37 protein-coding genes, 2 tRNA genes and 4 pseudogenes are annotated in these 43,050 nt (G+C 71.1%); 35 read left to right on the forward strand and 8 right to left on the reverse strand.

What is annotated here, in order from left to right; genetic code table 11:
- From CCN35_RS29115 to CCN35_RS01840, 3 genes and pseudogenes are all read left to right on the forward strand, one after another.
- Positions 1-247 (forward strand): annotated as a pseudogene (locus tag CCN35_RS29115) (chorismate-binding protein); the annotation flags it as partial.
- Positions 248-269: 22 nt separating this feature from the next.
- Positions 270-1,091, forward strand: a complete 822-nt coding sequence (locus CCN35_RS01835; RefSeq protein ID WP_067399328.1) for an aminotransferase class IV — start codon at positions 270-272, stop codon at positions 1,089-1,091.
- Positions 1,092-1,148: 57 nt separating this feature from the next.
- A complete protein-coding gene (locus CCN35_RS01840; RefSeq protein ID WP_067399331.1) occupies positions 1,149-1,976 on the forward strand; it encodes a GNAT family N-acetyltransferase in 828 nt (275 codons plus the stop codon).
- A 59-nt stretch (positions 1,977-2,035) separates the two neighbouring features.
- On the opposite strand, the gene CCN35_RS01845 is transcribed toward CCN35_RS01840, so the two are convergent.
- Positions 2,036-2,557 (reverse strand): DsbA family protein, encoded by a 522-nt coding sequence (locus CCN35_RS01845; protein ID WP_067399334.1) that lies wholly within the window; start codon positions 2,555-2,557, stop codon positions 2,036-2,038.
- A 164-nt stretch (positions 2,558-2,721) separates the two neighbouring features.
- On the opposite strand from CCN35_RS01845, the gene CCN35_RS01850 reads away from it, so the two are divergent.
- Positions 2,722-3,156 (forward strand): hypothetical protein, encoded by a 435-nt coding sequence (locus CCN35_RS01850; protein ID WP_067399337.1) that lies wholly within the window; start codon positions 2,722-2,724, stop codon positions 3,154-3,156.
- 100 nt (positions 3,157-3,256) lie between these two features.
- A complete protein-coding gene (locus CCN35_RS01855; RefSeq protein WP_067399340.1) occupies positions 3,257-3,460 on the forward strand; it encodes a hypothetical protein in 204 nt (67 codons plus the stop codon).
- Positions 3,461-3,559: 99 nt separating this feature from the next.
- Here the strand turns inward: CCN35_RS01855 and CCN35_RS01860 are convergent, their stop codons facing one another.
- Together CCN35_RS01860 and CCN35_RS01865 are read right to left on the reverse strand one after the other, a co-directional pair.
- Positions 3,560-4,123, reverse strand: a complete 564-nt coding sequence (locus CCN35_RS01860; RefSeq protein ID WP_067399343.1) for a CGNR zinc finger domain-containing protein — start codon at positions 4,121-4,123, stop codon at positions 3,560-3,562.
- Between the two features lie 234 nt (positions 4,124-4,357).
- A complete protein-coding gene (locus CCN35_RS01865) occupies positions 4,358-4,771 on the reverse strand; it encodes an SsgA family sporulation/cell division regulator (RefSeq protein WP_004002642.1) in 414 nt (137 codons plus the stop codon).
- A 191-nt stretch (positions 4,772-4,962) separates the two neighbouring features.
- On the opposite strand from CCN35_RS01865, the gene CCN35_RS01870 reads away from it, so the two are divergent.
- The 3 genes from CCN35_RS01870 (at position 4,963) to CCN35_RS01880 (ending at position 6,529) form a co-directional block, all read left to right on the forward strand.
- Complete coding sequence (locus tag CCN35_RS01870; protein ID WP_067399346.1) at positions 4,963-5,427, forward strand: TIGR02611 family protein; 465 nt, start codon at positions 4,963-4,965, stop codon at positions 5,425-5,427.
- Between the two features lie 93 nt (positions 5,428-5,520).
- Positions 5,521-5,592: transfer RNA gene (locus CCN35_RS01875), tRNA-Val, on the forward strand.
- A gap of 865 nt (positions 5,593-6,457) precedes the next feature.
- Positions 6,458-6,529 (forward strand) — tRNA-Val (locus CCN35_RS01880).
- Between the two features lie 75 nt (positions 6,530-6,604).
- Here the strand turns inward: CCN35_RS01880 and CCN35_RS01885 are convergent.
- Positions 6,605-7,330 (reverse strand): 3'-5' exonuclease, encoded by a 726-nt coding sequence (locus CCN35_RS01885; RefSeq protein ID WP_067399068.1) that lies wholly within the window; start codon positions 7,328-7,330, stop codon positions 6,605-6,607.
- A 167-nt stretch (positions 7,331-7,497) separates the two neighbouring features.
- On the opposite strand from CCN35_RS01885, the pseudogene CCN35_RS01890 reads away from it, so the two are divergent.
- The 3 genes and pseudogenes from CCN35_RS01890 to CCN35_RS01900 form a co-directional block, all read left to right on the forward strand.
- Positions 7,498-7,953, forward strand: a pseudogene (locus tag CCN35_RS01890) (DUF4365 domain-containing protein); the annotation flags it as partial.
- Between the two features lie 434 nt (positions 7,954-8,387).
- Positions 8,388-10,364 carry a threonine--tRNA ligase gene (thrS, locus tag CCN35_RS01895; RefSeq protein WP_067399071.1) on the forward strand — a complete coding sequence of 659 codons (1,977 nt, stop codon included), beginning with the start codon at positions 8,388-8,390 and terminating at the stop codon, positions 10,362-10,364.
- A gap of 88 nt (positions 10,365-10,452) precedes the next feature.
- Positions 10,453-10,995 carry an HIT family protein gene (locus CCN35_RS01900; protein WP_067399074.1) on the forward strand — a complete coding sequence of 181 codons (543 nt, stop codon included), beginning with the start codon at positions 10,453-10,455 and terminating at the stop codon, positions 10,993-10,995.
- A 68-nt stretch (positions 10,996-11,063) separates the two neighbouring features.
- Here CCN35_RS01900 and CCN35_RS01905 read toward each other — a convergent pair whose 3' ends face one another.
- Both CCN35_RS01905 and CCN35_RS01910 read right to left on the reverse strand, forming a co-directional pair.
- A complete protein-coding gene (locus tag CCN35_RS01905; RefSeq protein WP_067399077.1) occupies positions 11,064-12,719 on the reverse strand; it encodes a hypothetical protein in 1,656 nt (551 codons plus the stop codon).
- Between the two features lie 193 nt (positions 12,720-12,912).
- The gene (locus tag CCN35_RS01910; protein WP_067399082.1) at positions 12,913-15,111 is read right to left on the reverse strand and encodes an elongation factor G-like protein EF-G2; all 2,199 of its coding nucleotides are present in this window, start codon (positions 15,109-15,111) and stop codon (positions 12,913-12,915) included.
- Positions 15,112-15,453: 342 nt separating this feature from the next.
- Between CCN35_RS01910 and pgsA the strand changes: the two are divergent.
- The 13 genes and pseudogenes from pgsA to CCN35_RS01980 all read left to right on the forward strand — a co-directional run bounded on the left by pgsA (position 15,454) and on the right by CCN35_RS01980 (position 28,627).
- Positions 15,454-16,183 (forward strand): annotated as a pseudogene (gene pgsA / locus CCN35_RS01915) (phosphatidylinositol phosphate synthase).
- Positions 16,180-17,097 (forward strand): phosphatidylinositol mannoside acyltransferase, encoded by a 918-nt coding sequence (locus CCN35_RS01920; protein ID WP_067399088.1) that lies wholly within the window; start codon positions 16,180-16,182, stop codon positions 17,095-17,097. The pseudogene pgsA and the gene CCN35_RS01920 overlap by 4 nt, the downstream one beginning before the upstream one ends.
- Positions 17,094-18,257 carry a glycosyltransferase family 4 protein gene (locus tag CCN35_RS01925; protein ID WP_067399092.1) on the forward strand — a complete coding sequence of 388 codons (1,164 nt, stop codon included), beginning with the start codon at positions 17,094-17,096 and terminating at the stop codon, positions 18,255-18,257. Before CCN35_RS01920 ends, CCN35_RS01925 begins: the two co-directional genes overlap by 4 nt.
- 45 nt (positions 18,258-18,302) lie before the next feature.
- Positions 18,303-18,845 (forward strand): LemA family protein, encoded by a 543-nt coding sequence (locus tag CCN35_RS01930; RefSeq protein WP_067399095.1) that lies wholly within the window; start codon positions 18,303-18,305, stop codon positions 18,843-18,845.
- 357 nt (positions 18,846-19,202) lie between these two features.
- Positions 19,203-20,117, forward strand: coding sequence for a pyridoxal 5'-phosphate synthase lyase subunit PdxS (gene pdxS / locus CCN35_RS01935; protein WP_067399099.1), 915 nt, complete (start codon positions 19,203-19,205; stop codon positions 20,115-20,117).
- 6 nt (positions 20,118-20,123) lie between these two features.
- The gene (gene pdxT, locus CCN35_RS01940) at positions 20,124-20,735 is read left to right on the forward strand and encodes a pyridoxal 5'-phosphate synthase glutaminase subunit PdxT (protein ID WP_067399102.1); all 612 of its coding nucleotides are present in this window, start codon (positions 20,124-20,126) and stop codon (positions 20,733-20,735) included.
- 47 nt (positions 20,736-20,782) lie between these two features.
- The gene (locus CCN35_RS01945) at positions 20,783-21,535 is read left to right on the forward strand and encodes a YebC/PmpR family DNA-binding transcriptional regulator (protein WP_067399105.1); all 753 of its coding nucleotides are present in this window, start codon (positions 20,783-20,785) and stop codon (positions 21,533-21,535) included.
- 127 nt (positions 21,536-21,662) lie between these two features.
- Complete coding sequence (gene ruvC / locus CCN35_RS01950; protein ID WP_067399163.1) at positions 21,663-22,211, forward strand: crossover junction endodeoxyribonuclease RuvC; 549 nt, start codon at positions 21,663-21,665, stop codon at positions 22,209-22,211.
- A complete protein-coding gene (ruvA, locus tag CCN35_RS01955) occupies positions 22,208-22,816 on the forward strand; it encodes a Holliday junction branch migration protein RuvA (protein WP_067399109.1) in 609 nt (202 codons plus the stop codon). Before ruvC ends, ruvA begins: the two co-directional genes overlap by 4 nt.
- Before the next feature lie 25 nt (positions 22,817-22,841).
- Positions 22,842-23,912 carry a Holliday junction branch migration DNA helicase RuvB gene (ruvB, locus tag CCN35_RS01960; RefSeq protein WP_067399112.1) on the forward strand — a complete coding sequence of 357 codons (1,071 nt, stop codon included), beginning with the start codon at positions 22,842-22,844 and terminating at the stop codon, positions 23,910-23,912.
- 162 nt (positions 23,913-24,074) lie between these two features.
- Entirely contained in the window at positions 24,075-24,554 is a 480-nt protein-coding gene (gene yajC, locus CCN35_RS01965) for a preprotein translocase subunit YajC (RefSeq protein ID WP_067399116.1), read from the forward strand.
- A gap of 716 nt (positions 24,555-25,270) precedes the next feature.
- A complete protein-coding gene (locus CCN35_RS01975; RefSeq protein WP_067399121.1) occupies positions 25,271-25,810 on the forward strand; it encodes an adenine phosphoribosyltransferase in 540 nt (179 codons plus the stop codon).
- A 261-nt stretch (positions 25,811-26,071) separates the two neighbouring features.
- The gene (locus tag CCN35_RS01980; protein WP_067399124.1) at positions 26,072-28,627 is read left to right on the forward strand and encodes a RelA/SpoT family protein; all 2,556 of its coding nucleotides are present in this window, start codon (positions 26,072-26,074) and stop codon (positions 28,625-28,627) included.
- A gap of 153 nt (positions 28,628-28,780) precedes the next feature.
- Here the strand turns inward: CCN35_RS01980 and CCN35_RS01985 are convergent, their stop codons facing one another.
- Positions 28,781-30,010 (reverse strand): DUF349 domain-containing protein, encoded by a 1,230-nt coding sequence (locus tag CCN35_RS01985; RefSeq protein WP_067399127.1) that lies wholly within the window; start codon positions 30,008-30,010, stop codon positions 28,781-28,783.
- A gap of 137 nt (positions 30,011-30,147) precedes the next feature.
- The gene (locus CCN35_RS01990) at positions 30,148-30,972 is read right to left on the reverse strand and encodes a peptidylprolyl isomerase (RefSeq protein WP_086791332.1); all 825 of its coding nucleotides are present in this window, start codon (positions 30,970-30,972) and stop codon (positions 30,148-30,150) included.
- 166 nt (positions 30,973-31,138) lie between these two features.
- On the opposite strand from CCN35_RS01990, the gene CCN35_RS01995 reads away from it, so the two are divergent.
- The 11 genes and pseudogenes from CCN35_RS01995 to CCN35_RS02045 all read left to right on the forward strand — a co-directional run.
- Positions 31,139-31,852, forward strand: coding sequence for an MBL fold metallo-hydrolase (locus tag CCN35_RS01995; RefSeq protein WP_067399133.1), 714 nt, complete (start codon positions 31,139-31,141; stop codon positions 31,850-31,852).
- A gap of 13 nt (positions 31,853-31,865) precedes the next feature.
- Positions 31,866-33,128 carry a histidine--tRNA ligase gene (gene hisS / locus CCN35_RS02000; RefSeq protein ID WP_086791334.1) on the forward strand — a complete coding sequence of 421 codons (1,263 nt, stop codon included), beginning with the start codon at positions 31,866-31,868 and terminating at the stop codon, positions 33,126-33,128.
- 228 nt (positions 33,129-33,356) lie between these two features.
- Complete coding sequence (locus CCN35_RS02005; protein ID WP_067399139.1) at positions 33,357-34,013, forward strand: vitamin K epoxide reductase family protein; 657 nt, start codon at positions 33,357-33,359, stop codon at positions 34,011-34,013.
- Between the two features lie 65 nt (positions 34,014-34,078).
- Positions 34,079-35,434 carry a replication-associated recombination protein A gene (locus CCN35_RS02010; protein ID WP_067399142.1) on the forward strand — a complete coding sequence of 452 codons (1,356 nt, stop codon included), beginning with the start codon at positions 34,079-34,081 and terminating at the stop codon, positions 35,432-35,434.
- Between the two features lie 372 nt (positions 35,435-35,806).
- Positions 35,807-36,421: a 30S ribosomal protein S4 gene (rpsD, locus tag CCN35_RS02015; RefSeq protein ID WP_067399166.1), complete on the forward strand. Its 615-nt coding sequence runs from the start codon at positions 35,807-35,809 to the stop codon at positions 36,419-36,421.
- Between the two features lie 397 nt (positions 36,422-36,818).
- Complete coding sequence (locus CCN35_RS02020) at positions 36,819-37,268, forward strand: DUF948 domain-containing protein (RefSeq protein WP_201450919.1); 450 nt, start codon at positions 36,819-36,821, stop codon at positions 37,266-37,268.
- Positions 37,269-37,277: 9 nt separating this feature from the next.
- Positions 37,278-37,676 (forward strand): hypothetical protein, encoded by a 399-nt coding sequence (locus tag CCN35_RS02025; RefSeq protein WP_067399148.1) that lies wholly within the window; start codon positions 37,278-37,280, stop codon positions 37,674-37,676.
- Positions 37,676-40,348: an alanine--tRNA ligase gene (gene alaS, locus CCN35_RS02030; RefSeq protein WP_086791336.1), complete on the forward strand. Its 2,673-nt coding sequence runs from the start codon at positions 37,676-37,678 to the stop codon at positions 40,346-40,348. Before CCN35_RS02025 ends, alaS begins: the two co-directional genes overlap by 1 nt.
- Before the next feature lie 13 nt (positions 40,349-40,361).
- On the forward strand, positions 40,362-40,826 hold the full coding sequence (gene ruvX, locus CCN35_RS02035; RefSeq protein WP_067399154.1) for a Holliday junction resolvase RuvX: 465 nt from the start codon (positions 40,362-40,364) through the stop codon (positions 40,824-40,826).
- Positions 40,827-40,946: 120 nt separating this feature from the next.
- Entirely contained in the window at positions 40,947-42,665 is a 1,719-nt protein-coding gene (gene mltG, locus CCN35_RS02040; protein ID WP_169721326.1) for an endolytic transglycosylase MltG, read from the forward strand.
- A pseudogene (locus tag CCN35_RS02045) lies at positions 42,646-43,050 on the forward strand (shikimate dehydrogenase); the annotation flags it as partial. The gene mltG and the pseudogene CCN35_RS02045, both read left to right, overlap by 20 nt.

The following is a 43,050-nucleotide window of genomic DNA, read 5'->3' on the forward strand; positions in this document are numbered from 1 at the left end:
CGGCGCCGGCGCCGGCATCACCTGGGACTCCGACCCCGAGGGTGAGTGGCGGGAGACCGAGCTGAAGGCGGCCCGGCTGCTCGCGGTAGCGTCGGGCAGGTACGACAGGTACGACAGGTACGCGGAGACGGGCACGTCCGAGGACGGCGAGGAGGGACGGCGACGGCACCGCGCCCGTTCGGCGGGCACGGCGCCCGGCGGCGACGCCGCCGAGGACCGGACCCCGGCCGGCAGGACGCACCCGTGACGGACGTGTGAGGTAGGGACGAGTGAAGATCTGGGTCGACGGCGGGCTGCGGGACGTCGAGTCCGCGCGTGTCTCCGTGCTCGACCACGGGCTGACCGTGGGCGACGGCATCTTCGAGACGGTGAAGGCGACCGACGGAAAACCGTTCGCGCTCACCCGCCATCTGGACCGGCTCACCCGGTCCGCCCGCGGCCTCGGCCTGCCCGACCCCGACCACGACGAGATCCGCCGTGCCTGCGCCGCCGTCCTCGAGGCCAACCCGATGCCGCTGGGCCGGCTGCGCATCACCTACACCGGCGGGCACGGCCCCCTCGGCTCCGACCGCGGCGACCAGGGGCCGACCCTGGTGGTCGCCCTCGGCGAGACCGCCCGCCGTCCCGACTCCACCGCCGTCATCACGGTCCCCTGGACCCGCAACGAGCGCGGTGCGCTCGCCGGCCTGAAGACCACCTCGTACGCCGAGAACGTCGTCGCCCTCGCGCGCGCCCATCAGCACGGCGCCAGCGAGGCCCTGTTCGGCAACACCGCCGGCCGGCTCTGCGAGGGCACCGGCTCCAACGTCTTCGTCGTCCTCGACGGCGAGATCCACACCCCGCCGCTCGCCTCCGGCTGCCTCGCCGGCATCACCCGCGCGCTCGTGATCGAGTGGACGGGCGCCAAGGAGACCGATCTGCCGCTGGACGTGCTGCGGCAGGCCGACGAGATCTTCCTCACCTCCACCCTGCGCGACGTCCAGGCCGTCCACCGCGTCGACGACCGCGAACTGCCGGGAGCACCGGGCCCGGTGACGGCCAAGGCCATGCGCGTCTTCGACGAGCGGTCCGGGGACGACCTGGATCCGTGAGAAGGCGGCGCCCAGGGGGCTGACCCCCGGCGCCGCAGGGGGTAGAACACCCCTGAGATGACCACGACCCTGCGGCCGTCCGAGCCGCTTCAGCAGCACGCCGACGGAACCCGCTCACGCCGCTACCGGGTGTGCGTGAACGGCCGGCCCGTCGGCGCCGTCCATCTGTCCACGCACCCCGTCCTCGGGCCGGCCGTCGCCCGCATCCTCGACCTGAGCGTCGACGGTCCGGACCGCGGCCGGGGCCGCGGCACGGTGGCCGCACTCGCCGCCGAGGAGGTGGTGCGCGGCTGGGGCTGCAAGCAGATCGAGGCCGTCGTGCCCGCCGAGGCCGCGGCCGCGCTCCGGCTCATCACGGCACTCGGCTACGTCGAGCGCAGCCGCGGCATGGAGAAACAGCTCGGCACCACCGCCCCCGGACTGCCCGCCGGCAGCCGGGGCAGGCCCATGACCGAGGCCGAGTACGAGGCGTGGATCGCCCGCAGCAGGACGGCTTACGTCCAAAGCCGGATCGACCGCGGCGTCCCCGCCGACCGGGCGCGGGCCCTGGCGGAGAAGGACTACGCCCGGCTGCTGCCGCAGGGACCCGCGACCCCGGACATGCTGCTCAGCGTGCTGGAGCACGAGGGCACCCCGGTCGGCACGCTGTGGGTGGCGACCGCCGCGGACCGGGGGGCCTACGTCTACGACGTCGAGGTCGACGAGCGCTTCCGCGGCCGGGGCCACGGCCGCTCCCTGATGCTGCTGGCCGAGGCCCAGGCGATGGCCGCGGGCCGGCACGTCCTGGGCCTGAACGTCTTCGCGGGCAACACCCCGGCCGAACGGCTGTACGAGTCGCTGGGGTACCGGCCGGTGCTCCACGGCTTCTACAAGGAACTGATCTGATCCGGTTCCCCGAGGGGCGGCCCTGAGCCGGTTCCCCGAGGAGCCGCCCCGGCCCGGTTCTACGAGGAACCGCCCTGCAGCAGCCGGTCCACGATCTCCTCGATGCGCTCGCGCAGCCCCTCCTGGCTCCTGCCGCCGTCCAGGCGCTCGCCGCCGATCACGTAGGTGGGCGTGCCGGTGACCCCGATCGCCCTGCCCTCGGCCTGGTCGGCGTCGACGATCAGGATGTGCCGGCCGTCGATCAGCGCCGTGTCGAATTCATCGGCGTCCAGGCCCAGCTCACGGGCCACCTCGACCAGGACGGGCTCACCCCTGCGGTCCAGCTCCTCGACCCGGGCGAGCACCGCCTCCGCATAGGGCCACAGCCGGCCCTGGGCGGCGGCCTCCTCGGCGGCCTGCGCGGCGGCGAAGGAGTGCTTGTGCTTCTCCAGCGGGAAGTGCCTCAGCCGCACCTCCAGCCGGTCGCCGTACCGGGCGCGCAGGGCGCGCAGGTCCTCCAGCGCGGTACGGCAGTCGGGACACTGCAGCTCGCACCAGACGTCGAGAACAGGGGTGTCGGAGGCGGGGGAGGAGTCGCTCATGCCCCCCAGTCTCCCAGGCCCGGGCACCCGCGAAGGAGGCGACCCGGAGATCTCCCCGATCTTTGCCCCGGGCGTGGTTTCCGCAGGCCGGGCGGTGCAGGATGGAAGGGACGAACCACCCCGACCGGTGAGCCCGATGCGGCGAGCCCCGACTGGAGGACCGGATGATTGCCGAGACCGTCTGCTCCGCCGTCTCCGCGGCGGGCCTGGGCATCGCCGCGATCACGGCCTACCGCAAGCGTTTTCTCGCCGCGGCCCGTATCGCCGCCTACTCCCTCATCCCCGTCGGGCTGGTGATGACCGGGATCGTCGGCTGGCTGGCCGGCACCGCCTTCAGCCCGACCGCCTGGGCGGGCTTCGGTCTGCTCGGCGGCGCCTGGGTGCTCTTCATGACGACCCGGGCGATCGAGCGCCGCCGCGGCGGCGCGCGGCGGGAGCGCGGGGCGGACCGGGACGCGGTGGCCCCGGCGGCATCGGCCCCGTCGCTGGACCCGGCCACCCGCCGGTCCGGCTCTCCCGCCTCCCGCCCGGCGGCGGGAGCCGGGGACGAGGACGACTTCAGCGAGATCGAGGCCATTCTCCGGAAGCACGGCATATGACGTTCGTTCCGCCGTGACGCTCGTACCCCGGCCGTGAACGATCAAGGTCCGTGCCGAAGCGAAACGAAGATCACGAAATCCGGGAAGTCCCGCACATTACGTGCGTGCCGATCGCGTCCCGGGCGCCGGCTGGGCCATCATCGCCACCGCAATGGTGGACACGACACAGAGCGGGCCCGCGCCGCCGCAGGAGGAGCGGCGCGGCTGCCTCTTCGCCTTATCCCAGCCACCGCTGATGATCTTTCTGGCGGTGATCGGATGCCTGCTGCTCATGGCTTCGCTGCACGACCTGCTGCTGCTGTGAGCCGTACTCGTGGTCCTCGGCGTCACCCGCCGAGGACCACGCCGGCACCACCGGCGTTCCGCGGCCCGCCCGTGACCGGTGCCGCCGCCGGCCGGGTGCTCAGCTCGCCGTCGCCTCCCTGCGGCGCGCCCGGTAGGCGGCCACATGCAGACGGTTGCCGCAGGTGCGGCTGTCGCAGTACCGCCGCGAGCGGTTGCGGGAGAGGTCGACGAAGGCGCGCCGGCAGTCGGGTGCCTGGCAGCGCCGCAGCCGTTCCCGTTCCCCGGCCACCACGAAGAACGCGAGCGCCATGCCGCCGTCGGCGGCCAGATGGTCGGCCACGGAGGCGCCGGGCGCGAAGTAGTGGATGTGCCAGTCGTATCCGTCGTGGTCCGTCAGCCGGGGCGTGGTGCCGGCCGCGGCGACCAGCTCGTTGATCATGCCTGCGGCGGTTCGGCAGTCCGGTGCCGCGAAGATCTCGGCGAACCGGCCCCTGACGCCGCGCACCGCCGAGAGATCGGCCTCCGACAACACCCCGACATCGCTTATTTTGTGGCTTCGCACGAATTCCTCGAGTGCCGCGACGTCCGCCAGCCCGTCCGGCGCCGCGTCGTCCTCCGGTGCGGTGTTCACCAGATCCACCACGGTGTCCAGCGCGCACCGGGTGTCGTGGGTGATCAGCACGTTTCGCTCCCTGGCCTGGGGATCGGGCGCACGCCCGCCGATGCAGGCCGATGGTAGTGGCTCGGCGCGCGCCCGAGCAGCCGATCGCGCCGTCATGCCGGGCGGGCACATCGGCACCAGCCCCCCTGCCAGGGGGACCGGTGCCGATGTGTCCGGTATGAGGTTGTCCTGGCCCGAGCCGTCTCCCCGAGTGGACGGCAGCGGGCTGTCTTCAGGGCCTCGAGAGGCCTGTCGCTAACTTTCCGCGAGGATGTGCGAGAGCTCCTGATCCAGGTCGAAGTGCCGGTGTTCCGTGCCGGGCGGCACGGCCGCGTCCGTCCGCTTCAGGAAGGACTCCAGGGCCCGCGCCGGGGCCTCGAGCAGAGCCTCGCCTTCCGGGGAGCTCAGGGCGATGCACACGACGCCCTGACCATGGCTGCGTGACGGCCAGACTCGGACGTCTCCGGTGCCGGTGGGACGATGGAGCCCCTCGGCGAGGAGGTCGCGGGCGAACACCCACTCGACGGTCTCCTCGGCTCCGGTGTGGAAGGTGGCGTGCACGGCGTAGGGGTCGGCCGTGTCGTACCGCAGGCCTGCGGGGACAGGCAGGGAGGACTCGCTCGATACAACGAGGCGCAGGTGCAGCTCGCAGCTGACCGTGGTGTTCATAAGCGCCAGGGCCTTTCGCTCAGTGTGCGCTCGGGGATTCGCACGTCGGCGAAATCGACATGCCACCTACGGTGCCGTTGTAAACCCCTCTGAGAGTTTTGCCGGGCTTTACGTAACTCTTCCGGCCGAGAACCTCTTGGTGCGGTACGTCCATTCCGGTGACTGGTTTCTCTCCGGTAGTGTTCAACCGTATGAATACGGGCAGTGACGGACCGGGTGAGACGGCTGTGGCAGCGGAGCCGACGAGGACGGAGACCGAGAGCGACCGGGAGCGGGACCGGCGTGGACTCGGATCACGGGCCCCCGCGTTTATCCGGTCACGCCGCGTGCTGCACCTGAGCTGGCAGGTCGGGATCTTCGTCGTCGGCCTCGCGGTCGTGGCCGCCGGGGTCGTCATGCTCGCGTTCCCCGGACCGGGCTGGGCCGTGATCTTCGCCGGCATGGCGATCTGGGCGACCGAGTTCGTGTGGGCCCAGATCGTGCTGCGCTGGACCAAGCGCAAGGTCACCGCGATGGCCCAGCGGGCCCTCGACCCCAGGGTGCGCCGCCGCAACATCGCCCTGACCGTGATCGGCCTGGTGATCACCGGGGTGCTGTGCGGGGTGTACCTCTGGAAGTTCGGCCTGACGGCGCCCTGGGACATCGAGTACCGGTGACCGGGGCCGGCTCGCGGCGGCCGGGTGTCGCCCCCGGCCGTCGTCCGTGGTCCCGAGCACGTCCTGACATGCGGTAATGTTCTCCGTGTGCCCGGGCGATTAGCTCAGCGGGAGAGCGCTTCGTTCACACCGAAGAGGTCACTGGTTCGAACCCAGTATCGCCCACCCGGAAGCGGCGGCCCGCCTGCACTCGTGCAGGCGGGCCGCCGTTGTTCGCACTGCTTCCCGCCGGCCGCGGGCCGGTGAGCCGTCGCACGCCCGGCCGCGCACCCGGTGAGGAATCCCCGCCCGGTCCTGCCGACGCGCCCCGGCCCTTTCCCGCCCGGTGTCCGCCGGCGGGCCCGCATCGGATCACGGCGACGGGGGCCGCCGCCCGGAGGGGCCGGCCGCGGATGCCGGCAGGAACGCGGAAAGCCGAGCGGTTCCGGGGCGGGAAGACCGGCCGGGCCGTCGCGCTCTTCGCGAAGAAGTGCCCGGGGGAGGGGAGCGGGCGGACTTTCGGACCCGCCGGTCTTTCCGGGAGAAGTTCCGGACGTCGCCGTCCGGCGGAAATCCCGGGTGTTTTCCAAAAAACCGTCATATTGCCCTGCGGGGACGGCAGAAGAGGCGCCAGGGGCGGCGGGCGAGGAGTCCCGCTCGCCCGGCGTCATGAACGGGACCGCGGACCGGGCCATGGAGCCGACGCGGGCGGTCCACGGCCGGGCGGCTTCCGCGCCGGTAGCACCGGGACCGCCGGGGCCGGTGAGAGCAGTGGGACCGGTGGGACTGGTGAGACTGGTGGGATCAGTGGGTCTGGTGGGGTCAGTGAGGCGGATGAGGCCGACGAGAGGCGGAGCGGTCGCGGGGGAGGAGCAGGCGGTCACGGGCCCGGCGCACGCCCCCAAGGACGCCCCGGAGCGCCCGGAGTGCCAGGGGGCCGGTCCTCGCCCAGCGGCGCGTGCCGGGCGGCGGGAACCGGCCGTCTTCCTCGAACCTCCTCGAAGCGGTTTGGAGGAAACCCGTGGGGACCTGTATTGTTCAGTGCGTTCCCGGGCGATTAGCTCAGCGGGAGAGCGCTTCGTTCACACCGAAGAGGTCACTGGTTCGAACCCAGTATCGCCCACACGACAGAAGACCGGTCCGCCACGGCGGACCGGTCTTCTCGCATGGATGCGCGGATACTGCGCGGGCACGCCGTCTACGCCGCCGCCGGGAGCGCCGGGCGCAGCGGCCACGACGGATCCACCGTCTCCTCCACCCCGCTGCGCGCGAACCACGCCTGCAGCCCCCGGGCCTGCGCGGCATGCCACCCGGCCTGCAGGGTGTGCAGCTCGGCGGGGGTCAGGCGCTCCAGATGGGCCGAGAAGCGGCGGCCCAGGGCCCGGACGACCTTCAGCGCGGCCAGCGCGTCCGCCGCCGGGTCGTGCGCCTCGGTCAGTTCGACCCCGTAGTGCGCGCACAGGTCGGTGAGCGTCCGCCGGCCCTTGCGATGGCGGTCCAGCTGCTTGTCCAGGACCCGCGGATCGAGCACGTACAGCGACGAGGACCCGAGCCAGCGTTGCAGCGACGAGGCCCGGTGACGGCGCAACTCCCGGTCGAGCAGCGTCAGGTCGAACGGCGCGTTCATCACCACCAGCGGACGGCCCCGTGCGGCGTGCTCCGCCAGCTGCTCGGCTATCTCGTACATCACCGGCGCCGGCCAGCGCCCGCGGTGCTGCAGGAACTCCTCCGTCAGCCCGTGCACCGCCGTTGCCGCCTCCGGCACCGGCACACCTGGATTCACCAGCCAACGGGTCACCCGCGGCCGAAGACCCGGGGCGTCCTGGACGACGACGGCGGCCGACACGATGCGGTCGGTCTCGACGTCGACACCCGTGGTCTCCGTGTCGAACGCGGCCAGAGGCCCCTCGTACCAGCGCGCCATACGCCCACAACTCCTCGCTCGCCCATGGCGGATGTGCACCGTCTTCCGCCTGCTCGGTGATACCCGGGCCGTTTGCGCCGTACGCCGGAAGGACACAACAGGAATACGGGTCCTTGCAGTTCACCGGCCCGCAACGGGGATTCGCCACACGTGGAAGGCTGTTGGTCATGGCGACGGCGCAGCCCGAACGAGGCGGGCTGCCGCCCGGGCGCACCGACGCCCCGCGGGGCGCACTCGCCACCACCGCCTGCATGGAGACGCTGCAGGTGGGCTATCTGCACGCGGTCGCCGCCGCGGCCGGCTGCTCGCTGTCCCAGCCCTTTCCCGACGACGGCATCGACTGGCACGTCAGCCACCGCTCCCCCGGGCACACCGTCGACGACGAGGTGACCATCAAGGTGCAGCTGAAGTGCACCCACCAGCTGCCGCCCCGCCCGCCGGGCCGGTACTTCTCCTTCACGCTCGACAACGCCCACCTGGTCAAGCTCGCCCGCACCCCGGTCTCGGTGCACAAGATCCTCGTCGTCATGATCGTGCCCAGGTCGCCGGACCAGTGGCTGCACGCCGCCCACGACCGGCTCGCCCTCAGACACTGCTGCTACTGGGTCAACCTCGCCGGCCACGCCCATCTGGCCGGACTGCCCGTGCGGGTGCTCGGACGGCTGGAGAACCGGGGCGGCTCGTACCGGCTCACGGGCGTCTTCGGCGTCGTACCCGCGCGGGCGGAGGACGCAGAGGACGCGAAAAACGCGGAGAACATGGAGAACGCGGAGAACGCGGAGAACGCGGGGGACGAGGAGCGGGACCGGCGGGCGGGACCGCCGCAGGAGCAGCAGGAGCGGCAGGAGGAGGAACGGCCGGGCCGGGAGGGCCGAAAGGGCCGGCAGGGCCAGGGGGACGCGGACCTCTCCGAAGAGGCGTGCGGCGGGGACGAGTGCGACTGACCGCGGACGCAGAGTTATCGTTTCGCGGTCGGCCGCCCCGGGTCGGTACGATCCTCTATGGCATGCGCCATGAGCAGTGAGGCGCGCTTCCCACCTTCAGGCAGGAGAGACCGGTGTCAGACGTCCGTGTGATCATCCAACGCGATTCCGAACGGGAAGAGCGCACGGTGACGACGGGCACGACGGCGGCCGATCTCTTCGCCGGCGAGCGCTCGATCATCGCCGCGCGTGTGAACGGCGAACTGAAGGACCTCAGCCACGAGCTCAAGGACGGCGAGACCGTCGAGGGCGTCGAGATCTCCTCCGAGGACGGGCTCAACATCCTGCGCCACTCCACCGCGCACGTCATGGCCCAGGCCGTGCAGGAGCTCTTCCCCGAGGCCAAGCTGGGCATCGGCCCGCCCATCAAGGACGGCTTCTACTACGACTTCGACGTGGACAGGCCGTTCACGCCCGAGGACCTCAAGGCCATCGAGAAGCGCATGCAGGCCATCCAGAAGCAGGGCCAGCGCTTCTCCCGCCGTGTCGTCACCGAGGAGGCCGCCCGCGAGGAACTGGCCGACGAGCCGTACAAGCTGGAGCTGATCGGCCTCAAGGGCTCGGCCTCCAGCGAGGACGGGGCGGACGTCGAGGTCGGCGCCGGTGAGCTGACCATCTACGACAACCTGGACGCCAAGACCGGCGAGCTGCGCTGGAAGGACCTCTGCCGCGGTCCCCACCTGCCCTCGACCCGGCTGATCCCGGCGTTCAAGCTGATGCGCAACGCCTCGGCGTACTGGCGCGGGAACGAGAAGAACAAGCAGCTGCAGCGCATCTACGGCACCGCCTGGCCGTCCAAGGACGAGCTCAAGGCGTACCTGGACTTCCTCGCCGAGGCCGAGAAGCGCGACCACCGCAAGCTGGGCAACGAGCTCGACCTGTTCTCCATCCCCGAGCAGATCGGCTCCGGCCTCGCCGTCTTCCACCCCAAGGGCGGCATCATCCGCCGTGTGATGGAGGACTACTCGCGCCGCCGCCACGAGGAGGAGGGCTACGAGTTCGTCTACACCCCGCACGCGACCAAGGGGAAGCTCTTCGAGGTCTCGGGCCACCTGGACTGGTACGCCGACGGCATGTACCCGCCCATGCAGCTCGACGAGGGCGTGGACTACTACCTCAAGCCCATGAACTGCCCGATGCACAACCTGATCTTCGGTGCGCGCGGCCGTTCGTACCGCGAACTGCCGCTGCGGCTCTTCGAGTTCGGGACTGTGTATCGCTACGAGAAGTCGGGCGTCGTGCACGGCCTGACCCGTGCCCGCGGCTTCACCCAGGACGACGCGCACATCTACTGCACGCGCGAGCAGATGGCCGACGAGCTCGACAAGACGCTCACCTTCGTGCTGGACCTGCTGCGGGACTACGGCCTGACCGACTTCTACCTGGAGCTGTCCACCAAGGACCCGGAGAAGTACGTCGGGACCGACGAGGCCTGGGAGGAGGCCACCGAGACCCTGCGCCAGGTCGCCGAGAAGCAGAACCTGCCGCTGGTCCCGGACCCGGGCGGCGCGGCCTTCTACGGCCCGAAGATCTCGGTCCAGGCGCGCGACGCGATCGGCCGCACCTGGCAGATGTCGACGGTCCAGCTGGACTTCAACCTGCCGGAGCGCTTCGACCTGGAGTACACGGCCGCGGACGGCTCCAAGCAGCGCCCGGTCATGATCCACCGCGCTCTGTTCGGCTCCATCGAGCGGTTCTTCGCCGTGCTGCTGGAGCACTACGCGGGTGCGTTCCCGGCGTGGCTGGCCCCCGTGCAGGCGGTCGGCATCCCGGTGGGGGAGGCGCATGTGGAGTACCTGGAGAAGTTCGCGGCCGAGGCGAGGAAGAGGGGCCTGCGGATGGAGGTCGACTCCTCCTCGGACCGGATGCAGAAGAAGATCCGCAACGCCCAGAAGCAGAAGGTGCCGTACATGGTGATCGTCGGCGACGACGACATGAACGCCGGCACGGTGTCGTTCCGCTACCGGGACGGATCGCAGAAGAACGGCATCTCCCGTGACGAAGCGCTCGCCGAGATCGTTGACGTGGTGGAGCGCCGCGTGCAGGTGTAGGTGCCCCGCCGGCGCGGGGAAGCAGGCCCCCGGGAGAGATCCCGGGGGCCTTTCCCCTTCCCCCAGGGTGTCGCCCTATGCTGCATGCATGACGAGTGAGCCGGAACAGCAGCTGGGAGTGGGAACGCCCGACGCGTTCCAGCGTCTGTGGACGCCGCATCGCATGGCCTACATCCAGGGCGAGAACAAACCGAGCGGCCCCGGGGCCGACGGCTGTCCCTTCTGCTCGATCCCGGCCAAGTCCGACGAGGACGGACTGATCGTCCAGCGCGGCGAGCACGTGTACGCGGTGCTCAACCTGTACCCGTACAACGGCGGCCACCTCATGGTCGTCCCCTACCGCCATGTCGCCGACTACACCGACCTGACGGACCAGGAGACCGTGGAGCTCGCGGAACTCACCAAGCAGGCCATGAAGGCACTGCGCAGCGCCTCCGGGGCCCACGGCTTCAACCTGGGCATGAACCAGGGCTCGGTCGCGGGCGCCGGCATCGCCGCCCATCTGCACCAGCACGTCGTCCCCCGCTGGGGCGGCGACACCAACTTCCTGCCCGTGATCGGTCACACGAAGGTCCTGCCGCAGCTTCTGGCCGACACCCGCAAGATGCTCGCGGAGGCGTGGCCCGCCTAGCCCGCACAGCCGTACGGACCGTGGAAAGGCGCGCCGCCCGCGGCCCGCACGGGCCGGGGCGGCGCGCCTCACGCGTCGTAGACGTCGGCCTTCTTCGGCGAGACCTCCTGCACCCCTCCGCTGAGGGCCGCCGCGCGGGAGCCGAACTTCTCGACGTCCACGCCGTTCTCCCTGAGAACCTTGAGCGCGGCCGCATGCACCACCCGCAGCACCGGAGTGGCGGCACGCAGGGCGTCGTCGGCCATGAAGCGGTGCCGCCAGGGCTGGTCGGCCCAGACGTGCCGCAGACCGAAGGGCTCGGGCAGGGTGAGGCCGCCGCCGAGCCAGTTCAGCAGGGGCGGGTACCAGGTCAGGGGGGCGCGGGCGGCGAGCCGCACCACCTCGTCGGTGTCGACCAGGGGCAGCTTCACCTTGCGGGTCTCCCAGAACCGGAGCGCCTTTTGGACCTCCTTCTCCTTGGCCGCCGGTTTCTCGTTGAACAAGGGGTGGACCGGTCCCAGGGCGTGGCCGGTGACCTCGATGCGCAGGGTCTCGTGCAGCACCGTCACGGTGACCAGCATGGTGATCACCAAGTGGCCGTCCCAGAGCGTCCACTGCACGCCGAGGTAGTGCCGGTCACCGCTGCCGAACTGCTGCTTGTTGCAGATCTCCTGCACGGCGTGCGGCTTGACGATGTAGGCGTCGACATCCGTGCCGCTCGGCCGGGAGACCGACGTCGCGTTCTCCCCGACCGGGGTGACGATCCAGTGCTTGATGGACGGCTTGGGGAAACCGCCGGTGTTGATGGGCGTGCGCTCCAGCATCGCCAGGCCGCCCTGGATCGCGGTGATGACGTCCCAGCTGCGGAAGGGGTGGAACTCCTTGCCCGGCTCGGCGGAGACCAGCTCCTCGGCCAGCTGCCAGCTGCCCCAGCGCGTACCCATGCCGAGAATGCCCTTGGGGCCGGCGTAGAAGACGGAGTTGGACTGCTGCTCGGCGCTGAGACGGGTGAGCTCCTTGCGTATCTGCTCGGCCGCGTCACCGGGGCTGCCCGGTACGGCCTCGGGGATCTTCGCCCCCACCCCGCCGCCGGAGAGCAGGGCCGCCCAGCGCTCCCGCAGTTCGCGTGCCGAGCGCTCGCAGATCCGCTTGGCCCAGAACCAGCCGACGACCGGCATGACGATCGCCCCGCGCGCGTACCACACCCAGAAGCCGGTGAGGGGCAGTCCGATCAGCAGGAGCACGGCGAGGACGCCCACGCCGAACAGCAGGGCGGTGGCGAGGGCACCGGCCCGCTTGTCCTCCCGTTTGCCGACGTGGGAGCGCAGGGTGAACACCAGCAGCCACATCAGGAAGCCGGGGAGGAAGAGCAGTCCGCACAGCACCGTCACCGCCGTGAGCCGCAGGTCGCGCTCCCGGCGCAGATGCTGGGCCGCCAGGCAGTGCTCGACCACGACCTGGGGTTCGACGCCGAAGGACTGGATGACCGGTGCGCGTCCGGCGCCCAGCATGCGGTCGATCACCGCGCGGGAGAAGGCCTCGCCGAGCCGGGGCCGGAAGATCTTCGCCCAGGGGCGCGGCGGTTTGACCGTCGACTTGTACCGGTCGTTGTTGGCCTCGAGGATCTTGGTGACCTCGTCGTCCCGGTAGGCCGCCGAGGCCAGGGCGCAGGTCGCCGCCGTCTGCCCCGCCGCTCCCGCCAGGGGCACCTGTGCCCCTGGACCGAAATCGGATGCCTCCGTCACTGACGCCCCCCTTTGCCGCCGTACCTGCCTTGCGGCATTCCCGACTTCCCGGCCCCGCACACCTGTTGATCAGGTCATCAGGGTAGCGGCCGTCACGGGCACGGGCAGGCGGACGGCCGAAGCCGTCCGCCTGTTCGGAACGAGGTGTTCCGAGGCCCGGGTTGTGCGCCCGGCGCGGTCAAAGGCGCGTCAACTACGAGGCCTCATGCTCCTGTTGCCGGACCCGTTCGGCCACCTGCGGCGGCATCGGCTCGTGCCGTACGTACCGGCGGTCGAAGCGGGCCGTGCCGTGCGACAGGGAGCGCAGATCGATCGCGTACCGGTCGATCTCCATCTCGGGCACCTCGGCCCGGACGAGGGTCCGGCCGTTGCCCAGCTGCTCGGTGCCCAGCAGCCGGCCGCGCCGGCCGGACAGGTCGCTCATGACGGGGCCCACGTAGTCGTCGCCGACCAGCACGGTCACCTCGGCGACCGGCTCCAGCAGATGGATCCTGGCGTCGGCCGCGGCCTCCCGCAGCGCCAGCGCACCGGCCGTCTGGAACGCGGCGTCGGAGGAGTCCACCGAGTGGGCCTTGCCGTCGAGGAGCGTGACCCGGACGTCGGTCAGCGGGTGACCGGCGGCGACCCCCTTGGCGGCCTGGGCCCGCACGCCCTTCTCCACCGACGGGATGTACTGCCGCGGCACCGCCCCGCCGACCACCTTGTCGACGAACTCGATGCCCGAGCCGCCCGGCAGCGGCTCCACCTCGATCTCGCAGATGGCGTACTGTCCGTGCCCGCCGGACTGCTTGACGTGCCGGCCGCGCCCGGTGGACCGCTGGGCGAACGTCTCCCGCAGGGCGACCCGGTGCGGCACGACGTCGACCTGGACGCCGTACCGGCTGCGCAGCCGCTCCAGGGCGACGTCGGCGTGCGCCTCGCCCAGGCACCACAGCACGACCTGGTGGGTGTCCTGGTTCTGCTCCAGGCGCATCGTCGGGTCCTCCGCGGCCAGCCGGGCCAGACCCTGGGAGAGCTTGTCCTCGTCCGCCTTGCTGTGCGCCCGGATGGCCACCGGCAGCAGCGGCTCGGGCATCTGCCAGGGCTCCATCAGCAGCGGGTCGTCCTTGGCGGAGAGCGTGTCGCCGGTCTCCGCGCGGTTCAGCTTCGCCACGCACGCCAGGTCGCCGGCGACGGCGTGCGGCACCGGACGCTGCTGCTTGCCGAACGGCATGGTCAGGGCGCCGACCCGTTCGTCGACGTCGTGGTCCTCGTGCCCGCGGTCGGTCAGCCCGTGCCCGGAGACGTGCACCGTCTGGTCGGGGCGCAGGGTGCCGGAGAAGACACGGACCAGGGAGACCCGGCCGATGTAGGGGTCGGAGGAGGTCTTGACGACCTCGGCGACCAGCGGCCCGTCGGGGTCGCACGGCTTCAGCGCGCGGGGCTTGCCGTCGATGGTGGTGACGGCGGGCATCTCGCGCTCCAGCGGAGTGGGGAAGCCGCCGGTGATCAGCTCCAGCAGCTCCACGGTGCCGATGCCCTGCCGGGCGCCGTCGACCGCGGGGGCGGCGGCCAGGACGGGGAAGAACGTCCCGCGCGCCACGGCCCGTTCCAGATCCCCGACGAGCGTCTTGACGTCGATCTGCTCACCGCCGAGGTAGCGGTCCATGAGGAGCTCGTCCTCGCTCTCGGAGATGATCCCCTCGATGAGCCGGTTGCGGGCCTCCGCCAGCCACGGCAGCTGCTCCTCGCCGGGCTCGGACTCCTTGCGCTCCCCGGTGGAGTAGTCGAACAGTCTCTGCGTCAGCAGCCCGGCCAGCCCGGTCACGGGGGCGTGCCCGTCGGAGCCCCGCGGCCCGTACAGCGGCAGATACAGCGGCAGGACCGCGTCGGGGTCGTCCGCGCCGAACGCCTCCGCGCACACCCGCGTCATCTCCTCGAAGTCGGCGCGGGCGGCCTCCAGGTGGGTGACCACGATGGCGCGCGGCATGCCGACGGCCGCGCACTCCTCCCACACCATGCGGGTCGAGCCGTTCACGCCGTCGGCGGCGGAGACGACGAAAAGGGCCGCGTCCGCGGCGCGCAGACCGGCCCTGAGCTCCCCGACGAAGTCGGCGTAGCCGGGGGCGTCCAGAAGATTGATCTTGATGCCGTTCCACTCGACGGGCACCAGGGAGAGCTGCACCGAACGCTGCTGCCGGTGCTCGATCTCGTCGTAGTCCGAGAGGCTGCCGCCGTCCTCCACGCGGCCCGCCCGGTTCACCGCTCCCGCCGTCAGGGCGAGAGCCTCCACCAGAGTCGTCTTGCCCGATCCGGAGGGGCCGACCAGCACCACGTTCCGTATGGAAGCGGGGTGGTCGGCCGCCACTGCCCTGCCGGCGGCTCCGGCGTGTGCTTGCGCCTTGTCGCCCATGATCCTGCCCTCCCGTGCACGGTGAGGTCGCTGGGGACGCGGACACGCGGCACCGCGTCACTGGCGGCTTCTGCGACGCCCGCGGTTCTTCGAGCTTTCCACTCCCGTCACGCGGCGTCCATACGAGGGACCCGATCCCGCCGTCCGCCGGCCCGCGCGCCGTGCCCGTCGCCGCGGGCGGGGGGCTTTGTCCGGACCGGACCGGATTCCTGTGCCCGGGCCGGACCGGGGCGTGTACGGGGCGGAACAGGGCGGCACCCGGGGCCCGCGAGCCCGGCACGGCCAAGGGAGAGGTCCCCGGGACGGGTGCCCGGCCTTCGCGCACGCGCGTGCCTGACTACGATGGGCCAGCCGGTGGCCAGCAGGGGCCGCCCGGCGAACACCGACCCTCGGGAAGGCCATGCTGAACAAGTACGCGCGTGCATTCTTCACGCGTGTCCTCACCCCGTTCGCCGCGTTCCTCATCCGCCGGGGCGTGAGTCCCGACACGGTCACACTGATCGGGACGGCCGGGGTGGTCGCGGGCGCGCTGGTCTTCTACCCCAGGGGCGAGTTCTTCTGGGGCACGGTCGTGATCACGCTGTTCGTGTTCTCCGACCTCGTCGACGGCAACATGGCCCGTCAGCTGGGCCGCTCCAGCCGCTGGGGCGCCTTCCTGGACTCCACGCTCGACCGGGTCGCCGACGGGGCGATCTTCGGCGGGTTCGCCCTGTGGTACGCGGGGCGCGGCGACGACACCGTGCTGTGCGCGGTGGCGATCTTCTGCCTGGCCAGCGGCCAGGTCGTGTCGTACACCAAGGCCCGGGGCGAGTCGATCGGTCTGCCCGTCGCCGTCAACGGACTGGTCGAGCGGGCCGAACGGCTGGTGCTCTCGCTGGTCGCGGCCGGATTCGCGGGCCTGCACAAGTTCGGTGTGCCGGGCATCCAGCACCTGCTGCCGGTCGCCCTGTGGATCGTCGCCGTCGGCAGCCTGGTCACGCTGATCCAGCGGGTCGTCACCGTCCGCCGCGAGTCGGCCGAGGCGGAGGCCGCCGAGGGCCGGCCGGAGCAGGGAAGCGGGGCGGCGAAGTGAACCTCCGGGACCGGCTCACCGACGGGCTGTACGGCCTGGGCTGGAGCACCGTCAAGAAGCTGCCCGAACCGGTCGCCGTCCAGCTGGGCCGCACCATCGCCGACCTCGCCTTCCGGCAGGACGGCAGGGGGGTGAGGCAGCTGGCGCGCAACTACGCGCGCGTGGTGCCCGACGCGACCCCCGAGCGCCTGGCCGAGCTCACACGCGCGGGCATGCGCTCCTACCTGCGCTACTGGATGGAGTCGTTCCGGCTGCCGGCCTGGAGCGCCGAGCGGATCAAGGCCGGTTTCGAGCCCAAGGGCCTGCACCATCTCACCGACGGCCTCGAGGCCGGCAAGGGCGTCGTCCTCGCCCTGCCCCACCTGGCCAACTGGGACCTGGCCGGCGCCTGGGTCACCACCGCGCTGGGCATTCCGTTCACGACCGTCGCCGAGCGCCTGAAGCCGGAGACGCTCTACGACCGGTTCGTCGCCTACCGCGAGGGCCTGGGCATGGAGGTCCTGCCGCACAGCGGCGGCTCCGCGTTCGGCACGCTGGCCCGGCGGCTGCGCGACGGCGGGCTGGTCTGCCTGGTCGCCGACCGCGACCTGTCCGCCTCCGGGCTGGAGGTGGAGTTCTTCGGCGAGGCGGCCCGGATGCCCGCCGGGCCCGCCCTGCTCGCCCTGCAGACGGGCGCCCGGCTGCTGCCCGCCACGCTCTGGTACGACGACTCGCCCGTCATGCGGGGCTGCGTCCATCCCCCGATCGAGGTGCCCGCGACAGGTACCCGGGCCGAGAAGGCGTCCGTCATGACACAGGCGCTGGCCGATGCCTTCGCCACGGGAATCGCCGAGCATCCGGAGGACTGGCACATGCTGCAACGCTTGTGGCTCGCCGACCTGGAACCCGGCCGGAGGGACGGGGAGCGCACGTGAGAATCGGCCTCGTCTGCCCCTACTCCTGGGACGTGCCGGGCGGCGTCCAGTTCCACATCCGCGACCTGGCCGAGTACTTCATCGGCCTGGGCCACGAGGTGTCCGTGCTCGCCCCCGCCGACGACGACACCCCGCTGCCGCCCTACGTCGTCTCGGCCGGCCGCGCGGTCCCGGTGCCGTACAACGGTTCGGTGGCCCGGCTCAACTTCGGCTTCCTGTCGGCGGCCCGGGTGCGGCGCTGGCTCCACGAGGGCCGCTTCGACGTGATCCACATCCATGAGCCGACCTCGCCGTCCCTGGGGCTGCTGGCCTGCTGGGCGGCCCAGGGCCCGATCGTCGCCACCTTCCACACCTCGAACCCCCGGTCGAGGGCGATGATCGCCGCGTACTCGATCCTCCAGGCCGCCCTGGAGAAGATCAGCGCCCGGATCGCGGTCAGCGAGTACGCCCGGCGCACCCTCGTCGAACACCTCGGCGGGGACGCGGTGGTCATCCCCAACGGCGTCGACGTCGACTTCTTCGCCCGGGCCGAGCCCCGGCCCGAGTGGCAGGGGAACACGATCGGCTTCATCGGCCGCATCGACGAGCCCCGCAAGGGCCTGCCCGTGCTGATGAAGGCCCTGCCGGCGATCCTCGCCGCCCGCCCGGACACCCGGCTGCTGGTCGCCGGCCGCGGCGACGAGAAGGAGGCGGTGGAGGGCCTGCCCGGGGAACTGCGCTCGCGCGTCGAGTTCCTGGGCATGATCAGCGACGAGGACAAGGCCCGCTTCCTGCGCAGCATCGACCTGTACATCGCCCCCAACACCGGCGGCGAGTCCTTCGGCATCATCCTGGTCGAGGCCATGTCCGCCGGCGCCCCGGTCCTCGCCTCCGACCTCGACGCCTTCGCCCAGGTCCTCGACCAGGGAAAGGCCGGCGAGCTCTTCGCCAACGAGGACGCGGACGCCCTGGCGGAGGCGGCCGTACGCCTGCTGTCCGACCCCGCCCGCCGCGCCGAGCTGAGGGAACGCGGCAGCTCCCACGTCCGCCGCTACGACTGGTCGACGGTCGGCGCCGACATCCTGTCCGTGTACGAGACGGTGACGGCGGGCGCGGCGGCGGTGGCGGCCGACGAGCGGACGACGGGGCTGCGGGCACGGCTGGGACTGGCACGGGACTGACGCCCGGGGCATACGAGGCCGCCCGGGCCGATAGCCTTGCCGCCTGTGACCGAAACCCTCGTCTGGATCCTTGTCGCACTGATCGCCGTCGGCCTGTACCTGAGCTGGACGGCGGGGCGGCTGGACCGGCTGCACGCCCGTATCGACGCCGCCCGTGCCGCACTCGACGCCCAGCTGCTGCGCCGTGCCTCCGTGGCCCAGGAGCTGGCCACCTCCGGGGTGCTCGACCCGGCCGCCTCGATCGTGCTCTACGAGGCCGCACACGCCGCCCGGCAGGCCGAGGAGGACCAGCGGGAGGTCGCCGAGAGCGAGCTGAGCCAGGCCCTGCGGGCCGTGTTCGCCGACGTGCAGCAGCTGGAGGCGGTCCGCGAGGCCCCCGGAGGGGAGGAGGCGGTCCGCGAGCTGGCCGAGGCCGTGCGCAGGGTGCCGATGGCCCGCCGGTTCCACAACGACGCCGTCGGCGCCGCCCGCAGACTCCGCGAGCACCGCAAGGTCCGCTGGTTCCGCCTGGCCGGCCACGCCCCCTTCCCCATGGCCTTCGAAATGGACGACGAACCCCCGGCGGTGCTGCTGGACCGGCCGGCCTAGGAGATCCCGCGCCCGCGCTTCCGCAGGGCTGCGCTCCCGCGCTCCCGCGGCCGCCGCCCGCGGCACGGCACACCGGGGGAGCGGCGGCCCCCGGAAGGGCCCCGGGCCCGGAAGGTTCCGGGAGCCCAAGGGGGCTCGGCGGAGAGCCGGAGAGGCCGAAGAGGACCGGGGAGGAACCACGGGGACCAGGCCGAACCGCCCGGGGGACCGAGGGATCGGAGGGGGAATCCGGGAAACGGCGGCGGAACGGAAGGAAAAAGGATCCACCGGGTTTCCATTGGCCCTTGTCGTGGACTGCTTCGCTCACGTTTCCTCTGCGGTGCACCAGATCCTCTTTTCCCCAGAGTGAGGTCACCCGTGTCCACCACGATTTCCGACTCCGCCCAGACCCCTGAGACCGGCACCGCGCGGGTGAAGCGCGGCATGGCCGAGCAGCTCAAGGGCGGCGTGATCATGGATGTCGTCACACCGGAGCAGGCGAAGATCGCCGAGGACGCGGGCGCCGTCGCCGTCATGGCCCTGGAGCGGGTCCCGGCCGACATCCGCAAGGACGGCGGAGTGGCCCGCATGTCCGACCCGGACATGATCGAGAGCATCATGGACGCCGTCTCCATCCCGGTCATGGCCAAGGCCCGCATCGGTCACTTCGTCGAGGCCCAGGTCCTGCAGGCCATCGGCGTCGACTACATCGACGAGTCCGAGGTCCTCACCCCGGCCGACGAGGTCAACCACTGCGACAAGTGGGCCTTCACCACGCCCTTCGTCTGCGGCGCCACCAACCTGGGCGAGGCCCTGCGCCGCATCGCCGAGGGCGCGGCCATGATCCGCTCCAAGGGCGAGGCCGGCACCGGCAACGTCGTCGAGGCCGTCCGCCACCTGCGCCAGATCAAGAACGACATCGCCCGTCTGCGCGGTCTGGACCACCACGAGCTGTACGCCGCCGCCAAGGAGCTGCGCGCCCCCTACGAGCTGGTCAAGGAGGTCGCCGAGCTGGGCAGGCTGCCGGTGGTGCTGTTCTCCGCCGGCGGTGTGGCCACCCCGGCCGACGCCGCGCTGATGCGTCAGCTCGGCGCCGAGGGCGTCTTCGTCGGCTCCGGCATCTTCAAGTCCGGCGACCCGGCCAAGCGAGCCGCCGCCATCGTGAAGGCCACCACCTTCTACGACGACCCGAAGGTCGTCGCGGAGGTCTCCCGCAACCTCGGCGAGGCCATGGTCGGCATCAACTGCGACACCCTCCCCGAGACCGAGCGCTACGCCAACCGCGGCTGGTAGGAGTCCATGACCGACGAAGCCCCTGTCATCGGTGTCCTGGCCCTCCAGGGCGACGTACGGGAGCACCTCACCGCCCTGGCCGCGGCCGGCGCCGCGGCCAGGCCGGTGCGGCGTCCCGAGGAACTCGCCGCGGTCGACGGCCTGGTCCTTCCCGGCGGAGAGTCCACCACCATCTCCAAGCTGGCCGTTCTCTTCGGCGTGATGGAGCCGCTCCGCGCCCGGGTGCGCGCCGGCATGCCCGTCTACGGCACCTGCGCCGGCCTGATCATGCTCGCCGAGAAGATCCTCGACCCGCGCGCGGGCCAGGAGACCGTCGGCGGCATCGACATGATCGTGCGCCGCAACGCCTTCGGACGGCAGAACGAGTCCTTCGAGGCGGCCGTCGAGGTCAAGGGCCTCGACGGCGGCCCGGTGGAGGGCGTCTTCATCCGCGCCCCCTGGGTCGAGTCCGTCGGCGCGGGAGTCGAGGTGCTCGCCGAGTACGACGGCCACGTCGTCGCGGTCCGTCAGGGCAATGCGCTGGCCACGTCGTTCCACCCGGAACTGACCGGCGACCACCGGGTGCACGCCCTGTTCGCCGACATGGTGCGCACAAGCCGGGCACCGGAGTCCTTGTAGGATTCCTGCGTTCGTACGAAGACGGGTTACGCGAAGGAGACAGGCAGATGGCCGGCCACTCCAAATGGGCCACGACGAAGCACAAGAAGGCCGTCCTCGATGCCAAGCGCGGCAAACTCTTCGCGAAGCTGATCAAGAACATTGAAGTCGCGGCCAGGCTGGGCGGTGCCGATCCTGACGGCAATCCGACGCTGTACGACGCCATTCAGAAGGCCAGGAAACAGTCGGTCCCGAACAAGAACATCGAATCCGCGGTCAAGCGCGGCGCGGGCCTGGAGGCCGGCGGTGCCGACTACGAGACGATCATGTACGAGGGCTACGGCCCGAACGGCGTCGCGATGCTCATCGAGTGCCTCACCGACAACCGCAACCGCGCCGCCTCCGACGTGCGTGTCGCCATGACCCGCAACGGGGGCTCCATGGCCGACCCGGGCTCGGTGTCGTACCTGTTCAACCGCAAGGGCGTCGTGATCGTCCCCAAGAACGGGCTGACCGAGGACGACATCCTGGCCGCCGTCCTGGACGCGGGCGCCGAGGAGGTCAACGACCTCGGTGAGAGCTTCGAGGTGATCAGCGAGGCCGGCGACCTGGTCGCGGTCCGCACCGCCCTGCAGGACGCCGGCATCGACTACGACTCCGCCGAGGCCAACTTCGTCCCGACCATGCAGGTCCAGCTGGACGAGGAGGGCGCCAGGAAGATCTTCAAGCTGATCGACGCGCTCGAGGACAGCGACGACGTGCAGAACGTCTTCGCCAACTTCGACGTCAGCGACGAGATCATGGAGAAGGTCAGCGCGTGACGCCATCGCGGGCGTCGCGGGACCTCGACGGGCCGGCGGGACACTCCCGCCGGCCCGTCCCTTTGCGGCCGTTGTCGGCGGCACCCGATAGCCTGCACGAACAGGCGATCGTCGGGAGGGGATGCGCGTGCGCGTACTGGGGGTGGACCCCGGGCTGACCCGTTGCGGTGTGGGCGTCGTCGAGGGCACCGCGGGCCGGCCGCTGACCATGCTCGGCGTCGGCGTCGTCCGCACCCCCGTGGACGCCGACCTGAGCCACCGCCTCCTCGCCGTCGAGCAGGGCATCGAACGGTGGCTGGACGAGCACCGACCCGACTGCGTCGCCGTGGAACGCGTCTTCAGCCAGCACAATGTGCGCACCGTCATGGGCACCGCCCAGGCCAGTGCCGTGGCCATGCTCTGCGCGGCCCGCCGCGGCATCCCCGTGGCCCTGCACACCCCCAGCGAGGTCAAGGCCGCCGTCACCGGCAGCGGCAGCGCCGGCAAGGCGCAGGTCGGCGCCATGGTCACCCGGCTGCTGCGGCTCGAGGCACCGCCGAAGCCGGCCGACGCCGCCGACGCCCTCGCCCTCGCCATCTGCCACATCTGGCGCGCCCCCGCGCAGAACCGGCTCCAGCAGGCCGTCGCCCTGCACATGGCCGCAGCACCGACGATCACGAAAGGCCGTACGTCATGATCGCCTTCGTCAGCGGCACCGTCGCCGCACTCGCCCCCGACGCCGCGGTGGTCGAGGTCGGCGGCGTCGGCATGGCCGTGCAGTGCACCCCGAACACGCTGTCCACGCTCCGCGTCGGCCAGCCGGTCAGACTCGCCACCTCCCTCGTCGTGCGGGAGGACTCGCTGACCCTGTACGGCTTCGCGGACGACGACGAGCGCCAGGTCTTCGAGCTGCTGCAGACCGCCAGCGGGGTCGGACCGCGCCTCGCCCAGGCGATGCTGGCCGTGCACACCCCCGACGCCCTGCGCCGGGCCATCGCGGGCGGCGACGAGAAGGCCCTCACCGCCGTCCCCGGCATCGGCAAGAAGGGCGCCCAGAAGCTCCTGCTGGAACTCAAGGACCGGCTCGGCGAACCGGTCGGCGCCCCCGCGGCCGGCGCCTCCCCGGCCGCCCAGGGCTGGCGCGACCAGCTGCACGCCGCCCTGGTCGGTCTCGGATACACCGCCCGGGAGGCCGACGAGGCGGTCGCCGCCGTGGCACCGCAGGCCGAGGCCGCCGGGGGCACCCCCCAGGTGGGCCGGCTGCTGAAGGCGGCCCTGCAGACCCTGAACCGAGCCCGCTGACCCACCACTTCCCGAGGCACATCACATGAACTGGGACGACACGACCGGCACCCCCGCCGCCGAGCGGATCGTCGGCGCGTCCGCCGACCGCGAGGACCAGGCCGTCGAGGCCGCCCTGCGCCCCAAGAACCTGAGCGAGTTCATCGGCCAGGAAAGGGTCCGCGAACAGCTCGACCTCGTCCTGCGCGCCGCACGCGCACGCGGGGCCACCGCCGACCACGTCCTGCTCTCCGGAGCCCCCGGCCTCGGCAAGACCACCCTGTCCATGATCATCGCGGCCGAGATGGGCGCCCCCATCCGCATCACCTCCGGCCCCGCCATCCAGCACGCCGGCGACCTCGCGGCGATCCTCTCCTCCCTCCAGGAGGGAGAGGTCCTCTTCCTCGACGAGATCCACCGCATGTCGCGGCCCGCCGAGGAGATGCTCTACATGGCCATGGAGGACTTCCGCGTCGACGTCGTCGTCGGCAAGGGCCCGGGCGCCACCGCCATCCCGCTCGAGCTGCCCCCGTTCACCCTGGTCGGCGCCACCACCCGCGCGGGCCTGCTGCCGCCCCCGCTGCGCGACCGCTTCGGCTTCACCGCGCACATGGAGTTCTACGAGCCCGCCGAGCTGGAGCGCGTCGTGCACCGCTCGGCACGTCTGCTCGACGTCGAGATCGACGCCGAGGGCGCCGCCGAGATCGCCGGCCGCTCCCGGGGCACTCCGCGCATCGCCAACCGCCTGCTGCGCCGCGTCCGGGACTATGCGCAGGTCAAGGCGGACGGGGTCATCACACGGGAGATCGCCGCGGCGGCCCTCGCCGTCTACGAGGTCGACGCCCGCGGCCTGGACCGGCTCGACCGGGCCGTTCTCGAGGCCCTGCTGAAGCTGTTCGGCGGCGGCCCCGTGGGTCTGTCGACGCTCGCGGTCGCCGTGGGGGAGGAGCGCGAGACCGTGGAGGAGGTCGCCGAGCCCTTCCTCGTCCGTGAGGGCCTGCTCGCCCGCACCCCGCGCGGCCGGGTCGCCACTCCCGCGGCCTGGGCCCATCTCGGCCTGACCCCGCCCGGCTCGCCGGCCGCGGGAGCCGGGCAGCAGGGCCTGTTCGGGACGTGAGAGCGACGGCATTGGCCCCAGGAGGAACCCAGGTGTCATGCTGAGCGTTGTTCCTTGCGTGCGGACTCGCCTAGACTCCGCCGGTGCCGCCTTGTCGGCAGTCCAGATCCCCCCATCCATCAGGCCGCTCTCCACGCGGTCGTGCGAAGGAAGTTCCGACCCGTGAGTCTCGTGACCCTCTTCCCGTTCATCGTGCTCATTGGGGCCATGTTCCTGATGACCCGGTCGGCCAAGAAGAAGCAGCAGCAGGCCGAGGAAATGCGGAACCGGATGCAGCCCGGCAATGGTGTCCGCACCATCGGGGGCATGTACGCGACGGTCAAGGAGGTCAACGAAGACACGGTCCTCCTTGACGCCGGCCCCGGTGTGGAGCTGCTCTTCGCCAAGAACGCGATCGGTGCCGTCCTCTCCGACGACGAGTACAACCGCATCGTCCACGGCATCGAGCACGACCTGCAGTCCGAGGTCGACGTCGTCCCCGACGACGCCTCCTCCCTCACCGGGGGCGAGGAGCCCGCCGGTGCCTCCGAGGACAAGCCCGTCGACCTCGGCAAGAAGGACGCGGACGGCGAGCCGGCCGACGGCGCCGCCGAGAAGAAGGCCGAGGAAGCGCCGAGGAAGACCGACGGCGACGCGAAGTAGTCACCACCCGGGGCGTGCGGTCATGTCCGTGCGCCCCGGGACGTGTCCGCTTCGCGAGAGGACCCGGTCCCGCGCACGGCCGCCGTGCCCCGCCCGGCGCGGGACAGCCCGGAAGAAAGCGGCGGGAGGACGGCGGGAAAGCGGCGGAAAGCGGCGGGAAGAACGAGAAGAAGGACGAGAAAAGGCGGGAAGAAGAGGGGCAGCGGCCCCGAACGGACGCCCGTCGGGCGTCCGCGGCGGGCCCCGGTGCTCCCCGGCTCTCGTTCCGACTGCCCCGCGATGCTCACCGAGGACGTGTCCGCGATGTCCCCCAGGGGGCGTGTCCGCCACCGGGTGCATGTCTTCATGCCCGGTCCTCGCCGTGGACGCCACCGGCGCCGCCGCTTCCCCCGCTCCCCGGCCTCCCCGGCTGCCGGGGGCCGGCGGGGCCGGGCGGTCACCGGCGTCCCGGTCACGGACGCCGTCCCGGCTCCCTCCCCGGGCGGCGGCACCGGCAGCGGGCCCGGGAAGCGGTACGCCGTGCCGGACCGCGGCAAGCGGGCCGTGCGCGTCATCGCCGGCAGGAAGCGCGTGCCGCCCGCCGGGGCGGCCGTCGCCTGCGGCCGGAACGCGCGGGGCCCCTGGCAGAAACACCTGCCCGGACCCGCCGCGGCGGATCCGGGCCACCAGCCCGTCTCCCGCGGCCGGGGCCGCGGCCGACTCTCAGGAAGACGTCGATGACCGACATCCAGGAACTGCTGCTCAGCCACATCCGTGACGTGGCCGACTACCCGGAGCCGGGAGTGATGTTCAAGGACATCACCCCGCTCCTGGCGGACCCCGCCGCGTTCGCCGCGCTCACCGATGCGCTGGCGGAGGTGGGCACCCGCGAGGGGGCGACGAAGGTCGTCGGCCTGGAGGCCCGCGGCTTCATCCTCGGCGCCCCGGTCGCCCTCCGGGCGGGCCTCGGCTTCATCCCCATGCGCAAGGCGGGCAAGCTCCCCGGAGCGACGCTCAGCCAGGCGTACGAACTGGAGTACGGTTCGGCGAAGATCGAGGTGCACGCGGAGGACCTGAGCGCCGACGACCGGGTCCTGGTCGTCGACGACGTCCTCGCCACGGGAGGCACCGCCGAGGCCTCCGTCCAGCTCGTCCGCCGGGCCGGCGCGGAGGTCGCCGGGGTGGCGGTCCTGATGGAACTGAGCTTCCTCGGCGGACGCGAGCGACTGGAGAGGATCCTCGCCGGGGCGCCGCTGGAGGCCATGCTCCGCGTCTGAGCATCCGGCGCCCGTCCCGGACCCGGGGACGGACCGGGGCGGGGGCGGAGGGACGCCGTCGTCCCGCACGAGCTCCCGCAGGGGCGGGCAACCCCGCAGGATCCCGCAAAGACGGACACAGAGGAATCATGTGTCCGTCTTGTGCGTTTTCTGGGTATACGGCCCTTGTTTCGGGCTGGAGGCGATCCCGGGGCCGGGATCGCTACCATGGGGTCTTCCGGAGCCTGACCGGGGGACCCGGATCGCGTACGAGGAGCCCTCTTGCCAGACGAGGCCCAGCCACTGACCGCCGCCAAGCCCGAGTCCGCCTCGGCGCCCGCGGCGAAGCCCGCGCCGCACGCGAAGAACGACACCCGCGGGCCGGCCGAGCGCGCCCAGTCCGCCTCCGCCGGCACGCCGGCCCAGCCCGCGCGTTCCCAGCCGGCCCCGCCCGAACGTTCCGCCCAGCCCCCGGCCGTACGGTCCTCCGCCGGCCAGACGGGCCGCTCCGGCTCCTCCAACCGTGTCCGCGCCCGCCTGGCCCGCCTCGGTGTGCAGCGGGCCAACCCCTACAACCCGGTCCTGGAGCCGCTGCTGCGGATAGTGCGCAGCAACGATCCGAAGATCGAGAACTCGACGCTGCGTCAGATCGAGCGCGCCTACCAGGTGGCCGAGCGCTGGCACCGCGGACAGAAGCGCAAGAGCGGCGACCCGTACATCACCCACCCTCTGGCCGTCACCACCATCCTGGCCGAGCTGGGCATGGACCCGGCCACCCTGATGGCCGGCCTGCTGCACGACACCGTCGAGGACACCGAGTACGGCCTGGAGCAGCTGCGCCGCGACTTCGGCGACACCGTCGCCCTGCTCGTCGACGGCGTCACCAAGCTGGACAAGGTCAAGTTCGGCGAGGCCGCACAGGCCGAGACCGTGCGCAAGATGGTCGTCGCCATGGCCAAGGACCCCCGTGTCCTGGTCATCAAGCTCGCCGACCGCCTGCACAACATGCGCACCATGCGCTACCTCAAGCGGGAGAAGCAGGAGCGCAAGGCCCGCGAGACCCTCGAGATCTACGCGCCGCTCGCCCACCGCCTGGGCATGAACACCATCAAGTGGGAGCTGGAGGACCTCGCCTTCGCGATCCTCTACCCCAAGATGTACGACGAGATCGTCCGCCTGGTGGCCGAACGCGCCCCCAAGCGCGACGAGTACCTCGCGCGCGTCATCGACGAGGTCCAGGCCGATCTGCGCGCCGCCCGCATCAAGGCGACCGTCACCGGCCGCCCGAAGCACTACTACAGCGTCTACCAGAAGATGATCGTCCGCGGCCGTGACTTCGCGGAGATCTACGACCTCGTGGGCATCCGTGTCCTGGTCGACACGGTCCGCGACTGCTATGCCGCCCTCGGCACCGTGCATGCGCGATGGAACCCGGTCCCCGGCCGGTTCAAGGACTACATCGCGATGCCCAAGTTCAACATGTACCAGTCGCTGCACACGACGGTCATCGGCCCCAACGGCAAGCCGGTCGAACTGCAGATCCGCACGTTCGACATGCACCGCCGCGCCGAGTACGGCATCGCCGCGCACTGGAAGTACAAGCAGGACGCGGTCGCCGGCGCCTCCAAGGTCCGCACCGACGCGCCGAAGCCCATCGGCAAGTCCGGCAGGTCGGGCAAGTCGGGCAAGGATCTGGCCGCCGTCAACGACATGGCGTGGCTGCGGCAGCTGCTGGACTGGCAGAAGGAGACGGAGGACCCCAGCGAGTTCCTGGAGTCGCTGCGCTTCGACCTCTCCCGCAACGAGGTCTTCGTCTTCACTCCCAAGGGCGATGTCATCGCGCTTCCGGCCGGTGCCACCCCGGTGGACTTCGCATACGCCGTCCACACCGAGGTCGGCCATCGCACCATAGGAGCGCGGGTCAACGGCCGTCTCGTGCCGCTGGAGTCCACCCTGGACAACGGCGACCTGGTGGAGATCTTCACCTCCAAGGCGGCCGGCGCGGGCCCCTCCCGGGACTGGCTCGGCTTCGTCAAGTCGCCGCGCGCCCGCAACAAGATCCGCGCCTGGTTCTCCAAGGAGCGCCGCGACGAGGCGATCGAGCAGGGCAAGGAAGCCATCGTCCGCGCGATGCGCAAGCAGAACCTGCCGATCCAGCGCATCCTGACCGGCGACTCGCTCGTCACCATCGCGCACGAGATGCGCTACTCGGACATCTCCGCGCTGTACGCGGCGATCGGCGAGGGCCATGTCTCCGCGCAGAACATCGTGCAGAAACTCGTCCAGGCGCTCGGCGGCGAGGAGGCGGCCACCGAGGAGATCGGCGAGAGCGTGCCGCCCTCGCGCGGACGCGGCCGCAAGCGGCGCTCCAGCGCCGACCCGGGCGTGGTCGTCAAGGGCGCCGAGGACGTGTGGGTCAAGCTGGCCCGCTGCTGCACGCCCGTGCCGGGCGACCCGATCATCGGCTTCGTCACCCGGGGCAATGGCGTATCGGTTCACCGCACCGACTGCGTCAACGTGGAGTCGCTGTCCCGCGAGCCGGAGCGCATCCTCGAGGTCGAGTGGGCGCCCACCCAGTCCTCGGTCTTCCTGGTCGCCATCCAGGTGGAGGCGCTGGACCGCTCCCGGCTGCTGTCGGACGTCACCCGTGTCCTGTCCGACCAGCACGTCAACATCCTCTCCGCGGCCGTCCAGACCTCCCGCGACCGGGTCGCCACCTCCCGTTTCACCTTCGAGATGGGCGACCCCAAGCACCTGGGCCACGTCCTGAAGGCCGTACGGAGCGTGGAGGGCGTCTACGACGTCTACCGGGTCACCTCGGCCCGCAACCGGTCGTAGAGCGCCTTCCCGCGCCGCGGAGCCGGGGCTTGCGCGGCGCACCCGCCGCATGAGCCGGTCCGGGCCGCAGGGCTCGCCGGAACGAACGGCCGAGGGCTCCCGTACACGCCGTACGGGAGCCCTCGGCTCATGACGGGGAAGAAGGGGCCGGCGTCAGCCGCCGAACTCCCGCAGGCCCTTCAGCGCCTGGTCCAGGAGCGCCTGACGGCCCTCCAGCTCCTTCTCGAGCTTCCCGGCCTTGGCCGTGTTGCCCTGGGCACGGGCCTGCTCGATCTGGCCCTTCAGCTTGTCCACGGCGGCCTGCAGCTGATCGGCCAGATCCGCGGCACGCGCGCGGGCCTCCGGGTTCGTCCGGCGCCACTCGGCCTCCTCGGCCTCCTGGATGGCCCGCTCCACGGCGTGCAGCCGGCCCTCGATCCGCGCACGCGCCTCCCGCGGCACATGACCGATGGCCTCCCAGCGCTCGTTGATCGAGCGGAAGGCGGCCCGGGCGGCCTTCAGATCCGTGATCGGCAGCAGCTTCTCGGCCTCCTCGGCCAGCTCCTCCTTCAGCTTCAGGTTCTCCGCCTGCTCGGCGTCCCGCTCGGCGAACACCGCGCTGCGGGCGGCGAAGAAGACGTCCTGGGCGCCGCGGAAACGGTTCCACAGGTCTTCCTCGTGCTCACGCTGAGCGCGGCCCGCGGCCTTCCACTCCGCCATCAGCTCGCGGTAGCGGGCCGCGGTCGGACCCCAGTCGGTCGAGTCCGACAGGGCCTCGGCCTCGGCGACCAGCCGCTCCTTGATCCTGCGCGCCTCCTCGCGCTGCGCGTCCAACTGCGCGAAGTGCGCCTTGCGCCGCTTGGAGAACGCCGACCGTGCATGCGAGAAGCGGTGCCACAGCTCGTCGTCGGACCTGCGGTCCAGACGCGGCAGCCCTTTCCAGGTCTCCACCAGCGCGCGCAGCCGTTCACCGGCCGCCCGCCACTGGTCGGACTGGGCCAGCTCCTCGGCCTCGGCGACCAGAGCCTCCTTGGCCCGCCGGGCCTCCTCCGCCTGCCGGGCGCGTTGGGCCCGGCGCTCCTCACGGCGGGCCTCGACCATCCCGACCAGGTTGTCCAGGCGGACGCGGAGCGCGTCCAGGTCGCCGACCGCATGGTGCGCATCGACCTGCTCGCGCAGATGGTCGATGGAGGCCAGGGCGTCCTTCGCCGACAGGTCAGTGGTTTGTACACGCTTCTCGAGGAGGCCGATCTCGACAACCAGGCCCTCGTACTTGCGCTTGAAATAGGCCAGCGCCTCCTCGGGGGAGCCGGCCTGCCAGGAACCGACGACCTTCTCGCCGTCGGCCGTACGCACGTACACGGTCCCCGTCTCGTCGACGCGGCCCCACGGGTCGCTGCTCACAGCGCCTCCTCCACATGATGCCTGCGGAGGGCCTCGAAGCTCCCCCGGGCATCGTCCACAGTTTCGTCACCGCCAACATAGGCGACCGGCGGGCGGCCTGTCCGCATCCAGCGCGACCGAAATTTCGCAGTTGACGGTCAGGATTTGGTGACCGTGGCCTTGTTGATCACGACGGTGGCGTTCGGGGCCCCGTCACCGGCCCCCGAGCTCTCGCCGGCGTCCGCGATCTTCTTCAGCACCTTCATCCCCTCCTCGGAGACGGTGCCGAACGGCGTGTAGCTGGGCGGCAGCTGACTGTCCTGGTACACCAGGAAGAACTGGCTGCCCCCGGTGTTCGGCTGCGACCGGTTCGCCATCGCCACCGTGCCCGCCGGGTAGATGTTGTCCTTCAGGCTCTTGTCCTTGAGATTCTCGTCGGGAATCGTGTACCCGGGACCGCCGCTGCCCGTGCCTGTCGGGTCGCCGCACTGCAGGACGTAGATGCCGGCGGTGGTGAGCCGGTGGCACTTGGTGTGGTCGAAGAAGCCCTTTTCGGCCAAAAAGTTGAAGGAGTTCACGGTGTGCGGCGCCGCGGACGCCTTCAGCGCGATGTCTATCTCGCCGCACGTGGTGTCGAGCTTCATCGTGTACCGCGCCGACGTGTCGATCGTCATCGCCGGCTCCTTCTTCCAGCTCAGCTTCTCCACCGAACCGGGCGCGGGCTTCTCGCACGGATCCGGCGCCTTGCTGGTGGGCGGGGCGCTGGGAGAGGCCTCGGCGCTCGCGTTGGCCTGGTCGTCCTTGTCGTTCTTCAGGACCCCGGTCGTGTACAGGGCGACACTGCCGATCACGACCACGCCGAGCACCGACGCGATCACGGAGTTGCGCACGCGCGCCCTGCGCCGTGCGGCGGCGCGCCGCTGCTGCTGCCGCAAGAACTTCTCCCGGGCGAGCTGACGCCGCCGCTGCTCCTGGCTGACCACCGGGTTCTCTCCTCAAACGTCTCGTGTGTCGACCGGTATGCATGCGTCCGCCGAGCAGGCGTCCGCGTGCGACCTGTACCGTATCGGGGTTCGCCGAGCATCCAGCAGCGCCGGTAGGCTCTGATCGCAGCTGTAGTCACCCGTATCGACACAACGAAGGACGATCGTGCTCATTGCCGGGTTCCCCGCCGGGGCCTGGGCGACGAACTGCTACCTCGTCGCCCCCGCCGCCGGTGAGGAGTGCGTGATCATCGACCCCGGCCACCAGGCCGCCCAGGGCGTCGAGGAAGCGATCCGGAAGCATCGGCTCAAGCCCGTCGCCGTCGTCCTCACCCACGGCCACATCGACCATGTGGCCTCGGTCGTCCCGGTCTGCGGCGCGCACGACGTGCCGGCGTGGATCCACCCGGCCGACCGGTACATGATGAGCGACCCCGAGAAGGCGCTCGGCCGTTCCATCGGGATGCCGCTGATGGGCGAGCTGACCGTGGGGGAGCCGGACGACGTCAAGGAGCTGGCCGACGGCACCGTGCTGAAACTGGCCGGGCTGGAGTTCTTCGTCGCGCACGCACCCGGCCATACCAAGGGGTCGGTGACCTTCCGGATGCCCGGGACCGCGGACGTTCCGCAGGTGTTCTTCTCCGGGGATCTGCTCTTCGCCGGCTCCATCGGACGCACCGACCTGCCCGGCGGTGACATGGCCGAGATGCTCGACTCGCTGGCCCGCGTGTGCCTGCCGCTCGACGACTCGACCGTGGTACTGGCCGGCCACGGCCCCCAGACGACCATCGGCCAGGAGCGTGCCACCAACCCCTATCTGCGACAGGTGGCCGCCGGCCTGGGAGCGGACACGGACGACGCTCCCCGACGAGGAATGTGACGAGAGACCTTCCGTGAGCACCTTCAAGGCCCCCAAGGGCACGTACGACCTGATCCCGCCGGCCTCCGCCACGTACCTGGCGGTCCGGGAGGCGATCGCCGCCCCGCTGCGCAACTCCGGCTACGGCTACATCGAGACGCCCGGCTTCGAGAACGTCGAGCTCTTCGCGCGCGGGGTCGGCGAGTCCACCGACATCGTGACCAAGGAGATGTACGTCTTCGAGACCAAGGGCGGCGACCGGCTGGCCCTGCGTCCCGAGGGCACCGCCTCCGTGCTGCGCGCCGCCCTGGAGGCCAACCTCCACAAGGCGGGCAACCTGCCGGTCAAGCTCTGGTACTCCGGCTCCTACTACCGCTACGAGCGCCCCCAGAAGGGCCGTTACCGCCACTTCTCCCAGGTCGGCGCGGAGGCCATCGGCGCCGAGGACCCGGCGCTGGACGCCGAGCTGATCATCCTGGCCGACCAGGCGTACCGCTCGCTGGGCCTGAGCAACTTCCGCATCCTGCTCAACAGCCTCGGCGACAAGGAGTGCCGTCCGGTCTACCGCGCCGCCCTGCAGGACTTCCTGCGCGGCCTGGACCTGGACGACGACACCCGCCGGCGTGTCGAGAGCAACCCCCTGCGCGTCCTCGACGACAAGCGGGAGACGGTCCAGAAGCAGCTGGCGGGCGCCCCGCTGCTGCGCGACTACCTGTGCGACGCCTGCAAGACGTACCACGAGGAGGTGCGGTCCCTGCTGACGGCCCAGGGCGTCTCCTTCGAGGACGACCCCAAGCTGGTCCGCGGCCTGGACTACTACACGCGCACCACCTTCGAGTTCGTCCACGACGGCCTGGGCTCCCAGTCCGCGGTGGGCGGCGGCGGCCGCTACGACGGCCTCTCCGAGATGATCGGCGGCCCCGCCCTGCCCTCGGTGGGCTGGGCCCTGGGCGTGGACCGCACCGTCCTGGCCCTGCAGGCGGAGGGCATCGAGCTCCAGCTGCCCCCCACGACCAGCGTCTTCGCGGTCCCCCTCGGGGAGGAGGCCCGCCGCATCCTCTTCGCGAAGGTCACCGAGCTGCGCAAGGTGGGCATCGCGGCCGACTTCTCCTACGGCGGCAAGGGCCTGAAGGCGGCGATGAAGGCGGCCAACCGCTCGGGCGCGCGGTACGCCCTGGTGCTGGGCGAGCGGGACATCGCCGAGGGTGTCGTCCAGCTCAAGGACATGGAGTCCGGCGAGCAGACGGCGATCGGCATCAACGAGATCGTGGCGGAGCTGGAGTCGCGGCTCGGCTGAGCACGGCCGGACACGACCGGGCACGGCGCCCCGGGCGGCTCCCCGCCGCCCGGGGCGCCCGTCGTCCGGCGGTGTCCGTCGCCCGTCGTCCGGGGATGTCCGGAACCATGCGTTCGGAAACGGCCCGCGTGCCCTTCTTGCGCTCTTCTCACCCTGAGCACACGCACCGGTGCGGCACAATGGCCGTGCCCGAAGAAGGTCCGACCCACGAGCGACGGAATCGGCGTGATGAGCAAGACGACAGTCAAGGACGTGTCCGCGGAACCCGAGCCGGAACGCGCGGTGCCCGCGCCACGCACGGTGGGCGGCAGCCGTGCCTTCGGTCTGCTGCTGGTGATCACGGGCGCGGCCGGGCTGCTCGCCGCGTGGATCATCACGATCGACAAGCAGAAGATCCTCGAGGGCAAGCTCAGCGGCGACGTCTACACGCCGAGCTGCAGCATCAACCCGATCGTGTCGTGCGGCAGCGTCATGGAGAGCGCGCAGGCCACCGTCTTCGGCTTCCCGAATCCGCTGCTCGGTCTGGTCACCTACGGCATCGTCGTCTGCGTGGGCATGAGCCTGCTGGCCCGCGCCGCCTTCCCGCGCTGGTACTGGCTGACCTTCAACGCCGGCACGCTCTTCGGCGTCTGCTTCGTCACCTGGCTGATGTTCCAGTCGCTGTACCGGATCAACGCCCTGTGCCTGTGGTGCTCGCTGGCCTGGGCCGCCACGATCGTCATGTTCTGGTACGTGACCTCCTTCAACGTCCGCAACGGCTTCCTGCCGGCGCCGCGTCCGGTCAAGAACTTCCTTGACGAGTTCACCTGGGTGCTGCCGGCCACGCACTGCGGTGTGATCGTCATGCTGATCCTGACCCGCTGGGGCAGCAGCCTCTGGGCCTGACCCGCCCGGCGGGCCCGGTGCACGGCCGAGACGGTGCGGGCGGCGATGTGCCATAGGGTTTCAGCGTGGAGCCCGACCTGTTCACCGCCGCAGCAGAAGAACGCCAGGAGAAGGACCCGGCCGCGACTCCTCTGGCGGTCCGGATGCGTCCGCGCACCCTCGACGAGGTGGTGGGCCAGCAGCATCTGCTCAAGCCCGGCTCGCCCCTGCGACGCCTGGTCGGCGAGGGCGCGGGCGGCCCGGCCGGACCCTCGTCGGTGATCCTGTGGGGTCCGCCCGGCACCGGCAAGACCACCCTGGCGTACGTCGTCTCCAAGGCCACCAACAAGCGCTTCGTGGAGCTGTCGGCGATCACCGCGGGCGTCAAGGAGGTCCGCGCGGTCATCGACGGCGCCCGCCGGGCCTCCGGCGGCTACGGCCAGGAGACCGTGCTCTTCCTCGACGAGATCCACCGCTTCAGCAAGGCCCAGCAGGACTCCCTGCTCCCGGCCGTGGAGAACCGCTGGGTGACGCTGATCGCGGCCACCACGGAGAACCCGTACTTCTCCGTGATCTCCCCGCTGCTGTCCCGCTCCCTGCTGCTCACCCTCGAGCCGCTCACCGACGACGACATCCGCGGTCTGCTCCGCCGCGCCCTCACCGACGAGCGCGGTCTGAAGGGCACCGTCACCCTCCCCGAGGACACCGAGAACCACCTGCTGCGCATCGCCGGCGGCGACGCCCGCCGCGCCCTGACCGCCCTGGAGGCCGCCGCCGGGGCCGCCCTCGCCAAGGGCGAGGGCGAGATCGGCCTGACGACGCTGGAGGAGACCGTCGACCGGGCCGCGGTGAAGTACGACCGCTCCGGCGACCAGCACTACGACGTCGCCAGCGCCCTGATCAAGTCCATCCGCGGCTCCGACGTCGACGCCGCCCTGCACTATCTGGCCAGAATGATCGAGGCCGGCGAGGACCCCCGGTTCATCGCCCGCCGTCTGATGATCGCCGCCAGTGAGGACATCGGCCTCGCCGACCCGCACGCCCTGCCCATAGCCGTCGCCGCGGCCCAGGCCGTGGCCATGATCGGCATGCCCGAGGCGGCCCTCACCCTCAGCCACGCCACCATCGCCCTCGCCCTCGCCCCCAAGTCCAACTCCGCGACCACCGCGATCGGCGCCGCCCTGGAGGACGTCCGCAAGGGACTGGCCGGTCCCGTCCCGCCCCATCTGCGGGACGGGCACTACCGGGGCGCGGCCAGGCTCGGGCACGCCCAGGGGTACGTCTATCCGCACGACCTGCCCGAGGGCATCGTCGCCCAGCAGTACGCGCCGGACGCGCTGAAGGACCGCGAGTACTACACCCCGAGCCGGCACGGCGCCGAGGCGCGGTACGCGGACGCGGTGGAGTGGACCCGCAGGCACCTGGGCCGACGGCGGTCCTGACCCGGCCCGCGGTGCGGGGCGGGTCCCGGCACCCTGTAAACTGTGCCGAAGCGCTGAGTCCCGTGTCCGGAACCTCGCAAGAGGGGACGGCGCCACCAGAGCGGGACATCCAGCCGGAACCCCACCGCTTCGAAGCAGCGGGGATCCAGGAGCGTCGCGCACCGGCGAACGGTGTCGCGGGCAGCCCACCACCACCCGTGCAGTCCGGGAGCGGTCGGTGGGCCGTTCGCGTGCTGCACGTATGTGCCCAGACCAGGGGAGCGGCTGCCCACCAGGTCCGACAGGACCCGGCGGGATTCCCCGGCTGCGGATGCGACCTCCCTTAACCCTGGTGAAGCCGTACTCACACAGAAACACGAGGTGTTCGGTTCCATGGCGAACCAGTCCCGCCCGAAGGTCAAGAAGTCGCGTGCCCTCGGTATCGCGCTGACCCCGAAGGCCGTCAAGTACTTCGAGGCCCGCCCCTACCCGCCGGGTGAGCACGGCCGCGGCCGCAAGCAGAACTCGGACTACAAGGTCCGTCTGCTGGAGAAGCAGCGTCTGCGCGCTCAGTACGACATCTCCGAGCGCCAGCTGGTGCGCGCCTACGAGCGTGCCGCCAAGACCACGATGAAGACCGGTGACGCGCTCCTCATCGAGCTCGAGCGCCGTCTCGACGCCCTGGTCCTGCGTTCGGGCATCGCCCGCACGATCTACCAGGCCCGTCAGATGGTCACCCACGGCCACATCGAGGTCAACGGCAAGAAGGTCGACAAGCCGTCCTACCGTGTGCGTCCGGACGACGTCGTCCAGGTCCGTGAGCGCAGCAGGAACAAGACGCTCTTCCAGATCGCCCGCGAGGGCGGCTTCGCCCCCGAGGGCGAGACCCCGCGCTACCTGCAGGTGAACCTCAAGGCCCTGGCGTTCCGCCTGGACCGCGAGCCGACCCGCAAGGAGATCCCGGTGGTCTGCGACGAGCAGCTCGTCGTCGAGTACTACGCCCGCTGACGCAGCTGGTCGCACTTCCTCGGCCCGTCGTCCCTCCCGCCTTCCCGGCGGGCGGGGCGGCGGGCCCGCCCATGCCGCCGGCGGCCCACGACGGCGCTGCCGCCCCGAGCCGTCCGGCCGGGGCCGTGCACCGCCCCCGGTGCGGGCGCCCCGCGAGACAGGGGGGAGAAACGTCCCGCGAAGCCCGGAAGGAAACGGGACGCACGGGAAGGACAGGGGGACCGGGCTCCGTCCCGCCGCGCGCGGGAGCAAATCAGGTACGGAGCGCCACCTTGGGCGCGGTAGGCTCGGTGCACTACTTTCTCGACGTTTCTCGATGCCTTCGACGCCTTCGACGCCATCGCGGTGTCCTCGGCGTCCCCAAGGCCCTCGAGTTCAGGCACGTATCAGGGAGCAGGTGCGCACAGTGTCCGGTGGCGAGGTGGCCGGGATCCTGGTGGCCGTCTTCTGGGCGATCCTGGTCTCCTTCCTCGCCGTCGCGCTGGCGAGACTGGCCCAGACGCTCAAGGCGACCACCAAGCTCGTGGCGGACGTGACCGACCAGGCCGTTCCGCTGCTGGCCGACGCCTCCCGGGCGGTGCGCTCGGCGCAGACCCAGCTCGACCGCGTCGACGCGATCGCCTCCGACGTCCAGGAGGTCACCGCCAACGCCTCCGCGCTGTCCACCACCGTCGCCTCCACCTTCGGCGGTCCGCTGGTCAAGGTCGCCGCCTTCGGCTACGGCGTGCGCCGGGCCCTGAGCAGCCGCAGGGAGGACGTGCCCGTCAAGACGTCGAGGCGTACCGTGATCGTGGGCCGCACCGTCCCGGCCGCGCGACGGGGAAAGCGGAACAACCGGGAGAAGTAAGGACTGACGATGTTCCGCCGTACGTTCTGGTTCACCACAGGGCTCGCTGCCGGCGTGTGGGCCACCACCAAGGTCAACCGCAAGCTGAAGCAGCTGACCCCGGAGAACCTTGCCGTGATCGCGGCGAACAAGGCGCTCGAGGCCGGCCACCGGTTCAAGGACCGCGCGGTCTGCTTCGCGCTCGACGTCCGCGACCACATGGCCCAGCGGGAGGCCGAGCTCGGCGAGGCGCTCGGCATCGCCGCCCCCGTCGACCACGGGCTCCCCTCGTCCAAGCGCCCGGTCGCGCTCGAGCCGGGGGTGCCCCCGTCCCGGCGGTACGCCGCCATCGAGAACCACACCAGCCCGACGTACGTCGACGGCTCGCCGTATCCGACGTACTCGTACAACCGGAATGAGGACCACTGATGGAGTCGGCTGAGATCCGCCGTCGCTGGCTGAGCTTCTTCGAGGAGCGCGGGCACACCGTCGTCCCTTCGGCGTCGCTCATCGCGGACGACCCGACTCTGCTCCTCGTCCCGGCCGGCATGGTGCCCTTCAAGCCCTACTTCCTGGGTGAGGTCAAGCCGCCCTTCGCCCGTGCCACCAGCGTGCAGAAGTGCGTGCGCACGCCCGACATCGAGGAGGTCGGCAAGACCACGCGGCACGGCACGTTCTTCCAGATGTGCGGCAACTTCTCCTTCGGCGACTACTTCAAGGAAGGCGCCATCAAGCTCGCCTGGGAGCTGCTCACCACCCCCCAGGACAAGGGCGGTTACGGCCTGGAGCCGGAGAAGCTCTGGATCACCGTCTACAAGGACGACGACGAGGCCGAGCGGATCTGGCACGAGGTCATCGGCGTGCCCAAGGAGCGCATCCAGCGCATGGGCATGAAGGACAACTTCTGGTCCATGGGCGTGCCCGGCCCGTGCGGCCCCTGCTCCGAGATCAACTACGACCGCGGTCCCGAGTTCGGTCCCGAGGGCGGCCCCGCCGTCAACGACGAGCGGTACGTGGAGATCTGGAACCTCGTCTTCATGCAGTACGAGCGGGGCGAGGGCACCGGCAAGGACGACTTCGAGATCATCGGCGAACTGCCGAGCAAGAACATCGACACCGGTCTCGGCCTGGAACGGCTCGCCATGATTCTGCAGGGCGTGCGGAACATGTACGAGATCGACACCTCCATGGCCGTCATCGAGAAGGCCACCGAGCTGACCGGTGTCGCCTACGGCGACGCCGAGGAGTCGGACGTGTCCCTGCGCGTGGTCACCGACCACATGCGCACCGCCACCATGCTCATCGGCGACGGCGTCACCCCCGGCAACGAGGGCCGCGGCTACGTGCTGCGCCGCATCATGCGCCGCGCCATCCGCAACATGCGTCTGCTCGGCGCCACCGGTCCGGTCGTCAAGGACCTGATCGACGTCGTCATCGAGGTGATGGGCCGGCAGTACCCGGAGCTGATCACCGACCGCGAGCGCATCGAGAAGGTCGCCCTCGCCGAGGAGGCCCGTTTCCTCAAGACCCTCAACGCCGGCACGAACGTGCTGGACAGCGCCGTCGCCGAGGCCAAGGCCGCCGGCTCGACGGTGCTGCCCGGCGAGAAGGCCTTCCTGCTCCACGACACCTGGGGCTTCCCCATCGACCTCACCCTGGAGATGGCCGCCGAGCAGGGCCTCACCGTGGACGAGGAGGGCTTCCGCCGCCTGATGAAGGAGCAGCGGGAGCGCGCCAAGGCCGACGCCCAGGCCAAGAAGACCGGCCACGCCGACCTCGGCGCCTACCGCGAGATCGCCGACACCGCCGGCGAGACCGACTTCATCGGCTACACCGACACCGAGGGCGAGTCCACGGTCGTCGGCATCCTCGTCGACGGCGTCCCCTCCCCGGCCGCCACCGAGGGCGACGAGGTCGAGATCGTCCTGGACCGCACCCCGTTCTACGCCGAGGGCGGCGGCCAGATCGGCGACACCGGCCGGATCAAGGTCGACTCCGGTGCCGTCATCGAGGTCCGCGACTGCCAGAAGCCGGTTCCGGGCGTCTTCGTCCACAAGGGGGTCGTCCAGGTCGGTGAGGTCACCGTCGGCGCCAAGGCCCACGCCGCGATCGACGTCGAGCGCCGCAAGGCCATCGCCCGCGCCCACTCGGCCACGCACCTGACCCACCAGGCGCTGCGCGACGCCCTCGGCCCGACGGCCGCCCAGGCCGGCTCCGAGAACCAGCCGGGCCGCTTCCGCTTCGACTTCGGCTCCCCGTCCGCCGTGCCGCAGTCGGTGATGACCGATGTCGAGCAGAAGATCAACGAGGTGCTCGCCCGCGATCTCGACGTGCGCGCCGACATCATGAGCCTCGAGGAGGCCAAGAAGCAGGGCGCCCTCGCCGAGTTCGGCGAGAAGTACGGCGAGCGCGTGCGCGTGGTGACCATCGGCGACTTCTCCAAGGAGCTGTGCGGCGGCACCCATGTGCACAACACCGCCCAGCTGGGCCTGGTGAAGCTGCTCGGCGAGTCGTCGATCGGCTCCGGCGTACGCCGGGTCGAGGCCCTGGTCGGCGTGGACGCCTACCGCTTCCTCGCCCGCGAGCACACGGTCGTCTCCCAGCTCCAGGAGCTGCTCAAGGGCCGCCCCGAGGAGCTGCCGGAGAAGGTCTCCACGATGCTCGGCAAGCTGAAGGAGGCCGAGAAGGAGATCGAGAAGTTCCGCGCCGAGAAGGTGCTGCAGGCCGCCGCCGGGCTCGCCGAGTCCGCCAAGGACATCCGCGGCGTCGCCGTGGTCACCGGCCGGGTCCCGGACGGCACCACCCCGGACGACCTGCGCAAGCTGGTTCTCGACGTACGCGGCCGCATCCGGGGCGGACGGGCCGCCGTGGTCGCCCTGTTCACGGTGAACAACGGCAAGCCGCTGACGGTCGTCGCCACCAACGAGGCCGCCCGTGAGCGCGGACTGAAGGCCGGTGACATCGTCCGCACCGCCGCCAAGACCCTCGGCGGCGGCGGAGGCGGCAAGCCGGACGTCGCCCAGGGCGGCGGCCAGAACCCGGCCGCCGTCGGCGAGGCCGTGGAGGCCGTGGAACGCCTCGTGGCGGACACGGCCGGGTGACGGGGGCCGAGCGATGAGGAAAGGACGTCGACTCGCCATCGACGTCGGGGACGCCCGGATCGGGGTCGCCTCCTGCGACCCCGACGGGATCCTCGCCACCCCGGTGGAGACGGTCCCCGGCAGGGACGTCCCGGCCGCGCACCGGCGCCTCAGGCAACTGGTCGAGGAGTACGAGCCGATCGAGGTCGTCGTCGGGCTCCCGCGTTCCCTCAAGGGGGGCGAGGGCCCGGCGGCGGCCAAGGCCCGTGCCTTCGCCGAGGAGCTGGCCAAGGGCATCGCCCCGGTGCCCGTCCGGCTGGTGGACGAGCGGATGACCACGGTGACGGCCAGTCAGAGCCTGCGTGCCTCCGGGGTGAGGTCCAGGAAAGGACGCTCCGTGATCGACCAGGCCGCCGCCGTCATTATTTTGCAGCAAGCCCTCGAATCCGAACGAGTGTCAGGTAAAGCACCCGGTGAGGGCGTCGAAGTGGTCATCTGATCGCGGTACGGTAACGTTCCGCGCGATGCGCCGGAGTTCGAACAGCAGGCGCACAGCAAGAGGCGGAACGGCAACCGGTCACCACGCCGCGTGACGTCGCCTCGCGGCTTTAGGGGATCGATGACTGAGTATGGCCGGGGCCCAGGCTCCGAACCGTGGCATCCGGATGATCCGCTGTACGGAGACGGCGGATGGGGAGGACAGCAGGCCCCGACGGGCCCGCAGCCTGCTTACGGAGACCGGCCTCAGAATCATCTGCAGCAGCCGCAGTACGGCGAGTGGGGGCACGGACAGCAGGCCGGCTACGGCGGGCAGCACCAGCAGCAGTACGGCGGGCAGGACCCCCTTCAGGCTCCGCACTACGGCCAGCAGGGGCACCAGCAGTACGCGGGTCACCTCCAGGACCAGCAGTACCAGCAGGGCGGCTGGGACAACACCGGCGGCGGGCAGCAGCCGGTGTACCCGGCCGACCCGTACGGCTCGCAGGCCGCTGCCCAGGGTGCCGAGCAGCCCGGTTACTACGGCACCTCCGACGCCGGCCCCCAGCCCCAGGCGCCGGACCACCGGCACACCGAGCCGGAACAGCGGCCCGACTGGGATCCCGAGCCCGGACCCGACCGGGACGACCACCCCTTCTTCGCGGGCGGCGACGAGGCCGACGCCGGCGACCCGGGGAACGAGGAGCGGGGGCGCGGCGACCGCAGGGGACGCGGCAAGGGCAGGAACGGCAGGAACGGAAAGAGCAGGGAAAAGGGGAAGAAGCGCCGCAACGGCTGCGCCTGCCTGGTCGTCGCCATGGTGCTCGGCGGCGGTGCGGTCGGCACCACGTACTACGGCTACACGATCTACCAGAATCGTTTCGGTCCGGCGCCGGACTACAAGGGCGACGGCATCGACGAGACGGTGACCGTGGAGATTCCCAAGGGCGCGGGCGGCTACGACATCGGCCGCGCCCTGAAGGCGGCGGGCGTCGTCAAGAGCGTCGACGCCTTCGTCGCCGCGCAGACCCGCAACCCCAGGGGGAAGCAGATCCAGGCGGGCGCCTATCTGCTGAGGAAGAAGATGTCCGCGGCCAGCGCGGTCGCGATGATGCTCGACCCGAAGAGCCAGAGCAACGTCCTGGTGAAGCCGGGCCAGCGCAACGTCCAGGTCTACGCCGACATCGACAAGCGGCTGGAGCTGCCCCCGGGCACCACGCGGAAGGTCGCCGCGGAGCAGTACAAGAACCTGGGCCTGCCGAGCTGGGCCAACAGCCACAGCCAGATCAAGGATCCGCTGGAGGGCTTCCTCCGCCCGGGCACCTACCCCGCGGCCAAGGGCATGAAGCCCGAGGCGGTCCTGAAGGAAATGGTCAAGCGGGCCAGCGAGAACTACAGCAAGTACAACCTCGCCGCGAAGGCGAAGGAACTGAACCTGAAGAACCCGCTCGAGCTCGTCACGGTCGCGAGCCTGGTCCAGGCCGAGGGCAAGACGCACGACGACTTCCGCAAGATGTCGGAAGTCATCTACAACCGTCTCAAGCCGACCAACACCGAGACCAACCAGCTGCTGCAGTTCGATTCGACCTTCAACTATCTGAAGGGCGAGAGCAACATCCACATCAGCGAAAGAGAGATCAACAGCAACAAGGACCCGTACAACACCTACACCAACAAGGGTCTGCCGCCCGGGCCGATCGGAAACCCCGGCGACGACGCCCTGAAGGCGGCGCTGGACCCGACCGACGACGGCTGGATCTACTTCGTGGCGACCGACGGCATGAACAAGACCGAGTTCGCCAAGACCTACGAGGAATTCCAGAAGCTCAAGGACAAGTTCAATGCCAACGCGGGCAACTGACGTCCACCGGGCCGCCGTGCTCGGCTCGCCGATCGCCCACTCGCTCTCCCCGGTGCTGCACCGGGCGGCGTACGAGGAACTGGGGCTCACCCACTGGTCGTACGAACGGTTCGAGGTCGACGAGGCGGGCCTGCCCGGGTTCATCGAGGGCCTGGGACCGGAGTGGGCGGGACTGTCCCTGACCATGCCGCTGAAGCGGGCGGTCATCCCGCTGCTCGACTCGATCAGCGACACGGCCGCCTCCGTCGAGGCGGTCAACACGGTGGTGTTCACCGAGGACGGCCGCCGAGTCGACCTGCTCGATGCCGTGCTCGCGCAGGGCGGCGACCATGCCGGGCACATCGGTGTTGTCCCCGATCCGGCGGCCGTCCTCGGTGAACACCAC

The organism is Streptomyces thermovulgaris (genome assembly GCF_002155915.1).
GTDB lineage: Bacteria > Actinomycetota > Actinomycetes > Streptomycetales > Streptomycetaceae > Streptomyces > Streptomyces thermovulgaris.

Coding starts and splice junctions, on each gene's coding strand:
- CCN35_RS02025 (WP_067399148.1), top strand. CDS start 37,278: ATGTTCCGCCGTACGTTCTGGTTCACCACAGGGCTCGCTGCCGGCGTG.
- mltG (WP_169721326.1), top strand. CDS start 40,947: ATGACTGAGTATGGCCGGGGCCCAGGCTCCGAACCGTGGCATCCGGAT.
- alaS (WP_086791336.1), top strand. CDS start 37,676: ATGGAGTCGGCTGAGATCCGCCGTCGCTGGCTGAGCTTCTTCGAGGAG.
- CCN35_RS01870 (WP_067399346.1), top strand. CDS start 4,963: ATGAATACGGGCAGTGACGGACCGGGTGAGACGGCTGTGGCAGCGGAG.
- ruvX (WP_067399154.1), top strand. CDS start 40,362: ATGAGGAAAGGACGTCGACTCGCCATCGACGTCGGGGACGCCCGGATC.
- CCN35_RS01845 (WP_067399334.1), bottom strand. CDS start 2,557: ATGAGCGACTCCTCCCCCGCCTCCGACACCCCTGTTCTCGACGTCTGG.
- CCN35_RS01900 (WP_067399074.1), top strand. CDS start 10,453: ATGACGAGTGAGCCGGAACAGCAGCTGGGAGTGGGAACGCCCGACGCG.
- CCN35_RS01945 (WP_067399105.1), top strand. CDS start 20,783: ATGGCCGGCCACTCCAAATGGGCCACGACGAAGCACAAGAAGGCCGTC.
- CCN35_RS01865 (WP_004002642.1), bottom strand. CDS start 4,771: ATGAACACCACGGTCAGCTGCGAGCTGCACCTGCGCCTCGTTGTATCG.
- CCN35_RS01910 (WP_067399082.1), bottom strand. CDS start 15,111: ATGGGCGACAAGGCGCAAGCACACGCCGGAGCCGCCGGCAGGGCAGTG.
- CCN35_RS02005 (WP_067399139.1), top strand. CDS start 33,357: ATGAGCAAGACGACAGTCAAGGACGTGTCCGCGGAACCCGAGCCGGAA.
- rpsD (WP_067399166.1), top strand. CDS start 35,807: ATGGCGAACCAGTCCCGCCCGAAGGTCAAGAAGTCGCGTGCCCTCGGT.
- CCN35_RS01975 (WP_067399121.1), top strand. CDS start 25,271: ATGACCGACATCCAGGAACTGCTGCTCAGCCACATCCGTGACGTGGCC.
- CCN35_RS01850 (WP_067399337.1), top strand. CDS start 2,722: ATGATTGCCGAGACCGTCTGCTCCGCCGTCTCCGCGGCGGGCCTGGGC.
- pdxT (WP_067399102.1), top strand. CDS start 20,124: ATGACCGACGAAGCCCCTGTCATCGGTGTCCTGGCCCTCCAGGGCGAC.
- ruvB (WP_067399112.1), top strand. CDS start 22,842: ATGAACTGGGACGACACGACCGGCACCCCCGCCGCCGAGCGGATCGTC.
- ruvA (WP_067399109.1), top strand. CDS start 22,208: ATGATCGCCTTCGTCAGCGGCACCGTCGCCGCACTCGCCCCCGACGCC.
- CCN35_RS01840 (WP_067399331.1), top strand. CDS start 1,149: ATGACCACGACCCTGCGGCCGTCCGAGCCGCTTCAGCAGCACGCCGAC.
- CCN35_RS01885 (WP_067399068.1), bottom strand. CDS start 7,330: ATGGCGCGCTGGTACGAGGGGCCTCTGGCCGCGTTCGACACGGAGACC.